Here is a 41275-nt window from a genome sequence, read left to right as displayed (position 1 = left end):
TCCTCGACTGCCGCGACCCCGAAAAAATGGCAGATGAAGGCGAGCCGTTCGCGGACCGTGCGGGAGGATGGCTCGACCTGATGGCACAACCCGCCGTTCTTCACCCGATAAGCCGCGCCTGCGCCGGTTATCACCTCTGGTACCTCGCGGCGCTCGGGCAGCAGGGTGACCGAATGGAAGCGGCAGTCACGGCCGGGCGCATCGCGGCCAGCGACGGCAAGGGCGCAGTCTTTCCGCCTCCGGTCATGGGCGGCGCAGGGGGGCTTCGCGCGGGTGGCTCACCCGCCGACCGTCTGGCGCGATGGCTTGACGGGATGGAGACCGCCTGCCTGACCGCAATGCGGCACCTAGACGATATCGAGGCATGGTCAGCGAGGGCAGAAACCGAGATGACCCCACTCTCGGGCCGCACGCCCCCAGCCTTGTGCGCTGTTCTGACCGAATGGCCACTCGTCTCCGCCCCGATGGCCGAGGCTCTGACCGGCGCCAGTCGCGCCGCCGTCCAGCGAAACATTGCCTGGATGGAGGAAAAGGGTCTGGTCCGCGAGATGACGGGGCAGGGGCGGTATCGGATGTGGCGTGCGGCGAACTGAAGTCAGCAGCGACCTGCACACCCATTCGGTCAAGCGCTTTGTTGAGCGGGCAGGTCCCCATCAGCGAACAGGTTCGGGAAAAGGCGTTCCCGGTAGTCGAGAGGAAATGCAAGTCGCACGGGCGTCTTTGGCGAGGTAGATGACAGGTACCTCCGCCCTGCAACGCGCTGATCACGCCGAGCCCCATGCCATCGTCGATGGCATAGACCCCATTGATCTGGTCGCCGTATTGGGTCAGGAAGGTTTCCATGACGGTCTGCGCGCGTTCCCTGTTCCATTCCGCCGTCTGGCTGTCAAGCACGCTGATACCCGGATAGGCATCTGCAATCGGGTCGAGGAAGCAGTTGCCGCGCAGGATCGACACGGTGTAGCCCGGCGTGCCTTCGACCACCACGATATTGCCTTCGCCATCGAGCGCATCGGCCAGCATGTCGGCGGCGTGTTGCCCCTGCAAGCAGTCATCGGGGCCGGTATGGCCAACGATGTAGCGCCGCGCCTCAACACATTGTGAGTAGATGTAAACCCGTTCCAATCCATCACCGGACAGGCCCGGAATCGTCGTTGAAGAGCGGCTTCCTCCGTGGCCCCGGTCCAAGCGCTGCATGGTATATTTGTCTCATGCAGCTATCTGATTAGCTTTTTGCTGCAAGTTCCTTCTTTGGATCGTGGAAAGGGATCGGCACGACTACGCCGCCGCGTGTTTCCCCCAGCTTGTCAACGGTCAGCTCCGTCTCGAGGTCTGCATGCTCGATTTTCAGCATGCCAAGTGCGATGTTCTTCTTCAGCCGCGGGGAATAGACCGCCGAGGTGACCGTGCCGACCTGGATTCCGTCCTTCATGAGCGGCCAGAAAAAATCGTTGACGCCAACAAAAGGCTCCCCTTCGATCTCCAGACCGACGAGCTTCTGCCTGATGCCCTTTTCCCTGATCCGTTTCAGCGCGTCCTTGCCGACGAAATCGGCTTCCATGTCGAGGCTGACCAGACGGTCGAGGTTCAGCTCGAACGGGTTGTTGGCCAGGTTCATATCGGCGTGATAGGACAGCATTCCCGCCTCGATCCGGCGAATGCCGGATGTGTGGCCCGGTTTGAGACCCATGGGCGTGCCGATATCCATGATGTGTTCCCAAAGACGGTTTCCGGCAGACCCGTCGCGCAGGAAGATCTCGTAGCCAAGCTCGCTCGACCAGCCGGTGCGCGAAATGATCAGCGGCACCCCGTACCAGTCATATTCCATGAAATGGTAGTATTTCAGTTCGGTCGGGGCGTCGCCGAAACACGCGCGCAGGATATCGCGGGATTTCGGGCCCTGAAGCTGTAGAGGCGACACGTCGGGCTCGGTGATTTCGACATCCATATCGGCGTTCACCGCTACGCCGCGCGCCCATAACAGGACGTCGCTATCGGCGATGGACAGCCAGAAATGGTCCTCGGCCAGTTTCAGCACGATCGGATCGTTGATGACCCCGCCATCCTGATCGGTAATCAGCACATATTTGCACTGCCCGACCTTGCAGGCCGAAATGTCGCGGCAGCACAGGTACTGGGTGAACTTGGCTGCATCCGGCCCCTTGATCTCGACCTGACGTTCGACCGACACGTCGCACAAGATCGCCTGTTCGATCAGGTTCCAGAAGTTCTGCTCCGGGCTACCGAAATCGCGCGGGATATACATGTGGTTATAGACCGAAAAACCCTTGGCGCCCCAACGCAGAGCCGCGTCGGAATAAGGGGACTTGCGGACCTGAGTACCAAAGCTGAAGTCGGCAAAGCGAAGTTCGTGGTTCGTGCTCATGTTCGTGTTCCAGTCGGTGAATGTGGCAGGGTCATCGCTTCTGGCGCACCAGATCGCGGAGTTCATTCTTGCGGATTTTTCCGGTGGTCGTCTTTGGCAGTTCGCCGAAGATCACCTTCTTGGGACGCATGTAGCCGGCCAGGTTTGCCTTGGCATGGGCCAGCAGGTCGTCTTCAGTCGCCGCGCCGCAAAGTTCGACAAAGGCGCAGGGCACTTCGCCCCATTTCTCGTCGGGCATGGCCACGACCGCGACGAGGCTGACGGCAGGGTGGGAATAAAGCGCCTTTTCCACCTCGATGGACGAGATGTTCTCGCCGCCCGAGATGATGATGTCCTTGGACCGGTCGCGGATCTCGATGTAGCCATCGGAATGCTGCACCGCGATGTCGCCCGACCAGAACCAGCCGTCCTTGAAGGCCTTCGCGGTCTCCTCGGGCGCCTTCAGGTAGCCCTTCATGACGATATTGCCGCGAAACACGACCTCGCCGAGGGTCTGAGCGTCCCAGGGAACAGGCTCTCCTGTCTCGGGGTCGAGAACCAGAACGTCTTCTTCCAGCTCATAAGCCACGCCTTGCCGCGCCTTCAAATCGGCCCTTTCCTGCGCGGGCAAGTCGGCCCAGACAGGTTTTTCGGCGCAAACCACGGCGGGGCCATAGACCTCGGTCAGGCCGTAGACATGGGTTATGGATATGCCCATCGCCTCCATCCCCTTGATCACGCTGGCGGGCGGTGGCGCGGCGGCGGTCATCATCTTGATCTTTTGCGGGAAGTCGCGCTTTTGTTCGGCCCCACTGATCATCGACATGATAATCGGCGCACCGCACAGGTGGGTCACGCCATGATCGGCGAAGGCGTCATAAATCGCCTCCGGCCTTGGCGCGCGCAGGAACACATGGGTTCCGGCGAGCATGGTGATCGTCCAGGGGAAGCACCAGCCGTTGCAGTGAAACAGCGGCAGCGTCCACAGATAGACGGGGTGGTGCGGCATTTCCCAGGTGACGACATTGTTGACCGCATTGGTCCAGGCGCCACGGTGAGAATAAACAACGCCCTTGGGCCGGCCCGTGGTTCCGGAAGTGTAGTTCAGCGCCAGCGCGTCCCACTCATCATCGGGCAGGGTATAGGCGAAGGTGGGATCGCCTTCGGCCAGCAGATCGTCAAAGGTGAGCTCGCCGATCCTTTCGCCACCCGGTCCTTCGCTGTCTTCGATATCGACGATCAGGAGATCGCGGCCGGATTGCGCGACGGCTTCGGCGGCCATTGCCGAAAACTCGGTATCGACCAGCAGAACCTTCGCCTCGCCATGTTCAAGAATATAGGCGATCGTGCCGGAACCGAGCCGCGTGTTGTTGGCGTTCAGGACCGCCCCCAGCATCGGCAGCGCCAACGCGCATTCCAGGGCCTCCGGGATGTTCGGCGCGATCAGGGCAACGGTGTCGCCTTTGCCGACACCTCGTTTGGCCAGTGCCGAGGCCAGCTGCTTGCACCGCTCCGCGACCTCACCCCAGTTGCGGCGGATGTGCCCATGGATCTGCGCGGGCAGTTCGGGGTGCACACGCTCCACGCGCTTGAGGATCGAAACAGGGGACAGCGCCGTATGATTGGCGGCATTGCGCGCCAGTTCGGGCCCATCAAACGTCATTCACCCGTCCACTCTGGCATGGATTCCTTACGCGTGAAGGCACCGATCCCGGCCTCGGCGTCGCGCGCCATCATGTTCTCGACCATTGTGCGGCCGGCAAAGGCATAGGCTTCTTCCAGCGGCATTTCGGTCTGTTCATAAAAGGCACGCTTGCCGATCTTGACCGCAGACGGCGATTTGTCGGCGATGATGCGCGCCATTTCCATGGCCTTCCCCTCAACCTCTGCCACTGGCACCACATGGTTCACAAGACCCATTTCGGCGACACGGGCGGCGGGTAGAAACTCGCCCATCAGCAGCATTTCCATCGCCATCTTGCGCGGCACATTGCGCGACAGCGCAACCATGGGCGTGGAGCAGAAAAGGCCGATATTCACGCCCGACGTGGCGAATGTCGCGTCCTCGGCGGCCACGGCCAGATCGCAGGACGCCACCAACTGGCATCCTGCCGCCGTGGCAATTCCCTTGACCTCGGCGATCACCGGCTGCGGCAGGCGCACGATGCGCAGCATCATCGCGGAACATTTGGCAAAGAGGTCCTGGAAATACTGGAACCCACCGTCGCCGTCTTCGCGGCGCGCGGTCATTTCCTTGAGGTTATGGCCCGCACAAAAATGGTCGCCGCCGCTGCGCAGGATCACGACCTTGACGCTGCGGTCCGCCGCGATTGCGTCCAGCATGTCGGACAGGGCGGCCAGCATCGCCTCTGACAGGGCGTTGATGGATTTGGGTGCATTCAGCGTCAGGACACTGATGCCGTCCTGGTCCGAGCGCAGGATGAGTTGTTCGGTTTCCATTGTGCCGTCCATGATTTATACCAACGCGCCGCCGGCCGATTTCCACGCACCAACGCCGCCGGACATGTTCAGAACCGGCGAGAGGCCCATCTCCATGGCCACCAGCGCCGCCATGGCGGACCGTCCACCGGATGCGCAGTAAAAGACATAGGTCTTGTCCTGATTGAATTCGGGTTTGTGCGCCGGGCTTTCGGGACAGATATGGAACTCCATCATGCCGCGGGACGATGATACGGCCCCCTTTATGACGCCTGTCCTTGCCTGCTCCGTGCCGTCGCGCAGATCGACGAAGACGTGAGCGGGCGAGGCCGCCAATGCCAGCGCATCTTCGGCGCTGATTGCAGGTACACGCCCCAGGGCATCATTCACGATATCCTTGGCACTCTTGATGATGGTCTGTGACACGATCAGATTCCTTGTTTGGACGACACCAGGCCGCTGTTGTCAGATCGCCAGGTCGAGGCGCGGTTTCCAGAACGGGCGGAACAGCTCGATCTTGGGACAGCGGTTCATCACGACCTTGAGGCCGGCGTCTTCGGCAAGCTTTGCGGCGGCATCGTCGTAAACCCCGATCTGCCCCCAGATCACCTTGGCCCCGATGGCAATCGCCTTTTCGGTGATGGCATAGAGTTCGTCCTTGGGACGAAAGACCTCGACCATATCAACAGGGCGATCGATCTCTTCGAGCGAATGAACCACCGGAATGCCGCGAATTTCGGTCAGGTTCGGGTTCGGGTTTACCGGGATCATGTCGTAGCCGGTTTCATGCAGCACGCGCAGCACCCCATAGCTGAATTTGGTCTTGTCAGCGCTGGCACCAACCATCGCGATGGTTTTCACCGACTTCAGAATGTCGGCAAGGTATTTCTGGTCGTAATCGTAGAGTTCATCCAGCGCTTGGGCGGGCATGTCTCAGGCCTCCTTCGGGGTCGCGATATCCGCCTTCAGCTCATGCGGCTCCAGCGGATCAAGGAAAGGGTTGCGGTAGAGTTTGTCGTGGCTTTCGACGCCGATTTCGAGCGTGATGTCGGTCATCGGGCGTGCGACGCAGAGCAGGACATATCCGTTGTTGATCTGACGGTTGTTCAGCGCCACCTGACGTCGCTGATCGACCTCACCATCGGTCAGTTTGGCGGCACAGGTGATGCAGCCGCCGTATTTGCAGCCATAGGGCAGATCGACCCCTTGCTCGCGCAGGGTCTCCAACAGCGGACGGCGCGCTTCGACCTGATAGGCCGCGCCGTCGCGGTTTGCGATCGTTATGGTGTGTGTCGCGGTCAAAGCCAGATATCGCTGGTGCAGTCGCCACCGGGATAGCGGGTTTCGTGGCAGCGGCTGGGGCCGTTCGGTTCCTTGCCGAAATCGACGATGAAATCCTCGTTGATCTTCATGCCGCCGTTTTCGACATCGCAATCAATCATCAGCATGACACCGCCCTGTGTGCGGATCTCGGGGTAGAACTGGTTGTCCCAGGTTGAGAACAGCGAGGTGGTGACATAGAGCCGCTTGCCATCGAGCGAGAGCTGATACATCTGCGGCCCGCCCGCGACTTTCACGCCGTTGACCTCTGGTGCCTTGCCCAGCAAACCACCCATCCAGACCTGACCGGTCAGGACCGGGTTGTGCGGATCGGAGATGTCATACTGGCGCATGTCACCGTGCAGCCAGTTGTTCAGATACAGGTATTTGTCATCCATCGACACGAGGATCGCGCTCATCACGCCCGGCACCGGAATGGGCCATTCGGGATGAGGCTCGTTCTCGACGTCGATGATCTTTTCCCATTCCCACTTGCCGGCCTCGGATTTCCAGAAATGGATCACGTTGGCCGACAAGGCCGCGCCACAGAACCCGTGGCTGCTGTCGGGATCATGATGGAATTTCACCTCCAGAGGGATCAGCCCGTCTTCGCCCAGATACATGGTTTCGACCGGCTTGCGCGCTTCGAAATCCCAGATGTGCAGGCGGCGGCCGTATTTCAGGTGCCCCACTTCCTCCAGATCGAAGCCTGGCATGAAGGTGTTGGGCGCGGCCCACTCGGAAGATACCATGACGTTGTGGCGCGGCTGGTACCAGAAGTCATAGGAAAACGGGATGTCGCCCATGGTTTCTTCCCACCGGCCCTGAATCTCGAACTCCCTGTTCAGATGCAGGTAGCCGCCCGGCGCTTCGCCTTTCGCATCGCCCAGAAACGAAATGATGATCTCACTGCCCAGGCAATGCACGGTGTGCGGACCGCTGAGGTTGGCCTTCGACTTGATCTCGGCCCCGTCGATCACCTTGTGCAATCGCGGTGCGCGTGGATCGGTGGCCGTGTCGATGACGTGGATGTTGTTGGACCGCACGCCGGGAACCAGCAGATACTTGCGCGACATGCCCGCATCGTCATGGCACGAAGAACAGGCGTTCCACCCCATGTGGTGCAGTTCATCCCCGATGCCGGGCATCTCGAGCCGGTGGATGACCTGGCTATAGGTCGGGCTGTCCGGGTCCGCATCCACGGTCGCCAGATAATCCGGTTTCTGGATGCCGGTGCCGGTATAGATGGCGATCGTGTAGAGCAGTTTCTCGCGGGGGGCCTTGATCGCCTCGGTCGGACTTGCATAGCCCGGGCCGCAACATGCGCCGTCCATCATCACATTCCTCCCTTGCGATAACTTCACACTTCTCGTATTTCGATAATGAGATTCTCGCAAGGTAAAAAGTATGCATCTGGAAAGACTCGTTTGGATCCTTGAAATCGTCGGGCAGAAGGGTGAGGCAACGGTGGCCGAGATCTGTGCCCATTCGGACCTGCCCAAGCCTTCTGCCTACAGGCTTGTGCAGGATCTGGTCGATGTCGGGCTGCTGGAACCTGTCGCCCGCGGGCGGTTTGCGATTGGCATCCGCCTGAAGCACATAACGCATAGCGATCAGTCTGACCGTGCGCTGCTTGAACTGATTGCGCCAACGCTGAAACAGGCGGCTGCCGAAGTCGGTGCCGCGTTCTTCCTGTCGCGCCTGCGCGGAAAATCCGTTGAAATCATCCACGTCGAGACGCCCGACACCGGAGTGTCCTTTCTTCATCCGGGTTTAGGCAAGCGCCCCTTGCATGCCTGTTCCTGCTCGAAGGCTGTCGCGGCGTTTTCACCGGATCTGTTCCCGACCGGCGACATGGAAGGGCAGTTGCGGGCATATACCGAGTTCACCGTAACGAACCTGCATGATCTGGAAGCGGAGTTCGAAACCATTCGTCAGCAGGGCTTTGCGGAGTGTGTGGAAGAGATTGAGCGCGGCATGTGCTCGGTCGCGGCTCCTCTTGCACCAAGCGGCCCTGGGGCCTTGATGTCCATCGGTGCGACGGGATCCATGCGGGTGTTCACGTCGGCGTTTCGTGAGAAGCTAGGTCGCCAGATCGTCCAGATCGCGGGCGAGTTGTCGACCGGCCTTGGATGGGGCGTGGCGCAGGAGACAGGAAGAACGAGCCTGCCCTGACGCGCGCCGTCCTCCAGCGAGTTCTGGTGCAGTTGCAGGGCCGGGGCCAGCCAGCCCATGCGTTTGGCGCGGATGTTGTTGTCGATCATCGCGCCATTGATCGGAATGGGTTTAGAAGAAGCTGGTGCCGTCCGTCAGCCGGGCGGTCGGGTCCAGACATGCGCCGCGGTACCGCCGAAATCGGGGAAGGCGACGGGTAGCGGCTGATCCACGAGGCCAGGCAAGCCTGTGGATGTTCTCTTGCGGTGAATACTCATTGCCCCGTCAGTATCAAAGGAATTCCACGGACGGGCCGAGGGCCTTCGAGCAGGGAGAGGAACGCGACGGATTGAAGGCCGCGACCGAACCCGCTCTATGTCGAACGATCACGCGCCCGGAAATCCTCCAGCAACGCATAGAAGGCGGGCAGCACCAGCAGGATCAGCACCGTTGCGGCAAGCAACCCGAAGACGACCGAGATCACCAGCGGTTTGAGCGTCTGCGCCTGGGTCGAGGTTTCGAGCAGCATCGGGGCCATGCCCATGATGGTGGTCGAGACCGACACGAAGATCGGTCGGATCCGGGCGCGCACGGCCTCGCTGGCGGCGTCGGTGGCTGAAAACCCCTCGGTCCGGCGCGCCTTGATCACACCGACGAGAAGGATCGCGTTGTTCACCACGATTCCGGCCAGTGACGCGGCCCCCACCAGCGACGGCATCGAGATGTTGTACCCCATGAGCGCATGGCCCCAGATCACCCCGAGAAAGGCCAGCGGGATGGTGACCATCACGATCAGCGGCTCGACATAGCTGCGAAACTGGAAGCTGAGCACGATATAGACACCGACCAGCCCGATCAGGAAACCCCGCAGGATCGAGGCGACGGTTTCCGCCGAATTCGCGGCCTGGCCGCCGACCTCGAAACCCAGGCGCGGGGTGTTGGCAACCAGATCGGGCAGGAAGCCCCCGGTCATCTGCGCGGTGATTGCGTCGGCGTTGCCGACCCGCCCATCGACATCGGCCGAGACGGTCACTGTGCGCACTCCGTTGCGCCGGGTGATGCCGCTCCAGCCGCGCGCCTCGGTGATGGTGGCGATGCTGGCCAGGGGTACGGTATCGCCTGCGGGCAGGGCGATCTCGAAGGCGCCCAGATCGGCGCGGGTGGCGCGGTCGGTATCGGACAGCCGCACCTCCAGATCCCAGGCCAGGTCGCCGCGACGGATCTCGGCAAGCTGTGTGCCGAGGAAGGCCGCCCGCAATTGCCCCGCGACATCGCCCGCGGTCAGCCCGAGCGCTTCGGCCCCCGGCGCGAGGCTCAGCCGCAGTTCGGGCGCACCGGGGCGCAGGTCGAGGATCGCGTTGCGCACACCGGCATAGGTCTCCAATTCGGCCAGCGTGGCGCGGCCTGCCGCCTCCAGCGTGGCGAGGTCGGGATGGGTCAGGCGCAGCTCCACCGCGATGCCCTGCGGGCCGATGCCCGGCTCGGTCAGGATCAGCGAGTTGACGCCGGGCAGGAGGCCGATTTCCGCGCGCCAGAGCGTGACGATCTCGTCAAGCGTGCTGGTGCGCGTTTCGGCCCCCAGTAGATCCACCCCGACCGTGGCGACATGCGCGCCGCTTTCGCCCGCCGACAGGTTGCGGCCCAACCGGGTGATGCGCCGGACCACGAGGGGCTGCGCGTCGGGCTGGCCGGGGGTGAGGCCGGCATTGACGCGCTCCAGCGCGGCCTCGACCTGGTCTACCGCCTCGATGGTGCGCGACAGCGGGGTGCCCGCGGGCAGCATCAGCCGCGCCTCCAGCACGTCGCCGTCGATCTCGGGCAGCGCCTCGCGCTTGATCACGCCGCCGCCCAGGGCCCCCACGGTGACGATCAGCGCGCCCAATGCCAGCCCCGCGACGAGCCAGCGCCAGCGGATCGCGGCTTCGGCCAGACGGCCCACGCCCTTTTCGCGCAACCTGTCGAACCCCGCATCGAAGCGGGTGCGGAAGCGCGAGGGGGCGGTGTCCTTCATCCCGCCCTTCAGGTGGTGCGGCAGGATCAGGAAGGCTTCGATCAGCGAGGCGGCGAGCGCCGCCAGCAACACGACCGGCAGAACCTCCAGCACGGCGCCCAGTTCGCCCGCCAGAAAGGCCAGGGGCAGGAACACGGCCAGCGTCGTCAGGAAGGACGAGATGACGCCGGGCATCACGGCTGCGACGCCCGCGGCGACGTTCTCCACCGTGGCGCCCTTGGCGGCATGCACCGCGATGGAATCCGCGATCACGATGGAATCGTCCATCACGATCCCGATCGCCATGAGCAGCGCCACCAGCGTCATCATGTTCAGGCTGAGCCCGGTCAGCGCCATCCAGAGGAACGCGCCCGCAAAGGCCACGGGCAGGCCCATCGCGGCCCAGATCGCGAAACCGGGGCGGAAGAACAGGCTCATGACCCCGATGACCAGAACCAGGCCGATCACGCCGTTCTGCACCAGCATCAACAGCCGGTCGCGGATGATGGAGGTCACGTCCTGAACCACCGCGACAGTGATCGTGTCGGGCAGGCGGGCCGTTTCCTCGGCCACCAGCGCCGCAACCCCGTCAAGCACGCGCAGCGCGTCGGCATCGCGCGCCTTGGCCACGTCGATGATGATTGCCGGCGTGCCATCGACAAGGGCGCGGTCCTGGGGTGGCTCGAAACGCTCCGCGATCAGCGCCAGGTCGCCGAGTGTCAGGGTCGCGCCATTTTCCAGCACCAGCACGGGAATGGTGGCCAGCGCGGTGGCCGTGTCGCGCTCGGCGGTGAAGCGCAGCGTCAGATCCGCGCCCGGACCTTCCAGCGTTCCGGCGGGCAGGTCGATGTTCTGGGCAGAGATCGCCGCGGCCAGGGCCGCAGGCGTCAGGCCGTGGCTTTCGAGCACGGCCCGCGTCGCGGTGATGGACAGCGTCCGGGTGCCGAGCCCGCCGCGGCTGACGCGGGTGACGCCGGGCAGGGCGGAAAGGCGGTCGGAGAAGGCGTCGGCGTAGAGGTCAAGCTCGCCCAAGGGCAGGTCACCCGAGATGGCGACCGACGTGACCGGGTCGGCGCGGTGCAATTCGCGCACGATGGCCGGATCGGCGCGGTCCGGAAAGGCATCAATCGCCGACACCTCGGTGCGCAGCGAATTGACGAAGCGCAGCGCGTCATTGCCCGGAGCCATGGTCGCCACGGCGCGGGCACGGCCGGTCTGCGCGGTGCAGGTGAAGGTCTCCAGACCCTCGACGCCCTGCACCCCATCCCAAAGCGGCGCGCAGATCGCGGTTTCGACATCCTCGGCGGCGGCGCCCCGATAGGGCACGATGATCTCGGCCTCGACGGCGCGGAAATCGGGAAATGTCTCGCGCAACAGGCCGGGGGCCGAAAAAAGGCCGGCGGCGAGGAACAACAGTAGCAGCAGGTTGCCCGCCGTCGGGTGGCCGGTGAACCAACGGATCATTCGGCCGCCTCGACAGGGGTGAGGGCCATTCCGGGGATGGCCGGGACGATGTCGTCGATCACCACGCGGTCGCCGGGGGACAGGCCTTCGGTGATGATGACACGCCCGTCCTGGGCGAAGGCGGTGGTGACCGGGCGCAGTTCCAGCAGATCATCGGGGCCGACCACGCGCACCATTCCGGCATGAAGGGCTGCTTCGGGGATCGCCATGACGCCCGTCAGGGGGGTGCCCTGGAACGTCAGGCCGACCTGCATGTTCGGAACAAGAGGCAGGCGTCGAGGCGGGTCGGCCCCCTCGTAGGGATCATCGACCGTGACCACGACGGGCACGGTGCGGGCGCGGGCATCCAGCGCCCCCTCGATCCGGACAACGCGGGCGGGCCAGATCTGCGCCGGATCCGACAGGGGGCTGAGCGTCACGTCGATCCGCGCGGCAGGGCCCTCGCGCATCATCTCGGCAAGGGTGGTGCCGACGGGGGCATCGCCCAGGAGGCTGCGAAAACTGTCGATCGCCAGATGCGCCACGACCTCGGCCGCCGCGATGCCGTCGGCACGGATCACCACCTGTCCGGGCGCGACGGTCTGGAACCTCTCGGCGTTTACCTCGGTCACGCGCAGGTCGAAAGGCGTCGTCAGCGCAGTGCGCTCGAGCGAGCGCCGCGCCCGCGCGATGGTGGCCTCGTTCCGCGCGATCTGCGCCGTGATCCTTGCCGCGCGGGACGGGATCAACGCCAGGCTGTTCTCGAGTTCCGCCACCGTGCGGCGGGCCAGGAGTGTCGCGCGCTCGGCCTCGTCGGCGCGGGCCTGCGGGACGGTGCCCTGTTCGGCCAGCCTGCGGGTGCGCTCCAGGTCGGCTTCTGCCAGGCGCAGCCGGTCCTGCTCCAACGCAAGAATGCGGGCTGTGTTCTCGGCCTCCGCGTCCAGCTGCGCGCTCTCGGCCTCCAGCGCCGCCAGGTCGGCCTGCGATTGCGCCAGTGCCAGCTCGTAATCGGCAGGGTCGATGCGCAGAACCTCGGTCCCTTCCGGGATCAGGCGACCCGGCTCCAGGTCGGGATGACGCCAGATCACCTCGCCCTGGACCTCGGCCACGGCAACCCAGGTCTCGGCGGCGTGCAGGTTGCCCCATGCCGTGACGGTGGGCCGGATGTCTTCCGCCGTGATCGTCAAGACCCGGACGGGCAGGGCGGGGGCCGCGCCCTCGACCCGCGCGGGGCCGGGGGCGGATGAGACCATCCAGACCGCCGCCGCAATCCCGAGCGCAATGGGCGGCAGAGCAAGGAGCGGGGCCAGGCGCATGCGATCAGCCCTGCGCCCGGCGCGTCCGCGCCAGTGTGCCATCGCGCAGGAAGACCTGATGACAGACCGCGCCGACAATGAGCATGCGGGAATTGCTGGTGGGGGCAGCGGCGGCAGGCATGGTGCGGATCCCTTTCGGGTGGACAATCGCGACTCGGGATTGTGGTTGCGGGTGACGACAGTGTATGTTAGCGAGTTATAACTCACAAGAGGGTACCGCATGGCCGGACGTCAAAGCGCGGAAGACCGGAAGGCGCAGATCGTGGCCGAGATGCTGCGCCTGGCCGACGAGATCGGGCCCGACCGCCTGAGCACCACCGATATCGCGCGCGCCATCGGCCTCAGCCAGCCCGCGATCTTTCGGCATTTTCCGACCAAGGGCGACCTCTGGCGGGCCGTCGCCAACGACATCGCGGATCGCTTGCAAGCTGACTGGGCCGCCGCCGAAGCGGGGGCCCGCGGCCCGCAAGCGCGCCTCAGGGCACTGATTGGCGCGCAACTGACGGCCATATCCGGGACGCCCGCCCTGCCGTCGATCCTGTTCTCGCGCGAGTTGCAGGTGGACAATCAAGGCCTGCGCGATGTGATCCGCGGGCTTCTCAGCGCGTTCCAGGGTCGCCTGGTCGCCGCTATCCGGGATAGCCAGACAACGGGCCAGCTGCGCCGGGACGTCAGCCCCGAGGATGTCGCCATCCTGCTGACCTCATTGGTGCAGGGTGTCGCGATCCGCTGGACACTGGGGGCGCGGAGCGGATCGCTGGTGCAAGAGGGCCTGCGCCTGTTCGAGGTGCAGATGGCGCTTGTCCGCGCGCCGCAGGACATGCCACATGACTAGCCCGCGCACAGGTTCCCGCGTTGCGGGTGGCATTGCCATCGCCTTCGGCGTTCTGACCCTGGTTTCGGGTGGCACGACGCTTCTGGGGGCGCTCGATATGGGGGCCGTGGTGGCCTTCGTGCTGTGGTTCAACACCGGGGCCGGGCTGGCCTATGTCGTCGCGGGCATCGGTCTGTGGCTCGGGCGGCATTGGGCCTTCCCCCTCTCGCTTGCGATCTTCGCGGCGACGCTTCTGGTGTTCGCGGGCTTCGGGTTTCACGTTGCCCGTGGCGGAGCCTTCGAGATGCGCACGGTTCTTGCCATGGCCCTGCGCAGTGCGGTCTGGGGGGGTATTGCCATCGTGGCATGGCGAATGCGGGACCACGAGCGATGCCGGACGGGGTAAGGCACGGACGCGCGACGAATACGGCGTGATGGCCTCGATATCATCCTCGACCACACCCACGGGATCGTCTGGCCGACCACAATCGGGGAGCAGCTCATGCCGGGCGCGTCACGGGGCCCGCTGCTTGTTCGGCGGCATTCGCCGCGCCGCGGCGGCAATCGTGATCACCACCGAGATCAGCATCAATGCCATGATTATCGAAAACGGGACCGCGACGACGATCATGACATCCCTGACCGAACCGACCCCACCCACCGCCATCACGGCGCCGGTGATCGCGGCGATGACCAGGGCCCACATGATCGAATGGATCGGGGTTTCGGACTGACCGCTGCCAGCAGCACCGATCGACTTGATCGCGATGATGGCCGCGGTCGAAGCCGCCACGATCAGGACCAGGAAAAGAAAGACGAGAACCGCTTTGAGAACGGTGGCCATGCCGGGAGAAAGCATGATGTTCACCGTCTCGTAGATGCGAAAGGCATGCTCGGCAGAAAGGATTGATCCACCGGCGGTCCCGTCCAATTCCAGAAGAAGCGCAGATCCTCCTGTTCCAGAAAACCAGACAATGCTCGCGGCTGTCGGGCCGAGAATGGCACAGAGCACAAACTCCCGGACGGTGCGCCCGCGCGAGATCCGGGCCAGAAACAGGCCGACAAATGGGGCACGGGCGATCCACCAGGCCCAATAGAATACGGTCCAGTCGCTCTGCCATTCGCGCTGTGCCTGACCGGCCCCGGACGCCGTGGCGTCATAAAGACCGGCCATCTGGGCCGGCAGGTTGCGCAGATAGGCCAGCGTCCCCTCGGAGGCTACATTGATGACCGCACGGCCACCGCCAAATATCACGAACACGCCGAGGATCGCGAATGCCAGGTAGACGCCCATCTGAGAGGTCCATTTTACCCCCCGGTCCACGCCCGAGACGGCGGACGCAATGGCCACCGAAATCGACACAACCAACGCGGTCAGCAATGCGATCAGCGGTGGGTTTCCTGCCTGGTCGGCGAAAAACCGGCTCCCCGTCAAGACGAAAAGGCCCGATGAGATCTGCTCGAGCCCGAGCACGATCGTCGTGATTATGCTCGAGATGATCGCGAGGATTGCGATGACGTCAATGGCATGGCCGAGACCCCCTTCGAGATGTTTCCCAAACAAAGGCGCAAGGCCCGAACGCATGGTCAGCGGCTGACCGTAGCGGTGGCAGGCCAGCCCGAGCGCAAGCGCGACCATGGCGTAGGAAGCCCACGCGGTCAGGCCCCAATGGAGGAACACGAACTGCATCGCGGTTGCCACGCCCGCCTCGGATGCGGGCAAGACCTGTCCGGCCATGATGTCCGGATTCTGCGCGAAGTGGGACATCGGCTCGCTCACCGAGAAAGCGAGGATGCCGGCACCGATTCCGGCACAAAACATCATCGACAGCCAGGATAGCGTGCTGTGTTGGGGCACTGACCCTTCAGGCCCAAGCCTGATCCGCGCCGATACCGGCAGACAGACCAGTACCAGGCAAAAGACCAGAACCGCTGCCAAGAGGAAGTTATACCAGTTCGCGAAGTAGGAAATCGTTGCGTCTTTCAGGAAGGTAAGCGCATCTCCCGACGCCTCGGGCAGCATCACCATGAAGATGACCATAATCAGAACGAGAAACTTGGCCGACATGGCGACCACGGGGTTGAACCCTTCGTAGATGCCCTGCTTGACAGTCCGGATTTCGAGACATGTGGTGACATTCGCCAGGGCGGATATGGAGGTCAGCGCGCCTGCGGCTGGCCAATGGATTCCGGCAAAGTTGTTACCGGCAAATTGGGTTCGTCTTGCCATTCGCAAATGTCTCCCCTTTTGTTCGGGCCGTTTCGGGATGGCCGCGCTTGCGCAGGGGACATCGGTTCGGCACCGGGTCGGCTATGGGAGCATTTCCACTGTTTTCGGGCCCCGTGTCCGTGATGTGGTTCACATAAGGCCATTCATTTTCTTGGTGTCAGGGGTATTGGACGATACCTGGGCCGGTCGCGAAACAGGTCACCATTCGGAAGAACAGGTTGGCATCGGGGGGGCGTGAGACCCAACGGGGACACAACAATCCGGCGGGTGCGAGGTGGAATACAGGCATGATCCCAGGCCGTGGTTCAGACCACGCCAGGGGCACCCAACTCGCAGAGGGCATCCAGGTCGCGCACCTTGATCCTGCCGCGGCCGATCTCCACGATGCGGCGTTCCTTCAGCGCTGTCAGCGATTTCGAGACGGTTTCCCTGGTGGCCCCGATATGTTCGGCAAGCTCGCCTTGGCCAATGCGAATGGCGCCGTCTTTCCCGACGGTCTGAAGCAGGTAAACCAGCCTGCGGGCCAGCCGCACGCCGACCGGCTGGAACGCGTAGTCGTTCAGTTCTTCGCTCATCCAGCGCAGGCGACCGATGGTGAGATACAGAAGGTCAATGGCCAGGTCCGGGTTGTTCCGGAGTTCTTCCTGAAGGCGGCTCCCACGGACCTTCAGGAGCCGCGAATGCGCTTTGGCGGTGACGGTCGCGCTGCGTCGCCCGCCATCAAAAAGCGCAATCTCACCAAACACGGTTCCGGGCTTGAGCAGGATATGCGCCAGCCTGCGACCGTCGCCGGACAGGGTGCTGATTTCCAGCAGCCCGTCGCGAAGCACATAGAGGGCATCCGCTTCATCGCCCTGCCGGAAGAGATCCTGGCCCTTGCGCAAGGTGTTCTCGGTGCCGAGTACGGCCAGCTTGTCCAACAGTTTGCCAGGCGCGGCGCGCGAGACGCCAAGAACGCCGGGAAACCGATCGGCATGTGGGTCGCTGCTGTCGCTCATCCCGAACAAACCTGGCATTGCGGCGCGGGCCTGGGTGGATGGTGCAGCGCCTCGCCCCGAAAACCGACCGCGGGTGGTTTCTTGCTGGCCGCGCTCACGGGGCGCTCAATTTCTGGTTCGCGGCGGTCAGTTTGGCATGCGTGTCCCGCGCGAGGCTGCCCTGGAGGTGAAGTCGCAATTCGGGGTTTTTCCTGCAAAGCTGGTTCAGCGTTTGCGCATCCACAGCGAAATAACGCGCCTTCCGGGCCAACGTAACCGTTGCGCTGGCGGGACCGCCGTCAAAGCAGGTCAGCTCTCCGATCACGCTTGGAGCCACCAATGTGCCGACGGGTTTGCCGCTTGCCGACACGTCGGCCATGCCATCGGACAGGAAATACAGGAACCCGATTTCTTCGCCCTGCGTGGTGATCTGGATGCCGGCATCGGCATCGACCCAGGTGCCGGCGGATAACAACTGCCGCGCATCGGGCGGGGCAAGGTCGGGAAACCAGGCCGCGATCAGATCCTGCTCTTCCTGGGAAAACCGGGCCCGGCTGGTCAAGAGGTAGTAGCGTGTCATGCCGACGATGCTGATCACAATCCAACTGATCTGGATAATCGCGGACCAGAGGTTAAATTCCGCTGTCAGAGACGCAAGGATAAACGCGGCTGCCAACAGGTTGAGCAGCGCGTAGGTATATCCGGCACCTCTTATCCTGCCGGTCTGAAGCGCGGCGTAAGAGCCGAGATACAAGGTGACGCCAAGAAAGCCCATGACTTCGAATGCGGCAGCAGGCAAGAGGTTCGACATGGTACGGTTACCCGTTCGGTTATAGGTTTCGGCGTTCGAGCGGATTGCAACTCAATGGGTGTTTTCGGGGGGTCTCGATCAAGTCCGCCAGGTGGCTTCAAACGATTGTTAACCCGTGATCGGTCGGCACTCCATAGGTTCGATATGCGCCGAAGTCTCCGGGCGTGATCAGAGCCCGGCCGATGCCCGTATCCCGGACAGCCGTTCGAGTTCCGCCGCAAGGCCCTCTTGCCTGAACAAACGCTCGGCCAGATCAAAGCTCTCGCGGGCGGGGTCGGCCTTGTTGGCAGCTGCAAAGATCAAGCCGAGGCAAGTGTGAGCGCGGGCGACGAACAACCCCTTGGGCTGATCGAACTGGGACAGAAGATCGCCCAGAAGGGCTTCGGCTTTTCTTCGCCCGGTCATCCGCAGGTAGATTGCCATGGCGATGTCGGCGAGACCGAGTTTGGGTGCCGGAGCGTCGATCTTGAGGTCACCGGTGATCGTCAGGAGAAGCTCTGCCCGGTGCAGCAAGAAGAAGCGGCGGGTTTCGACATGGCCTTTTGCCGCGATCATGGGTTCAATCCGCCGCAAGTGCCGCCAGCCACGCCAGATCCGTCCGTGCGCAAACAGGGCGAAACCGATTTGGATCGTCGTCGCATACCGCGACGTGAGTTCGCCGCGTTCCAAAAAATCGTCGTGGATGGTCTGACGCCGTTCCAGCGATCCGGGGATGCCAAGGGCGAGTTCGGCCGCGAGTTTCAAGCCTTCGAAAATCAGTCTCACTTCGCTGTTTGCGGGCGCGATGGCCAGCCCGGTTTCGGCCAGTGAGATTGTCGTATGGCTGTCATTGGCCTCTACCGCGTTCAAGGCGCGATTCCAAAGCCCGACCAGGTAGATATGGGTTTGGCTGTAGGGATCGCCGCGCGCCTCGATCTCGTCATTCACTTCGGATGCGCGGCGCAACATCCCGTGTGAACGATAGGCGGCCATCATGTGAAACATGCGATTGGCGTAGATCGCCGGATCGTGCAGGTCTTCGGTGAAGGCGCGCGTCTCCTCGAAGAGCCGTTCCACGTCTTCGATTTCGCAAAGCCCGCTGTCGCTCAGGGCGCGCATCAATACGATCTTGGCATAGGCGATGGTTCTCTGATGGCCAAGGCGGGTCGCCATCTCAAGCGCGTCGGTCGCCATCTGTCGGCTTTCTGCGAAATTCGACATGTGGCAATGCGCCTTGGCGGTCAGGATAAGCATCAAAGTCAGGGTGGGCGAGCCTTCGTCTGTGCGCAGGCGCGGCAGCCAGGTATCTGAAACCTCGATCACGGGCCTGAAGCGGTCCATCATGTCCAGGCAGCGCAGTTGCATCGACACCGCGTCTTCCAATTCGTCCTGCCCGAACTTGGCCGCATCCGCATTGATCAGGCGAAAGGCGCGATCCATGAGTGCGAGACAGCTTTCCAGCGCATAGAAACCATAAGCCTTTCGCGCGGCTTCCCGCAGATACTTGACGGCACGTTTCGGTTCGTCAGCCTTTTCGAAGTGATCGGCAAGGACATCGGCAATTCCGGTCGCCCGATCACCGGTAACGCTTTCCAGGGCTTGCGCCACGGAAAGGTGCATTGTCTTTCGGGTCGACGATGGAAGCGTGGTGTAGATCGAGTCGCGAAACAGAATGTGGCGAAACCGGCAGGTGCCCCGGGGATCGGTCGGATCGGGCTCGACAAGCCCCTCTGCCGCTTCGAGCAGCCGATCAAGATCCGCATCCGAAAGATCGGCCACCATTCCAAGCACGTCGCGGCGGAAGCTTCGCCCCTGCACCGAGGCCGCGCGCAACAGCCCCTTCGTGGCAGGTTCGAGCTGGTCAAACCGCGCCAGCGCAATGTTCTGGATTGCGCCAATTCGTCCGGCTTCGACTTCGCCGACGCGATTTGCCGCGTGGTGCAGAATCTCGATGGCGAAGAACGGGTTGCCCTCGGACTGCCGTGTCACCCGTTCGACAAGCTTTTCATCCGCTGCCTCACCGACAACGGAGCGGGCGATAGTCCATATGTCTGCGGCCTGCATCGAACCGGCCTCGATACTTTCGATGCGGTCTGTCGGCATCCGTTCGGGCCAGCCCACCGGCCGCGTGGTGCCCAATATGCGAAACGGGGCCGGAGCAGACTGTATCACCGCCCTGAGAACTTCCAGACTGAGCGGGTCAATCCAGTGCAGATCCTCCATCGCAATCAGGCTCCCCTCGTCCTGACCCAGTGAGATCAGGCCAGCAGTCAGGGCACGGAGCAGGGCGGTCTCGTCAAGCGAAACCGCCTCGGAATCCGACGACTCCTTTTCCGCAACCAGGGTGAGCAACACCTTTCGATCAGCCGGTTCGGAGGGCAGGATAGGGGCCAGACTGGATTGAAGCGCTTCGGTCGACATGCCGTCGTGCCAACCGCTGTACCCCCGCAAGATCTCGATCAGTGGGGCCAGCGGCCGGGCGGTCGTGATTGGATGGCAAGCCCCGACGATAAGCCTACGGTCACCCAGTCGGGCCGCAAACTCGCCCAGGATGCGCGACTTGCCAATGCCCGCCTCGCCGACGATCAGGCCCGCGGGGCGACGCCTGTAGTTCTCCGAGTGCCAGCGCATCAACTGGGCAAGCTCCGCGGCGCGGCCGACAAATTCCCCCCTGTTCCCGCCGACCCCTTTCGGCGGGCTGGGACCATCTGAAATCACCTCAAGCAATTGAAATATCGGAACCGGCGCGGCGAAACCTTTCAGCTCACGCGGGGGCAGCGGCGTGAAGTTTGCCAAACCCGCAGTGTCTATGGCGACACTTTCCGAGCAGATCACGCCGTTCGGGTCCGCCAATGATTGCAGTCGTGCCGCGAGATTGATCGTGTTTCCGCTGGCCCCGATTGTTCCATCCGTATCGCGCCGGGTGATCAGCACTTCGCCAGCCGCCAGCCCCACCCGAAGCTGGGGTGCAAGGCCAAAACGCGCCTTGTATTCCCAGGACTTGGCGCGCACCGCCTCGCATAGCTCGAGCCCGGACCGGCAGGCGGCCAGGGACGCGCGATCAATGGAGGTCGGCGCGCCGAACAGGGCGAAAAACCCGTCGCCCATGTCGTTGATGATCGTCCCACCATGAGCCGCCACGACGGATTGCGCGACGTCGAGGACATCTTGCAGAAGTAGAAAGCTTGCTTCCGGTCCGAGACGTTCGCTCATTTCGGTTGAAGCCAACATGTCGACCATCATGACCGTCGACAGCCGCAACTCGCTCTGCGTGTGCAGCTTCTTTGGCATTCCGACCTGAGGATCATCGGTATTACCAGCCATGGAAGCACCCGGTTTTGCGCGCCGCGCGGACACCGCTACGGTCCTTGGGTTCACGCTTCGGAGACCGCATCAGTCCGCGGCTGCGTCGTTGTCGAGAACCCGCATTATTCCGTCGAAAACATCCTTATCGGCGTGTTTGCCGATGATGCAATCATTATGCGCATATCCTTCGATCAGGGTCCGCGTGAACAAACCCGCGTCACCCGGCATTTTTTCCTTCAGCCATTGCTGCGTGTAATAGCCGCTTTCCGGCTGAACGATCTGGTTGATTGTTCCCGAGATGATGTGGATCGGCAGTTTCAGGCGTTCGGGATTGCACAGGTAGATATCTTCGCCCGTGCTCGACACCGCCATTCCGCGCTCCATGATCAATCCGAGCTGTTCAAAGGGCCTGGTGGCAATCTCGCCGAACATCTGCCGCATCGCGTCATGGGTCGCCTCATTCAGGTTCTTATGGGCGATGACCGGGCCATACAGGCCGTAAATGCGGTGACAGGTCGGGCTGTAGCAGACGTGATCAATGCCAAAGGGCGCATTCCAGTCGACGGAATTGTGCAATTCGTCGAGGGGGATCCGGTACCCCTCGGTTCCGGGTTGCGGCGATACCGGATTGATCTTCGGAATTCCGTCCTTGAGAAGACCCTTGATGGCCTCCCAATCGGGGCCGTCGCCCAGTTCGCTCTGGACGATGCCGGACAGGAACGGGGGGAAGCCATTGCTGAAGTCATGCGCGAGGCCCAGTTCGGATTTGACCACGTTGAACCAGTTGGCAGCCGGGTGGACGGTGAATTGCATCAACACCATCCGACGCACCTGTTCGGTCGGGACATGCCCGCCCAACAAAGCCATCTGCGCGGTCAGGGCGCCGACGCAATGGGCGACGATCTGAAGGGATTCCGCCTTTGTTTCACCCAGCACATGGGTCACCGCCCTGGGCCAGTCCTGGGCTGCGACATCGTCAAGCGTATAGTCCGTCTGCGTTGGCGTAACCCGGGGGCTGAGCCGGCTGTCGAACCCCCAGACGTCGTAATTCTGTTCCAACAGGCGCTTGACCAGCGACGTCTCGGTGGTCTTCAGGGCGAAGGTCAGCGATGTGGTCGACATGCCCGGCGCCAGCAGGATCGGCCCTTTCACCGGCTTGTCGGGATCGGGTGGCGGGAAATGGAACAACCGGATCGGTGGGTCGTCATCGGTCTTCGGAAGTGAAATCACCTTCAGCCTGGAGCCGCCATATTCCTCGCCATCTTCGGGCAGGGCCTTGAGCGTATCGTCGCTTTGTGACGGGAAATCCTCCATATAGGCCGGGAAACCGCCATAGGCGCGGAAAACCAGCCCTGCAAAAACCTGGGCGATCCCGGCGCCGAAATACGCCTCCAGCCCTGTCGCCAATTCGCTTGTCCAGTTGTCGCCGCCACTGGTCGCGCCCTTGTTCAGCAGGGTCAGAAAGGCGCTCTGCAGCAGCGTGGGCTTGGTCGATGTCCGTCTTGCCTTTGGCGGTTTCGCCATCGCCGCACCAAAGGTGGAGTTCGATATTGCCTGCGTGGCCTGATCTTCAAGATCCGAAACCGCAACGGCGCCTTCGAACCCGGTCCTGATGGTTTCCATCTGCGCGGCCAGATCCTGCAGGTCGAGCCTGATGATGCCTTGCAGAGGGGTGGCCGCACCAGCCGGTCCGACGGGTTCCAGATCAACATAGAGCGTGGTCAGATCGGTCCACCAGAAGGATCCGGGGGCCCGCCGCAGATACTTGGTGCCTGTCATGGTCCAGCTTGTCCCGGCCGTTTCTTCAGGCGTCAATGTACAGGTGTAGGTCATCAGCCAGGTTTCGACCGCATTTTCATCCGGCACCAGCAGATCGAATTTGCCATCCGTTACGGTGTATGTGACAGGGTCTTCGCCTTCCCCGGCAACAAGATCAACTGTTCCGCCAAGCTTGGCATCGGTGACAGATGCGATCACGTTGCCTTTCGCATCACGGCCGAGCGTGGACGGGGCGTCGACCGTGAAATCCGCCTGCAGAGACCGCTTGGCAGCATGGCCTAGCCCCGCGGCAACCTCGTAGGGGTCGCTGATGTCGTCGTCCTGGGAAACCCGGCGGTCAGAAATGTACCCACGCATGGTTTCGTCGAACCCGAAGCTGGGTGAAACATCGCCGAGCGCATCGAAAAATGCGTTCAGAAACGGTTGCAGGCTACCCTGCGATTGGCTCTCGCCGCCGGCCAGGAACAAGCCGCGCAGATCCTCGGCCAACTGCGCGAACCCGTTGCCAAGGTCACCATATTCGTAGGTGCCGTTTTCGTTCGACGGTATTGAAAACCCGACATCAATGAGGAACGAGGCGACGTCATTGAAGTTATAATCTGGTATCATGCCCACCAGGAACGCGGTGATTTCGGCTAGTATCGCTTTCCAGTTGGGCTCCTCTGCCTTGCAGGCTTCGGCGATTGTCTCGGCCAGCGTTGCAGCGGCACCGATGCCCATGGCGATCCTCGGCAAATCCAATCCGCCCTGCGCCGCCGGGTCGTCCGGGAGGGGTGGCGGGGCGGCACCGGCGTCGACCCGTTTTTCCGCTTTCTTCGGCGCGCCGACCAGTTGGTCCATCGCGCGTTCGGTGATCGCCGAAATCGTCAGCAGCGGATTGACGCCAAGCGCTTTGGGCACCACCGCGCCGTCGCAGACCAGGAGGGTTTCATGGATCGTATTCTGACCGTCACCCTTGTAGACCCGGCAATCCGCATCGGTGACACCGTCGGCATCACTGTCGGACATCGGGCAACCACCCAGCGGATGGACCGAGACGATGTTGCGGCCAAATTCCTTTTGCCAGATCGGGTTGGCGATGTAATTGGCCCAGATGGCGTCGGATGCTTCGGCCAGTTTCTCATTGTCGCGCATGAAAGACGGCTCGCTGCCCGCGCCTTCCCAGTCGACATGGACATAGCCCAGTTTCTTTGGGTCTTTCGGAATTTGGTATGTCAGATTTCCCGACGCGCTGTCATGCGACATCAGCAGATAGGACTGCATCTGCGTCATCACGCCCTCGTAGCTGAGCGTGGCCGGATCGCCGCCCGATTGCAGCGCCTCTCCCAACCCCTGCAACGCGCCTAGCCGGGCCTGTGTATCGGGGAAACCGGCGTAATCGGCGGTCAGCACATCTTGCAGGAAGAACGCAGGCGGATAGATGGCGGCCAACGGCCCTGGTGCGACACCGTCCTCGATCACCATGCCGGTCTCAAGTGGCTTGTCGTCAGCCATGTCCACGCGGATGACACCGGTGATGCAGGGTCCGGGCTGAAAAGCCGGCGAAACCGACGACCCGCTTCCGGCGGTATGGTCCAAGGGAAGATTGCTGCCCGCCCCGATACTGTAGAGCGGGGTGGCGGCCTGGTCCGAACCATTGCTGCCCGGCAGGTTGGCTCCAAATCCAAAACCCAGAACGTCGCCATTGGCCGAGAATTTGGTTCCCAGCGCTTTCGACAGGGGCAGCCCGTGCACATCCTTGGAACGGGCAAGAATTTCAGTGCTTCCCACAGCCCCGGCGGCCAGGATCACCATGTCGGCCGTGATGGTTTTCTGGGCCTGTCCATCGACCGTCTTCGACCGGTCGAGCACATGAACCTTCCAGCCGCCGCCCTTGACCGGCTGGATCGTGGTGACCTCGGTTTCGGTCACGATCTCGGCGCCCGCACGCTTGGCATCGGGCAGGTAATTCATCAGCAGGGTGTTCTTCGCACCGTAATTGCAGCCCGAACAGCAATCGCCGCACATGGTGCAGCCGGCCTGATTGAAACCGAACGCGTTCGGGCCTGCCTCGAACGTCACGTTGATTTCGGCGCGCTGGAAATCCTGTTTCATCGCCGCCGCGCTTTGTTCAAGCGCCTGCAGTTTGGGCGGGTTGTGTTCCTCGGGAAGCTCGATCGCGCCGAGGTTTGTCATCACCCTGGCAAAATGCGCCGACAGGACATTTCCGGGCGGTTCCGGTTCTCCGTCACCCTCGGCGGGCTTTTCGTCATCGCTCGGAAGATAGGCCCGGGGCCAGCCGGACTTGAACACCCGCATGTCGGGCTTGATCGAAACGCCCGCATTCACCAGAGAACCGCCGCCCAGACCGTTGCCGACGATGACATGGACGTCATCGTTGACCCGCAGTTCCATCATTCCGTTGGCATCCGGGTCAAGCGGGCCCTCGCGCGCCGTTATCACCTGCAATTCCTTGCGCGCGCCCACCAGATCCCTGGGGTATTGGCCGGGCAATATCTCGCGTCCGCGTTCCAGCAAGCAGACAGGCTGTTTCTCCGGTGCCAGGCGCGAGGCGGCAATGCTGCCGCCATAGCCCGATCCGACGATCACCACCTTGAAATGGGGCGACTGCGCTTGCGCGAACAATTCGTCGAGGGATATTGATATCGGCGCCATCGTGAAGCGTGTGCCCGTTTGATCCGTCACGATGTTCCCCCGGTTTCGTTCTCACGATCATTGCCCGTCTGGTGCTGCTCCATGATGTAGGCTTGCTTGACGCGATAGGCCTCGGCCGCCTTGGCGCTGAACGCATCCCAAAGACCCTGGTTGGCCGAAACCGCATGCTGCAGCCCCCGCGCCAACGGGTTCTTGTCGGGCGTGCCGTCTGCCGTGACAACCCGAACTCTTGAAGGCGCTGCATCGTCGGCCTGTTGCGGCACGTCGCAGACACGAAGCGATGCGACGTTCAGATCCTCGTCGATGAACACGGCCGCACCCCCGAGACGGGTGCCGAACATCGGTGTGTCCATATCCCAGCCGCCCGTGTTGTAGATCGCCGGTGGCGTGGCAAAGCCCGGGACGGTGACGCGTGTTTCAAACGGCTTGTGCGTATGTCCGAATATGAACGTCAGATCCTCGACCTCGGCACCCGGAAGTTCGTCGGATATCTGCCGTTGAACCGTGTCCGAGATATAGGTTTTCAAGCCCGCCAGACTGTCGGCGCCGAGGGTCTCGTGATAGCTGAAACGCTCCATCTGGCTGAAGTTGCCCAACGTGCTGTCGACAAAGGCCCTGGCGGCGTTTTCGGTCCAGGTCCGGGCCTTCGCCGTGTGCGGCAATGGCAGGCCCGCGGCCAGCTTTTCGGCCAGGATATGGGCCAGCCTGTGGTCGAACCGCAGATCCTGGCGCCCGGTCATCAGCGCGTGGAAAGCGCGCGTGATATCTGTGCCAAGCTCGCCATTGTCGCCGTCGGTGGACCATATGAAGTCGATCCAGCTGGAATTCAGCCGCTCAAGCGTTTCGGCGTCGAACGAGATATTTGGCGAGCCGTTCAGCAGCGATGTCAGCATCGACATCACCCGGTACATGGACTCGACGAAATGGCCATGGTGAAGGACGACCATCCGCTTGTTGTCGTCGGACCTTAACCCCATGTTCGGATAGAACGTTGTCGCCGGTTTGAACCCCTTGTCGGTCAGGATCCGATCCATCAACGCCGCCGCGGGCTGCGTCTGGGGGTCGGCAAAAGCAGGGGTGGTGTGCACGTATTTGTCGTCCGCCTCGGACGCGCCGATCATGTCTTGAAAGCGCGTTACCGTCCACAATTCGTGGTCGTGATTGCCGGGCAGGAAAATGAACGGGCCGAACGCATCGCCGGCCCCGGCATTCATGAGCGAGTCAAGAAACGCGCCGAACGTCTGGATGGAAGATTTGGGCGTTCCGAGGGACAGGTCGAATATATCGCCGAGCAGCACGACAAAGGGCAATTCCTCAGGCTGCGGAGCGGGGTCAAACGTTTCGAGTGTCTTGATCAGCGCCGCCGAAAACGCGTCACGCAAGGGACCGGCGCTTGTCCCGTTGCCGGAGGTTCCGTCAGTCGCAGGCGTATCGGTGAGCAGCGCCGAGTGCGATCCCAGGTGAAGGTCGGACAAACAGATGTATTTGATCTTCGATTTCGATGCATGCATTGAATTGCTTGTTGAAAACTCACCTTTTCCATCGCTCCGAACGGTAGTCTGAATACCTTGGTATGACCAAGACATTTCTGTCCTTGAGCCGACCCGGGGTCGTGTCAGTGGGCCTTGTGTTGCGACCGGTCAGGCCGGTGGGGGCGTTGTTGCGGAACGCCTGCCCGAGGCATGACTGCCCTTACCCCGCCGACATGCAGCGCGCCCCTGTTGCCCCGGTTTCCGAGGCGCGGGCCGCAGGTCGATATTGCGTGATTTCAATCTTGCCTAGCAGTTTTGTTTTTTGATAGGTATAAACGTGCCAAGCAAAAGGTGGAAGTGATAGGCATGACGCCTCTGAGCAGCATCGCCATGAGCGCCTATACCGACCTGGTGCGGCTTCTGAAGGATGACGCCTTGTCCGGTGTGGAGGGCAAACCGACCCTGAAAGAGCGGGGCGACAAGGGTTATTGGTACGCGGCGCGGCGTGTTGGCACCGAGATGCGGTTCATCTATATCGGCGAAGACAGCGACGAGACGCGCGCGCGCATCGCCCGCATCGAGGAGCTGCGCGCGACCGCAAAGGACCGGCAGGCCGAGCGGTCGCGGCTGGTCCGGCTCTTGCGCGCCGAAGGCATGACGCCCACCGACCGGGCGACCGGCGCCATCCTCTCTGCGATGGCCACGGCCGGCACCTTCCGCCTGGGCGGCACCATTGTGGGGACGACTGCGTTCCGGCTCTATGAGGGCGAGCTTGGCATCCGCCTGCCCCTGGGCGGCATGGCCAATACCGGCGATATCGACATCGCGCAGTTCGAAAAGCTCAGCCTCGCCTTGCAGGATCAGGTCGATCCGGGTCTGGCCGAGACCTTCTCGGCGCTGAAATTCGATCCGGTGCCCGGGCTTGCCAGGGCTCGGACCTGGCGATGGGCGCAGGGCGGCAGTGGCCAGTTGGTCGAGTTCCTGACACCGGCCTTCGGCGAGGAGACGATCCGCAACCTGCCCGCGCTTGGCGTCGGCGCGCAGGCGCTCAACTACCTCAACTTCCTGATTGCCGAGCCGATCTATGCGGCAGCCCTCTATCGGTCCGGTATTCTCGTGCAGGTGCCGCGCCCTGAGCGCTTTGCGATCCACAAGCTGATCATCGCCGATCGGCGGCGCGAGGGGGCAGGCAGCCTCAAATCCGCGAAGGACCGGGAGCAGGCGGGTTTCCTGATCGAGGCGATGGCTGAGGACCGTCCCGACGATCTGGCCCGGGCCTATACCACCGCGCGAGAGGTCGGGCCGCGCTGGCGCGCGCACATGGACACTTCGCTGAAGCGCCTGCCCGAGACCAGGACCATCCTCGAAAGCCTGGGCGCGTCGTCGTCAGGGCAATGACCGATCCCGTGCGTCGGGTCAGATAATGAACCTGTCCCAACTTCCATAATGTTCCTTGCTGCGCTTGCCGCGCGGCAGGCTGAGCGCGATGAGAGCGATCCCGGCGAGGATGCCGACAAGGCTGCCTGCGACCGTGCCGCCGTCCAGGAACCAGGGCGCGGTGATGAGCCAGAGGCCGAAGAGGATGTTGAGGAACCGCAAGGGCCGCGCGACCTCGGCCCAGGCGATGACCGCCGTGGTCAGGACCAATGCGCCGAGCAGGTGATCGCTGTTGGCCATTGCCGCGTCGTTGCCGAAAATCGCGCGCGACAGCATCAGGAAGGCACCGATCCCCGCACTCAGCCCGAGTGTCCATGGAACGGTGACGCCGCGCGCGCTTTGCCGGAAGACTTGCATCGGGCGCGCGTCGAAGCTCATTTCGCCCCCCGTCGTGCCGCCGGGCAGCGCATCGCCGCGGAAGAACGCGCGCCAGAACGGTCTGCCCCTGCGCGTGTTCCAGACCATGAACTGCACCATCGCGACGATCTCATCGAGCGAGAACGGGATCATGATCAGCATGGCCAGCGCCGCCATGAGGCAGATCGTGCAATAGGTGCCGATGGTGATCGGCTGGATGATGATGAAATAGATGCTGACCACGCCGAGCGGCCCGACCACGATCCCGAACAGCGCGACCATCCAGGGCATCGTGCGCCAGCGCAGGCGGCTGCCCATCACGCCCATCAATATCTCGAACATGTAGCTCATGGCGCCCAGGCCGCCATCGGCAATGGGCCAGGCTTTCGACACTTCCGAAGTGATGATGTATTCGGTCCCGTTCAGTGCGACGGGCGAGGAAAAGAACGGCTCCCACACGGCATCGACATGGCCGAGCTGATAGGCCGACAGAATGCGCGACAGGATGAAGCCCACGACACCGAGCGCGATGATCGGCAGGCGCTGGACATAGGTGGAGGGGCAATAGGTCCAGCCGGGCGGGATGTCGCTATCGTCCATCATCCCCTCGCGCGACATGCCCGGCATCATCGGGATCAGGATCGTCAGGGCGACCACCAGCGCGCCGATCAGCGTGTCATTGGCATAGACGGCCGCATCCGGCGTCCAGAACACCAGCGGCGCGGCCAGCAGCCAGACGCCGAGCGCGGCATTCGCCCATTGCGCCCAACCGTTGCCGGGGCGCAGCGACAGGGCGGCAAAGACCATGATGGCCAGCCCGGTGAAGACATCGTTCCACGCGGTCAGCCAGCTGCGGGTCGCGGCGGCCCAGAGGCCGCGATCCTCCGTCACGCGAAGGACCGCCGCGCTGAATTCGGTCTGGTCGAAAGTGCCGAACACCGATGGCGCGGTGGCCAGCCACAGGCCGAGAGCCATGACCAGCCAATGCACCCAGAGCATCGAGAAATGCATCTGCCGCATGTGTTGATCATGCTCGCGCATGGCGGTGTCCGCGTCTGCCTCGGTCGGCGCCTCCTCGGTCGCCTCTTCCGCGGCGGCGGTCTCGACCTTGGCCGCCGAAACGCGGGCGGCGTTCAATCCGTTCGCCTCATACCATCCGTAGGGGTCGTCCTTCAGGCGCTGAAGGATGCCCGGCATATCGTCGCGCAGGCTGTGTTCGGGCGTCCAGTTCAGGTGCTTTTTCGCCGCCGACAGGTCAAGCTCGTAGTGGTCGCTGGAAATATCGACCATCCAGGCCTGGATGAAGGCATCCTCGCCGAAGACCTCGTTTTCCGTCCAGGCCCCGAGCTTGGCCAGTTGCGGCGGCATGTTCCAGGTGATCCAGTCTTCGCCATGCAGCTCGCGCCCGATCAGCCGCTGCAAGTCTCCGAACGGGATCGGGTCGGTTTCACCCAGAAGCACGGGAAAGACGTCCGGCAGTTTGGCCCGCCGGTCAACGATGCGGTCCACCGCGTCGAGGAAATCATCCAGGTGCAGAAACGCCTGCCCGCGCGACAGATCACCCGGATAGACCTTGCCGTTGAAGCGTCGTTCGTGAATGCGCGCGATCTGGTGGGCCAGGAACGCCGATTTTCCGGTGTCGTCATAGATACCGGCGGGGCGCATCAGCACGAGTTTCTCATCGCCCCGCTCCTCGCGCAGCACCTTCTCCGTGCGCACCTTCGATGCGCGGTAGGGAAACTTGGGTTCGAGAGGATGATCCTCGTCTATCGGTTCCCCCGGCTCGGTCGGCGCATGGGCCAGCATGGTGGAGGCAAAGACGAACTGTTCCAGCTCGAACGCCTGAAGCCCCTTCAGCAGCCGCCGTGAACCCTCGACCGTGACGGCATCATAGGCGGGATTATCCTCGCCGCTGAGATCGAAATAGCCCGCAAGGTGAATGCAGGCGGCGATCCGGTCGCCATAGGCCAGCCGCACACGATCAAGCGCGGTATCGACGCTTGCCTGATCGGTGATGTCGAAACAGACACATTCGGCCTGATGCGGCGGGTGCGGCGGCGCGTACCGGTCAAGCCCGACGACCCGGTAGGTTCCGTGCAACCGGCGCACCACGGCGGACCCGAGATACCCGCTCGACCCTGTGACAATTACGACAGGCTTGTTGTCATCCGACATGGTGCTGCTCCGGCTTCAAGCTATGTGCGCAGGAATTTCACCAGCGCCGAGAGCGCGAGACCCAGAGCCACCACGACCAATTGCCAGGCGATTCCCACGCCGGGCATCATGCCGTCCCCCATCATTCCGCCATCGACCATGGATCCCGCCCTTCGTTCGAATTCCATGGGTTCCCAACGATCGCGTCGGCATCTGGTTCCAATTTCCAGCGCCGGACGGATGGACGCAGCGTTTGCGAGTCATGTTGATCGCTACAGACCGCCTTCGACGATGGGCAATGCCCCGTCTAGACGGTCTGGTTCATGTTTTCGCCCCTGGCTGACGACCGCACATCGGGACGGTCGCCGGATCAGGGGGCCGGGATCACACCTTGTTGGAGGCGTCGCTCGAATAGGCGAAAGGGTTGATCCTGTCCTCGGATCAGACCGTGTTCACCTTGGGATAAAGGAAGACCTGCGCGCCGATCTCGACGCGGGGGTAGAGGTCGATGACATGCTCATTGGTCAGGCGGGCGCAGCCGTTCGACACGGCGGTGCCGATGGTGGCAGGCGCGTTGGTGCCGTGGATCCGCAGGTAAGTATCGTGCCCGTCCGCATCGTAGAGATAGAGCGCCCGCGCGCCGAGCGGGTTCTCCGGCCCGCCGGGGACACCGTCGGCGAAGCGGGCATAGCGTCCGGGTTCGCGCCGGATCATCGCATCCGTCGGCCGCCACCTCGGCCATTCCGCCTTGCGTTGCACGGTGAAGGTGCCGGCCTCGTAAAGGTTCGCGCGACCGACACCGACGCCGTAGCGGATGGCCAATCCGCGATCCAACATGAAATAGAGGAAAAAATCGTCCGGTGTGACGTGAATATCGCCGGCCAGCCAATCGGTCCGATAGGTATTGACGAGTTGCGGCAGGAAGCGTTCGGGCAGGGTGGCGGGATGCGCCAAACTGCCGGTCGCGCCGAGGGCCGCGGTTGCGCCGATGCCGGCAATGAAGGCCCGACGGGCCGTGTCCATGGTCATAATTTTTTCCTTTCTATCAATTGTTGGGACAGCGGGGCCAACCGCCCTAACAATCCCAGCTTCGCTTCTCTTCCTTTCACATGGCCGTCCTGGCCTTGTCCTTCGTTACCAGCGCCTACTGCGCCTGTTCCTCACGCACCTCGTCCACCAATCGCTGAAGAACCTCCTGTTCCACCGCGCCCGGAACCAGGTTTTGACCCAGAATGAATGTCGGCGTTCCCGTGATGCCCAGAAGATCGGCAAGCCGCATCGAGGTCTCGATATGCTCCGCGACCTCGGGGGACTCCATGTCGGCGCGCAACTGGTCGATATCCAGGCCGATCTCGGCCGCGATGGTCAGGACCGAGCGTTCCTCGGCGCGGCCGCTCATGTCCATCATGGCCCAGTGAAACTCCTCGTAGAGCCCCTGTTGGCGCGATGCGAGGGCTGCGCGGGCGGCAAAGACCGAACCTTCGCCGAGGATCGGCCACTCGCGATAGACCAGGCGGATACCGGGATCGGCCTCGACCAGGTTTTCGATGGTCGGTGCGGCGCGGCGGCAATAGGGGCAGTTGTAATCGAAGAATTCCACGATGGTGACATCGCCATCCGCGTTGGCCAGCACGGGCGCGTTGGGATCCTGTTCGAGCTGCTCGCGCTGTGCGGCGATCATGTCGGCGCTGCCGGTCACCCGGTCCTGCGCTGCACGTTCTTCCAGGATTGCGATGGCCTCCACCAGAATCTCGGGGTTTGCCAGGATGGTCTCGCGCACCAGTTCGCGCACGCGATCCTCGGTCAGGGCGTCCTGGGCCGTTGCGGCAAGTGGCAGGACAAGCAGCAATGCAGCGACGAAAATTCGTTTGATCAAGGTCATTTCAACGGTCTCCCTGGGCGGAAATTTCCGCCTCTGTGCGAACGGCCTGCATCTCTTGGATCCTGTCAGGCCATGTGGATTGAATATAGGCGAGAATATTCCAGATTTCCTGTGGTGTCAGGGTGTCGGCAAAACCCGGCATGCCGCTGTCGAACGGAACCCCCATTCGGGCCATCACCTCATCGCCGCCAAGTGCGGTGTAGTTGTAGAGCACCGCATCGGAATGGTGCCAGGTATGCCCGGTGTCGTCATGGGGCGGCGCGGGCAGGATGCCATCCGGCCCCGGTGAGCGCCAATCCGGCTGGCCCTCAAGTTCGGCCCCGTGACAGGCGGCGCAGTTCTCGGCGTAGAGGGTGGCCCCCTGGGACAGGTCCACAGTCTCGGGCATGATCGGCAAATCCTCGGAGGCCGTCTGTGCCGAGGCGTTCCAGGAGGGCGCGACAAGGCTGGCGATCGCGATGACGGCGAGGGGAATGTGCAAGCGTTTCATCATCATGCCACCCGAACCCAGGTCATCATGCCCGACACCGCATGGGACAGCATATGGCAATGCAACAGCCAGTCGCCCGGATTGTCGGCGGCAAAGGCGATCTCGCGGCGTTCCGCGCTGTCCATCAGAAGCGTGTCGCGCATCGGACCAAGCGTGCCGTCGGCCAGAACCTCGCGGAAATGCATTCCGTGCAGGTGCATGGCATGTGGAAAGGCGGTATCGTTCGAGATCGTCAGCCGCGCGATCTGTCCCCTGTCCAGCGTGGCCAGGGGGGTGTCCGGCATGCCGACCATCCCGTTGAAGGCCCAGAACTGGTTGGCCTGGGCCATCTCGCGGAAGCCCGTCTCCTCGCCGTCGAGCATGGCCCCGCGGAGCGTGCCCATGGCGCCGCCCTCCATGTTCAGGGTCAGGTCGACGCCGTCGCCCGACAGGTTGAACGCATCGCCGGGATTGGGCGGCAGGGCGTCCGGTGTGCCGCGCCGTGCCAGGCTGGCCTGACCCCGGACCTGGAACGAGACCTGCGGCGTGCCGCGCGCCTCATCGGCGCGGGCCAGATAGGCCGTGCTGCCCTGTTCGGCAACGACATCAACGATCAGGTCGGCACGCTGGCCGGGGCCGAGTACCAGTACCTCCTCAAGCGGCTCGGGCGCGGGCAGCGGCATCCCGTCCAGCGCCATGGTCCAGCCCTCGAGCCCGAACAGCCCGAGGACGAAGATCCGGGCATTGGCCGCGTTGATCAGGCGCAGGCGCAGGCGTTCGTTGCGCTGCACGGTCATGGTCTTGTCGAAAATGCCGTTGGTGAGGACGAGATTGCCCAGGCGTCCGGCATGGCTGCGGGCATGCGCGCTCTCGAAATCGCCCGAGATCTGCCCGGTTTCGGGGTCGATCAGCCAATCGTCGAGCACCAACACCTCCTCCCGGTCGATATCGGGCGGCGTGCCCTCCTCGACGATCAGCGCCCCGTGCAACCCCCTTGCAACCTGCTCCATCGAGCGGTTGTGGGAATGATACCAATAAGTTCCTGCATCGGGCAACACGAAGTCGTAATCGAAACCGTCACCCGGCTCGACCGCCGCCTGTGTCAGGCCGGGCACACCGTCCATCGCGTTGTCGATGCGGATGCCGTGCCAGTGAATGCTGTGGGCCTGCGGCAGGCTATTGACCAGGCGCCGTTGCAGCCGCCCGCCCTGGGCCACGCGCAGGACCGGGCCGGGGGCGGTGCCGCCATAGCCCCAGATATCGGTGGCGGGATAGCCGTCTGGGGCCAGCTGGACCGATGCGGTCATCGCTTCGATCGTCTCGAACGCGACCGTCGCCATCGCCTGGCGCGGCAGCAAGCCGAGCAGGGCGGTGGCCGCGGCAGAACCTGCCATGAACTGTCGTCGGGTTTGCATGATCGTCTCTATCCTTCAACATGCGTGTTTTCCGGGCAGATGGCCCTGCCCGGAAAAATCAGGTCTTCACTCCCGGACCCAGTCTTCATCTTCGGGATCCATGAGATAGGTGGCAATCGCCAATCGGTCTTCCGGGGTCAAGAAACTGGTGCCGTATTGCACCACCTCCCCCATTCCGCCGCCAAGGACATCCCCCGACGGCGTGATGCCGGTTTCGAGCGCATAGACCAGTGAGTCCACCGTCCAGCCCCGGTCGATCAGATCCTCCAGCCGAATCGACGGCGCATGATCGCCGCCGGGCAGCGCGTCATTGCCCGCATAGAAGGACGAGGTAATTCGCGCGCCGACGATGTTGCGACCGGTATGGCAGGCGCCGCAATGGGCCGCACCACGGGCCAGTTCCCGGCCCCGGTTCCAGATATCGCTGCGCCCATCCACCGGTTCCGTTTCCGGGTCGGTAAGGAACGCGGCCCGCCAGAGCTTCAGGGTCCATCTCAGGTTGAAGGGGAACCCGACGTCGTGGTCAGGGGCCGCTTCGGCGACCGCCGGCACGGTCTGAAACGCCGCCCAGAGATCCGCAATATCCTGATCCGTGAAATCCGCGTAGAACGGATAGATGAAGGTCGGATAATAGGGCTCACCCTCCGGGCTGATGCCCTGGCGGATGGCGACGGCAAAATCCTCGATGGTCCAGTCCCCGATGCCATGCACGGGATCGGTGGTCAGGTTCGGGGAATAGTAGGTGCCGAACCGCGTCTCCAGTTCCACGCCGCCCGCAAGCGGTGCGCCGCCCCCCTCGGCATTGGTGTGACAGGCGATGCAGCCGCTGGCACGGGCCAGATAGGCCCCGCGACCGACATCGCCGTCAAGCCGGATCGGGTCAGGTCGCGTTCCGATGGGCCAGAGGATGACGGCACCCGATGTTGCCGCAACCACGCCGATGAGCAGCCCTGAAAGTTTCCACCCCTTCATGGATCAATTCCGTGCTGCGCGAAATTGGGTATGGCAGGCCGAACAGACCTGTGCCGCAACCGTGAAGACCCGATCCACCGGCATCTGCGCCAACATCTCGGGGTCGGGTTCGGTGGCCGTGCCGCCGCCCATCATGGAGGGGCCGCCACCCATCATGGTGGAATTGTCCACCGGTTCGGGCATGGCCGATCCCGGCGGGTTGTCGGCGGCCTCGGCCAGCGCCCCGGCGACGACTTCCATCCGCATTGCCATCGCCTCGAAGGTCTCCCAGTCCTGCCAGATTTCCGCCCGCGCATAGGAGGCGGCGTCGTCGCTGCCTTCGGGAAACAGCGCCGTCATCGTCTCGCCCGCATGGCGTTCGAGCGCGGCCGCCGCGTCGAACACGGCCTCGCGGGCATATTCGGTCCGGCCTCGCATCATGGGCGTCAGATCGCGCACCGTATCGCGCATCGCGACCATGCCATCCATGCGTTCGCGCACAATGCCGGTGGCACCCTGATGCGAAGCGGCAAGGGTTGCCACGAGCAGGCCCCCCGCGGTCAGGGTCGCCAGTGTCTTCTTCATAACTCGGTCCTCGGTCTTGATTGTCTTGGGGGTTACATCAAGACCGGCCCTCGTGGGGGCGGGGGATCATAGACCTGGATGAAGGGCGCCAGGTGGTGACCGGGATGGATCAGCGAGACGAGAGCGGCACGCCGCGCGAAGGACACGCCCTGCTGCCCGTTCATCACGCCCGAGAGGGAGCAGTTCAGTCCGGGATGGCAATGACCGCCGATCTCGGGGTGATCCGGCGCCGACTGGCCATGATCATACGCGGCAAGCGAATGGCTGTCCTGCGCCTCGGGCGCCTCGTCGATCCGGTCGGTGATCGCGCCGTTCGCATCCGGCAGCGCGTTGGTCAGCAATCCGAGCACCATGAGGGCAATCAGCAGAAGCGACCGTATCGGTTCGTTTATGTGGAAGAACCACCGCATCAGGAAATGCCGTTCTCGCGCTGCAATTCGCGGATATACCGAACGATGGCCCGGACATCGGCGTTGGTCAGGCCTTCAATGACCGGCATGTTGCCGAAGTCCCAGTGATGCGCAGGCACGCCGTTGCGCGCGGCCATCAGGAATGCCTGGTCGGAATGGTGATTGGGTCTGTAGGTCGGATGAATAAGCGGCGGCGCGACGCCGTTCTGTCCGGCGGCGTTGGTCCCGTGGCACGCGGAGCAGGCAGCCTCGAACACGCGCTGTCCGATCTGCGCCTCGGGAGACAGTTCCGCTGGCAGGGCGACATCGACGATGGGCCCGCCCGCCTCGACATCGGAAAGGTCGGGTGGCTCCATGGAATGGGTCGGCGCGGTTTCTTCGCGGGTGAGGAAATTGGTGGCGGCAAGGGCCAGGCCGATGATGAAGAAGGCGGCGATGCCGAGACCTGCTTTTGACATTTGGGCGTACTTTCGTGGAAATTCCGGCGGCGGGGGTTTGGGGGGTCAGATAAGGCGCACCTGGGTGCCGAGCGGGGTGCGGTCGTAAACCTCCTCGATCTGTTCGTTGAACAGGCCGATGCACCCGTTCGAGGAGCGGCGTCCGATCTTGCGCGTGTCCTGGGTCCCATGGATTCGGTAATATTGCCAACTGAGATACAGCGCCCGCGTCCCGAGCGGATTGGTCGGGTCGCCGCCGGGCACATAGGCCGGCCACTCAGGGTTGCGCTCGCGCATTGACGGGGTGGGGGCCCAACCGGGGTTCTCGCGTTTCTCCACCACTTCGGTATAGCCCCGGCGGGTCAGTTCATCGGTCGCGGGAACGGAGGTGGGGTAAAGCCGCATCTCGCCATCTGCCGTCCAGTGCTGAAGGATCCGCCGATTGGTGTCGGACAGGATGACCCCAACCCCCAGGGCGTCGAAGTGATCGCGCCAGTCATGCACCGCAAAAGACGATATGTTGCGCCGGGTCTCGGCACCCGACGCGGGGCCGTCGGCAGAGGCGCGAAGCACGGTCGGGGCCGCCAACGCAGGCACCCCGATCGCCGCCACCGTCAGCATCCGACGTCGCGTGATGGTCTGTATCTTTTGTCTGCTCATGCCTGCCATTGTCCTCGAACGCGTTTCATTTACTTTTCGAGCCTTCCAGCCCGGGAAGGTCAATCCAAATGCGGCTTACAAAGTCGTGATTATTGTATCGCTATGTAACATTGACCTTCCAGTGCTGGAAGCAACTCAATGGGCCGAAACAGCGATTAACAGCCGAGGTGATTCAGGTGAGCAACAGGTCAGATGAAAGCCAGACCGGAAATCGGTTTGCCAGGTACGGGATGATTGCGTGCTGCCTGATCATGGTCGCACCCATCGCGATTGTGCTGCTGACCGGCGGGGTTGACGCGGTTCGGGGCAATATCGGCCTGTTCCTGCCGCTTGCAGCCTGCCTTGGGCTGCACGTGGTCATGCACCGCATGATGGGCCGATCCTGTCACGGGGCGGCGGAATCACCCGAAACCGAGGCTGCCCCGCAGCAGGACGTCGTGCCGGTCGCGCGCCGCGGAACCGTTGCACAAAGCCATTGAGCATGCAGCCTCTTTGGCGCAAGGTCGGCTTGTTCGGCCTTTTGCTTGGACTGGGCGGCTGTGGTGTCGCGCTCCGGCAATGCCCCAATCCGGCGCTGACGATGGATGATGTCGAATCGGCTGTGCCGGGCGCCGGGGCCAATTGCCGAGCCGTTGAAAACCTCGGCGAAGGCGTTTACCGGGTAGAGTGCGACGGCAACCGCACCGGCTTTGTCGTTCGTTAGCCGCGGACAAGATCAAGAAAGGGAAACCGATGGGCAGAATGTCCTCCTTCCGGTGGGTAATCGCGCTGGTCGCCGTGGTCCTGTCCATGCCGCTGCCCGCCATGTCGGCGACCTCCGATGTCGTATCCAGCCCCGCCCTCGAGGTCAGGCTGGTGACGGCGGAGAACCAGGTCGCGCCGGGCGCAAGTTCGATCTCTGCCGGTCTCGACATGTCGTTGTCGGAGGGCTGGAAGACCTATTGGCGCAGCCCGGGCGAGGTGGGCCTGCCGCCCGAGCTGGATTTCACCGGATCGGACAATGTGGCCGAGGTCGAGATCCTGTGGCCTGCACCGGAGCGTTTCACCGCCTTCGGCATTCAGAATTTCGGCTATTCGGGAGAGGTCGTGTTGCCCGTCCGCATCCGTCTGGAGCGGCCGGGAGAGGCTGTCAGCCTGCGGGCCGAAGCCAATGTGCTGGTCTGTTCGGACGTCTGTGTGCCGTCCAGTTCCACCTTCGCGCTCGATCTGCCCGCGGGGGGGGCCGGAACGCAGGACGCGATCGACCGGACCTCGGCGGCGCGGATCGCGACCTTTGCCGCAAGGGTGCCGCTCGTTGGCCCGACCGAGGCGATCTCGGACGTTGCCGTCTTCGTGAACGAGGATGACCGGACGCTGACCGTCACGGCACAAGGAAGCCATTCCTTCGAGGCCCCGGACGTGTTTCCCGAAATGGGCAGTTTCACGGCGTTCGGCGAACCCGATATCCGGCTTGCGGATAACGGGCGCGCGCTTTGGGCGCAGTTTCCGATCTTGTCGCTGGACCCGGACGCGCCAGCGCCCGTGATCACGCTTACCGATGGCGATCTGGCGCGCACGGTCGAGGCGCGCCCCCTTGACGCGTCCCCGCCGGCCCCGTTTGCACTCCAGGTCGAGCGCAGGCCGATTTCCGCCCTGGTCTGGATCGGGCTGGTCGCCTTCCTGGGCGGGCTCATCCTGAATGTGATGCCCTGCGTTCTTCCGGTGCTGTCGATCAAGCTGGCATCGGTGATCACCGGCAGGGACAAGTCCGGCGGCGAAATCCGCGCCAGGTTTCTGGCCTCGGCCGTCGGGGTGATGGCCTTCATGTGGGTGCTGGCCGCCGCGACGTTCGGCTTGCGCCAGGTCGGCGTCACGGTGGGGTGGGGATTGCAGTTCCAGAACCCCGGCTTCCTGGCCCTGATGGTCGTCATCCTGTCCATCTTTGCCGCGAACATGCTGGGGCTGTTCGATATTTCCTTGCCGTCGCGGATGCAGACCCGCCTGGCCGACAGCGGCGCGCGGCGCGGCTATGGCGGGGATTTCGCTACCGGGGCCTTTGCCGCCATGCTGGCCACGCCTTGTTCCGCGCCCTTCCTGGGCACCGCCATCGCCTTTGCGCTGACCGGCGGCATCGTCGATATCGGCGTCGTGTTCACCGGGCTCGGGCTTGGCCTTGCCACGCCCTATTTCGCGGTCGCCGCCTATCCACGCCTGGCGCTGATCGCGCCGAAGCCGGGGCGGTGGATGATCGTGCTGAAGGTGGTTCTGGGTCTCTTGCTGCTTCTGACCGCGGCCTGGCTGGTCTGGGTCTTGTCGGGCGTGGCCGGACCGGTTTCGGTGTCGGTGACCGTCGGGCTGGTGATCGCCCTGATCGGTCTGCTGACCGTGAAGCGCGTGCCGCCGGTTGCAAGATGGGCCGGCATCGCGGTGCTGGCCGTGGCCCCGATCTACGCGGCGGGCCAGTTCGCGGATCAGGACGGGGCGGTCCGGGAGGCGGGCACCGAATGGATCAACTTCGACCGGGCCGCGATTGCCCGTCATGTCTCGCGCGGAGAAACCGTGTTCGTCGATGTGACCGCCGATTGGTGCCTGACCTGCCAGGCCAACAAGGTTCTGGTCCTTGACCGCGACCCGGTGGTGGAAGCCCTGGCCGCTGACGGTGTGATCGCCATGCGCGCCGACTGGACGCGACCCGATGAGGAGATCTCGCGGTATCTGGCCGCTTTCGACCGCTACGGCATCCCGTTCAACGCGGTTTATGGCCCCGGCGCCCCGGAGGGGATCGTGCTGCCGGAGCTTCTGAATGCCGAGGTGGTCATGGAGGCGCTGCGCGAGGCGGCGACCAGCGCGGTGGCCGCCGCCGACTGAGCCCCGCCGCTGGCGGGCAGGTCAGTCTGCAAGATCGGCTGAAAGCGCCTCGAAGCTTTGCCGCGCAGGACCGGTTTCGGGAAGCAGCGGCTCGGCGCGGGCAAGGGCGTCGCGCGCGGCATCGAGCTCGCCCAGAACCCGGTACGCATTGGCCAGCCGCAACCAGCCCTCCAGGTCGTCCGACTCCTCCTCCAACCGGGCAGCAAGGCGCGCGACCATGGATTGCACCATCGCGGCGCGATCCTCGGCGCTCAATTCCGCCGCGGCCTCCATGTCAGCCGCACTCGGGCCGGGGGTGTCGGTTCCGGCCATCAGCATCATCGGGCCGACAGGTGCCCGCCCGATGCGTTCTCCGATCCGGTTCAGGCGGGCGACAAAGATCTCCATCCAGGGGGTGATCTCGGTTTCGACCGCAATCCGGTTCGCCAGGGCATCATAGGCCATTGCGCTGCTGCCGGATTGTTCAAGCGCGATGGCCTGATAGTAGACCGCTGCCGGATTGAGCGGATCCAGTTCGACCGCCCGGTCAATCGCGGCCTCGGCGGGCGGTGTCACGATCCCGTCCTCATTGGCAATCATCGCCTCGGCCAGCTGCGAGAACGTGGCCGAAGAGGCTTCGGA

General features: G+C 63.4%; 35 protein-coding genes and 1 pseudogene (1 of these 36 running past the window's edge). 8 read left to right on the top strand and 28 right to left on the bottom strand.

Annotation, left to right across the window (positions count from 1 at the left end):
- The coding region (locus tag AC13C7_RS01905) for a helix-turn-helix domain-containing protein (RefSeq protein WP_482866443.1) at positions 1-593 on the top strand (593 nt) is incomplete at its 5' end.
- A gap of 208 nt (positions 594-801) precedes the next feature.
- Here the strand turns inward: AC13C7_RS01905 and AC13C7_RS01900 are convergent.
- From AC13C7_RS01900 to AC13C7_RS01865, 8 genes and pseudogenes are all read right to left on the bottom strand, one after another.
- A pseudogene (locus AC13C7_RS01900) lies at positions 802-1023 on the bottom strand (substrate-binding domain-containing protein); the annotation flags it as partial.
- 202 nt (positions 1024-1225) lie between these two features.
- On the bottom strand, positions 1226-2386 hold the full coding sequence (locus tag AC13C7_RS01895; RefSeq protein WP_172321140.1) for a glycine cleavage T C-terminal barrel domain-containing protein: 1161 nt from the start codon (positions 2384-2386) through the stop codon (positions 1226-1228).
- 31 nt (positions 2387-2417) lie between these two features.
- Entirely contained in the window at positions 2418-4028 is a 1611-nt protein-coding gene (locus AC13C7_RS01890) for an AMP-binding protein (protein WP_482866442.1), read from the bottom strand.
- Positions 4025-4825, bottom strand: coding sequence for an enoyl-CoA hydratase (locus AC13C7_RS01885; RefSeq protein WP_235952766.1), 801 nt, complete (start codon positions 4823-4825; stop codon positions 4025-4027). Before AC13C7_RS01885 ends, AC13C7_RS01890 begins: the two co-directional genes overlap by 4 nt.
- A gap of 15 nt (positions 4826-4840) precedes the next feature.
- Positions 4841-5230 carry a rhodanese-like domain-containing protein gene (locus AC13C7_RS01880; RefSeq protein WP_482866441.1) on the bottom strand — a complete coding sequence of 130 codons (390 nt, stop codon included), beginning with the start codon at positions 5228-5230 and terminating at the stop codon, positions 4841-4843.
- Positions 5231-5269: 39 nt separating this feature from the next.
- Positions 5270-5734 (bottom strand): CoA-binding protein, encoded by a 465-nt coding sequence (locus tag AC13C7_RS01875; protein WP_172321064.1) that lies wholly within the window; start codon positions 5732-5734, stop codon positions 5270-5272.
- Between the two features lie 3 nt (positions 5735-5737).
- Positions 5738-6106 (bottom strand): 2Fe-2S iron-sulfur cluster-binding protein, encoded by a 369-nt coding sequence (locus AC13C7_RS01870; protein WP_482866440.1) that lies wholly within the window; start codon positions 6104-6106, stop codon positions 5738-5740.
- Entirely contained in the window at positions 6103-7461 is a 1359-nt protein-coding gene (locus AC13C7_RS01865) for a selenium-binding family protein (protein WP_482866439.1), read from the bottom strand. Before AC13C7_RS01865 ends, AC13C7_RS01870 begins: the two co-directional genes overlap by 4 nt.
- A 70-nt stretch (positions 7462-7531) precedes the next feature.
- On the opposite strand from AC13C7_RS01865, the gene AC13C7_RS01860 reads away from it, so the two are divergent.
- Positions 7532-8299, top strand: a complete 768-nt coding sequence (locus AC13C7_RS01860; RefSeq protein WP_482866438.1) for an IclR family transcriptional regulator — start codon at positions 7532-7534, stop codon at positions 8297-8299.
- Between the two features lie 352 nt (positions 8300-8651).
- Here the strand turns inward: AC13C7_RS01860 and AC13C7_RS01855 are convergent, their stop codons facing one another.
- Positions 8652-11732: an efflux RND transporter permease subunit gene (locus AC13C7_RS01855; RefSeq protein ID WP_482866437.1), complete on the bottom strand. Its 3081-nt coding sequence runs from the start codon at positions 11730-11732 to the stop codon at positions 8652-8654.
- Positions 11729-13027 (bottom strand): efflux RND transporter periplasmic adaptor subunit, encoded by a 1299-nt coding sequence (locus AC13C7_RS01850; RefSeq protein WP_482866436.1) that lies wholly within the window; start codon positions 13025-13027, stop codon positions 11729-11731. The genes AC13C7_RS01855 and AC13C7_RS01850 overlap by 4 nt, the downstream gene beginning before the upstream one ends.
- A gap of 220 nt (positions 13028-13247) precedes the next feature.
- Between AC13C7_RS01850 and AC13C7_RS01845 the strand changes: the two genes are divergently transcribed.
- A complete protein-coding gene (locus tag AC13C7_RS01845) occupies positions 13248-13862 on the top strand; it encodes a TetR/AcrR family transcriptional regulator (RefSeq protein ID WP_446117458.1) in 615 nt (204 codons plus the stop codon).
- Positions 13855-14247 (top strand): hypothetical protein, encoded by a 393-nt coding sequence (locus tag AC13C7_RS01840; RefSeq protein WP_172321137.1) that lies wholly within the window; start codon positions 13855-13857, stop codon positions 14245-14247. Before AC13C7_RS01845 ends, AC13C7_RS01840 begins: the two co-directional genes overlap by 8 nt.
- 108 nt (positions 14248-14355) lie before the next feature.
- Here the strand turns inward: AC13C7_RS01840 and AC13C7_RS01835 are convergent, their stop codons facing one another.
- The 6 genes from AC13C7_RS01835 to AC13C7_RS01810 form a co-directional block, all read right to left on the bottom strand.
- Positions 14356-16071 (bottom strand): BCCT family transporter, encoded by a 1716-nt coding sequence (locus AC13C7_RS01835; protein WP_482866435.1) that lies wholly within the window; start codon positions 16069-16071, stop codon positions 14356-14358.
- Between the two features lie 305 nt (positions 16072-16376).
- Positions 16377-17069, bottom strand: coding sequence for a Crp/Fnr family transcriptional regulator (locus tag AC13C7_RS01830; RefSeq protein ID WP_482866434.1), 693 nt, complete (start codon positions 17067-17069; stop codon positions 16377-16379).
- Between the two features lie 94 nt (positions 17070-17163).
- Positions 17164-17859: a cyclic nucleotide-binding domain-containing protein gene (locus AC13C7_RS01825; protein WP_482866433.1), complete on the bottom strand. Its 696-nt coding sequence runs from the start codon at positions 17857-17859 to the stop codon at positions 17164-17166.
- 168 nt (positions 17860-18027) lie between these two features.
- Entirely contained in the window at positions 18028-21162 is a 3135-nt protein-coding gene (locus tag AC13C7_RS01820; RefSeq protein WP_482866432.1) for an ATP-binding protein, read from the bottom strand.
- 69 nt (positions 21163-21231) lie between these two features.
- The gene (locus AC13C7_RS01815) at positions 21232-25317 is read right to left on the bottom strand and encodes a GMC family oxidoreductase N-terminal domain-containing protein (RefSeq protein ID WP_482866445.1); all 4086 of its coding nucleotides are present in this window, start codon (positions 25315-25317) and stop codon (positions 21232-21234) included.
- A gap of 287 nt (positions 25318-25604) precedes the next feature.
- Positions 25605-27089 carry a metallophosphoesterase gene (locus AC13C7_RS01810; protein WP_482866431.1) on the bottom strand — a complete coding sequence of 495 codons (1485 nt, stop codon included), beginning with the start codon at positions 27087-27089 and terminating at the stop codon, positions 25605-25607.
- Between the two features lie 327 nt (positions 27090-27416).
- Between AC13C7_RS01810 and AC13C7_RS01805 the strand changes: the two genes are divergently transcribed.
- Positions 27417-28448 (top strand): nucleotidyltransferase family protein, encoded by a 1032-nt coding sequence (locus AC13C7_RS01805; protein ID WP_482866430.1) that lies wholly within the window; start codon positions 27417-27419, stop codon positions 28446-28448.
- 18 nt (positions 28449-28466) lie between these two features.
- On the opposite strand, the gene AC13C7_RS01800 is transcribed toward AC13C7_RS01805, so the two are convergent.
- The 11 genes from AC13C7_RS01800 to AC13C7_RS01750 form a co-directional block, all read right to left on the bottom strand.
- A complete protein-coding gene (locus AC13C7_RS01800; RefSeq protein ID WP_482866429.1) occupies positions 28467-31019 on the bottom strand; it encodes an NAD-dependent epimerase/dehydratase family protein in 2553 nt (850 codons plus the stop codon).
- Positions 31020-31039: 20 nt separating this feature from the next.
- Positions 31040-31186, bottom strand: a complete 147-nt coding sequence (locus AC13C7_RS01795) for a hypothetical protein (RefSeq protein WP_172321058.1) — start codon at positions 31184-31186, stop codon at positions 31040-31042.
- Between the two features lie 253 nt (positions 31187-31439).
- On the bottom strand, positions 31440-32021 hold the full coding sequence (locus tag AC13C7_RS01790) for a L,D-transpeptidase (RefSeq protein WP_172321149.1): 582 nt from the start codon (positions 32019-32021) through the stop codon (positions 31440-31442).
- 121 nt (positions 32022-32142) lie between these two features.
- Positions 32143-32880: a DsbA family protein gene (locus AC13C7_RS01785; RefSeq protein ID WP_482866428.1), complete on the bottom strand. Its 738-nt coding sequence runs from the start codon at positions 32878-32880 to the stop codon at positions 32143-32145.
- A 1-nt stretch (position 32881) separates the two neighbouring features.
- A complete protein-coding gene (locus tag AC13C7_RS01780) occupies positions 32882-33376 on the bottom strand; it encodes a c-type cytochrome (protein WP_482866427.1) in 495 nt (164 codons plus the stop codon).
- Complete coding sequence (locus AC13C7_RS01775) at positions 33373-34764, bottom strand: multicopper oxidase family protein (RefSeq protein WP_482866426.1); 1392 nt, start codon at positions 34762-34764, stop codon at positions 33373-33375. Before AC13C7_RS01775 ends, AC13C7_RS01780 begins: the two co-directional genes overlap by 4 nt.
- A 66-nt stretch (positions 34765-34830) precedes the next feature.
- The gene (locus tag AC13C7_RS01770) at positions 34831-35736 is read right to left on the bottom strand and encodes a c-type cytochrome (RefSeq protein ID WP_482866425.1); all 906 of its coding nucleotides are present in this window, start codon (positions 35734-35736) and stop codon (positions 34831-34833) included.
- A 3-nt stretch (positions 35737-35739) separates the two neighbouring features.
- The gene (locus tag AC13C7_RS01765; protein ID WP_482866424.1) at positions 35740-36300 is read right to left on the bottom strand and encodes a c-type cytochrome; all 561 of its coding nucleotides are present in this window, start codon (positions 36298-36300) and stop codon (positions 35740-35742) included.
- 32 nt (positions 36301-36332) lie between these two features.
- Positions 36333-36710, bottom strand: coding sequence for a hypothetical protein (locus AC13C7_RS01760; RefSeq protein ID WP_172321124.1), 378 nt, complete (start codon positions 36708-36710; stop codon positions 36333-36335).
- On the bottom strand, positions 36710-37168 hold the full coding sequence (locus tag AC13C7_RS01755; RefSeq protein ID WP_482866423.1) for a c-type cytochrome: 459 nt from the start codon (positions 37166-37168) through the stop codon (positions 36710-36712). Before AC13C7_RS01755 ends, AC13C7_RS01760 begins: the two co-directional genes overlap by 1 nt.
- Before the next feature lie 45 nt (positions 37169-37213).
- Positions 37214-37807, bottom strand: a complete 594-nt coding sequence (locus AC13C7_RS01750; protein ID WP_482866422.1) for a L,D-transpeptidase — start codon at positions 37805-37807, stop codon at positions 37214-37216.
- A gap of 251 nt (positions 37808-38058) precedes the next feature.
- Here AC13C7_RS01750 and AC13C7_RS01745 point away from each other — a divergent pair, with 251 nt between their 5' ends.
- From AC13C7_RS01745 to AC13C7_RS01735, 3 genes are read left to right on the top strand one after another with little or no spacing between them, the layout of a single operon-like run.
- On the top strand, positions 38059-38286 hold the full coding sequence (locus AC13C7_RS01745) for a DUF2933 domain-containing protein (protein WP_482866421.1): 228 nt from the start codon (positions 38059-38061) through the stop codon (positions 38284-38286).
- Positions 38287-38288: 2 nt separating this feature from the next.
- On the top strand, positions 38289-38510 hold the full coding sequence (locus tag AC13C7_RS01740; protein WP_482866420.1) for a hypothetical protein: 222 nt from the start codon (positions 38289-38291) through the stop codon (positions 38508-38510).
- Positions 38511-38539: 29 nt separating this feature from the next.
- Positions 38540-40654 (top strand): protein-disulfide reductase DsbD family protein, encoded by a 2115-nt coding sequence (locus AC13C7_RS01735; protein WP_482866419.1) that lies wholly within the window; start codon positions 38540-38542, stop codon positions 40652-40654.
- 21 nt (positions 40655-40675) lie between these two features.
- On the opposite strand, the gene ccmI is transcribed toward AC13C7_RS01735, so the two are convergent.
- Positions 40676-41275, bottom strand: partial view of a c-type cytochrome biogenesis protein CcmI gene (gene ccmI / locus AC13C7_RS01730; RefSeq protein ID WP_482866418.1) — the 3' portion only. 549 nt of this gene lie beyond the right edge of the window; the window shows 600 of its 1149 coding nt (coding positions 550-1149); its start codon lies off the right edge, out of view; the stop codon is at positions 40676-40678.

It is taken from the genome of Alterinioella sp. B-7, assembly GCF_056857775.1.
Note: the sequence above shows the minus strand (reverse complement) of the source record. Positions and strands in the feature narration are given on the sequence as shown.

What these genes read in the sequence shown, in the direction of transcription:
- AC13C7_RS01895 (WP_172321140.1), bottom strand. Translation starts at nt 2,386, where the DNA reads ATGAGCACGAACCACGAACTTCGCTTTGCCGACTTCAGCTTTGGTACT.
- AC13C7_RS01890 (WP_482866442.1), bottom strand. Translation starts at nt 4,028, where the DNA reads ATGACGTTTGATGGGCCCGAACTGGCGCGCAATGCCGCCAATCATACG.
- AC13C7_RS01885 (WP_235952766.1), bottom strand. Translation starts at nt 4,825, where the DNA reads ATGGAAACCGAACAACTCATCCTGCGCTCGGACCAGGACGGCATCAGT.
- AC13C7_RS01875 (WP_172321064.1), bottom strand. Translation starts at nt 5,734, where the DNA reads ATGCCCGCCCAAGCGCTGGATGAACTCTACGATTACGACCAGAAATAC.
- AC13C7_RS01865 (WP_482866439.1), bottom strand. Translation starts at nt 7,461, where the DNA reads ATGATGGACGGCGCATGTTGCGGCCCGGGCTATGCAAGTCCGACCGAG.
- AC13C7_RS01860 (WP_482866438.1), top strand. Translation starts at nt 7,532, where the DNA reads ATGCATCTGGAAAGACTCGTTTGGATCCTTGAAATCGTCGGGCAGAAG.
- AC13C7_RS01855 (WP_482866437.1), bottom strand. Translation starts at nt 11,732, where the DNA reads ATGATCCGTTGGTTCACCGGCCACCCGACGGCGGGCAACCTGCTGCTA.
- AC13C7_RS01850 (WP_482866436.1), bottom strand. Translation starts at nt 13,027, where the DNA reads ATGCGCCTGGCCCCGCTCCTTGCTCTGCCGCCCATTGCGCTCGGGATT.
- AC13C7_RS01845 (WP_446117458.1), top strand. Translation starts at nt 13,248, where the DNA reads ATGGCCGGACGTCAAAGCGCGGAAGACCGGAAGGCGCAGATCGTGGCC.
- AC13C7_RS01840 (WP_172321137.1), top strand. Translation starts at nt 13,855, where the DNA reads ATGACTAGCCCGCGCACAGGTTCCCGCGTTGCGGGTGGCATTGCCATC.
- AC13C7_RS01835 (WP_482866435.1), bottom strand. Translation starts at nt 16,071, where the DNA reads ATGGCAAGACGAACCCAATTTGCCGGTAACAACTTTGCCGGAATCCAT.
- AC13C7_RS01830 (WP_482866434.1), bottom strand. Translation starts at nt 17,069, where the DNA reads ATGAGCGACAGCAGCGACCCACATGCCGATCGGTTTCCCGGCGTTCTT.
- AC13C7_RS01825 (WP_482866433.1), bottom strand. Translation starts at nt 17,859, where the DNA reads ATGTCGAACCTCTTGCCTGCTGCCGCATTCGAAGTCATGGGCTTTCTT.
- AC13C7_RS01820 (WP_482866432.1), bottom strand. Translation starts at nt 21,162, where the DNA reads ATGGCTGGTAATACCGATGATCCTCAGGTCGGAATGCCAAAGAAGCTG.
- AC13C7_RS01815 (WP_482866445.1), bottom strand. Translation starts at nt 25,317, where the DNA reads ATGGAACTGCGGGTCAACGATGACGTCCATGTCATCGTCGGCAACGGT.
- AC13C7_RS01810 (WP_482866431.1), bottom strand. Translation starts at nt 27,089, where the DNA reads ATGCATGCATCGAAATCGAAGATCAAATACATCTGTTTGTCCGACCTT.
- AC13C7_RS01805 (WP_482866430.1), top strand. Translation starts at nt 27,417, where the DNA reads ATGACGCCTCTGAGCAGCATCGCCATGAGCGCCTATACCGACCTGGTG.
- AC13C7_RS01800 (WP_482866429.1), bottom strand. Translation starts at nt 31,019, where the DNA reads ATGTCGGATGACAACAAGCCTGTCGTAATTGTCACAGGGTCGAGCGGG.
- AC13C7_RS01795 (WP_172321058.1), bottom strand. Translation starts at nt 31,186, where the DNA reads ATGGAATTCGAACGAAGGGCGGGATCCATGGTCGATGGCGGAATGATG.
- AC13C7_RS01790 (WP_172321149.1), bottom strand. Translation starts at nt 32,021, where the DNA reads ATGGACACGGCCCGTCGGGCCTTCATTGCCGGCATCGGCGCAACCGCG.
- AC13C7_RS01785 (WP_482866428.1), bottom strand. Translation starts at nt 32,880, where the DNA reads ATGACCTTGATCAAACGAATTTTCGTCGCTGCATTGCTGCTTGTCCTG.
- AC13C7_RS01780 (WP_482866427.1), bottom strand. Translation starts at nt 33,376, where the DNA reads ATGATGATGAAACGCTTGCACATTCCCCTCGCCGTCATCGCGATCGCC.
- AC13C7_RS01775 (WP_482866426.1), bottom strand. Translation starts at nt 34,764, where the DNA reads ATGCAAACCCGACGACAGTTCATGGCAGGTTCTGCCGCGGCCACCGCC.
- AC13C7_RS01770 (WP_482866425.1), bottom strand. Translation starts at nt 35,736, where the DNA reads ATGAAGGGGTGGAAACTTTCAGGGCTGCTCATCGGCGTGGTTGCGGCA.
- AC13C7_RS01765 (WP_482866424.1), bottom strand. Translation starts at nt 36,300, where the DNA reads ATGAAGAAGACACTGGCGACCCTGACCGCGGGGGGCCTGCTCGTGGCA.
- AC13C7_RS01760 (WP_172321124.1), bottom strand. Translation starts at nt 36,710, where the DNA reads ATGCGGTGGTTCTTCCACATAAACGAACCGATACGGTCGCTTCTGCTG.
- AC13C7_RS01755 (WP_482866423.1), bottom strand. Translation starts at nt 37,168, where the DNA reads ATGTCAAAAGCAGGTCTCGGCATCGCCGCCTTCTTCATCATCGGCCTG.
- AC13C7_RS01750 (WP_482866422.1), bottom strand. Translation starts at nt 37,807, where the DNA reads ATGAGCAGACAAAAGATACAGACCATCACGCGACGTCGGATGCTGACG.
- AC13C7_RS01745 (WP_482866421.1), top strand. Translation starts at nt 38,059, where the DNA reads ATGGTCGCACCCATCGCGATTGTGCTGCTGACCGGCGGGGTTGACGCG.
- AC13C7_RS01740 (WP_482866420.1), top strand. Translation starts at nt 38,289, where the DNA reads ATGCAGCCTCTTTGGCGCAAGGTCGGCTTGTTCGGCCTTTTGCTTGGA.
- AC13C7_RS01735 (WP_482866419.1), top strand. Translation starts at nt 38,540, where the DNA reads ATGGGCAGAATGTCCTCCTTCCGGTGGGTAATCGCGCTGGTCGCCGTG.